Annotated in this window: 55 protein-coding genes (1 of these 55 running past the window's edge); 37 read left to right on the forward strand and 18 right to left on the reverse strand. The window is 40.3% G+C overall.

Going from position 1 to position 57,671, the window contains the following annotated elements:
• Positions 1–31: 31 nt before the first annotated feature.
• A complete protein-coding gene (locus MKL62_RS10250; RefSeq protein ID WP_223673390.1) occupies positions 32–874 on the reverse strand; it encodes an IS3 family transposase in 843 nt (280 codons plus the stop codon).
• A 32-nt stretch (positions 875–906) separates the two neighbouring features.
• Entirely contained in the window at positions 907–1,416 is a 510-nt protein-coding gene (locus MKL62_RS10255) for a helix-turn-helix domain-containing protein (protein ID WP_001122273.1), read from the reverse strand.
• A 415-nt stretch (positions 1,417–1,831) separates the two neighbouring features.
• Here MKL62_RS10255 and MKL62_RS10260 point away from each other — a divergent pair, with 415 nt between their 5' ends.
• Positions 1,832–2,434, forward strand: coding sequence for a TetR/AcrR family transcriptional regulator (locus tag MKL62_RS10260; RefSeq protein ID WP_005128964.1), 603 nt, complete (start codon positions 1,832–1,834; stop codon positions 2,432–2,434).
• A 199-nt stretch (positions 2,435–2,633) separates the two neighbouring features.
• A complete protein-coding gene (locus MKL62_RS10265; RefSeq protein ID WP_005128963.1) occupies positions 2,634–3,260 on the forward strand; it encodes a hypothetical protein in 627 nt (208 codons plus the stop codon).
• A gap of 260 nt (positions 3,261–3,520) precedes the next feature.
• Here MKL62_RS10265 and leuD read toward each other — a convergent pair whose 3' ends face one another.
• Together leuD and leuC are read right to left on the reverse strand one after the other, a co-directional pair.
• Positions 3,521–4,171, reverse strand: a complete 651-nt coding sequence (leuD, locus tag MKL62_RS10270; protein ID WP_005128962.1) for a 3-isopropylmalate dehydratase small subunit — start codon at positions 4,169–4,171, stop codon at positions 3,521–3,523.
• Positions 4,172–4,189: 18 nt separating this feature from the next.
• Positions 4,190–5,608, reverse strand: a complete 1,419-nt coding sequence (gene leuC / locus MKL62_RS10275) for a 3-isopropylmalate dehydratase large subunit (protein WP_005128961.1) — start codon at positions 5,606–5,608, stop codon at positions 4,190–4,192.
• A gap of 266 nt (positions 5,609–5,874) precedes the next feature.
• On the opposite strand from leuC, the gene MKL62_RS10280 reads away from it, so the two are divergent.
• The 6 genes from MKL62_RS10280 (at position 5,875) to MKL62_RS10305 (ending at position 12,517) form a co-directional block, all read left to right on the forward strand.
• Positions 5,875–6,801, forward strand: coding sequence for a LysR family transcriptional regulator (locus MKL62_RS10280; protein ID WP_005128960.1), 927 nt, complete (start codon positions 5,875–5,877; stop codon positions 6,799–6,801).
• A gap of 110 nt (positions 6,802–6,911) precedes the next feature.
• Positions 6,912–8,105 carry a CaiB/BaiF CoA transferase family protein gene (locus tag MKL62_RS10285; protein ID WP_005128959.1) on the forward strand — a complete coding sequence of 398 codons (1,194 nt, stop codon included), beginning with the start codon at positions 6,912–6,914 and terminating at the stop codon, positions 8,103–8,105.
• Entirely contained in the window at positions 8,102–9,040 is a 939-nt protein-coding gene (locus tag MKL62_RS10290) for a hydroxymethylglutaryl-CoA lyase (RefSeq protein WP_005128957.1), read from the forward strand. The genes MKL62_RS10285 and MKL62_RS10290 overlap by 4 nt, the downstream gene beginning before the upstream one ends.
• 113 nt (positions 9,041–9,153) lie before the next feature.
• Positions 9,154–10,470, forward strand: a complete 1,317-nt coding sequence (locus tag MKL62_RS10295) for an MFS transporter (RefSeq protein ID WP_005128953.1) — start codon at positions 9,154–9,156, stop codon at positions 10,468–10,470.
• A 397-nt stretch (positions 10,471–10,867) separates the two neighbouring features.
• Positions 10,868–11,932, forward strand: a complete 1,065-nt coding sequence (locus tag MKL62_RS10300; protein ID WP_005128951.1) for a catalase family peroxidase — start codon at positions 10,868–10,870, stop codon at positions 11,930–11,932.
• 12 nt (positions 11,933–11,944) lie between these two features.
• Positions 11,945–12,517, forward strand: coding sequence for a cytochrome b (locus MKL62_RS10305; protein ID WP_001180285.1), 573 nt, complete (start codon positions 11,945–11,947; stop codon positions 12,515–12,517).
• A 135-nt stretch (positions 12,518–12,652) separates the two neighbouring features.
• On the opposite strand, the gene MKL62_RS10310 is transcribed toward MKL62_RS10305, so the two are convergent.
• Complete coding sequence (locus tag MKL62_RS10310) at positions 12,653–12,937, reverse strand: DUF1330 domain-containing protein (RefSeq protein WP_001277471.1); 285 nt, start codon at positions 12,935–12,937, stop codon at positions 12,653–12,655.
• Between the two features lie 62 nt (positions 12,938–12,999).
• Positions 13,000–13,662, reverse strand: a complete 663-nt coding sequence (locus tag MKL62_RS10315; RefSeq protein ID WP_001049495.1) for a GntR family transcriptional regulator — start codon at positions 13,660–13,662, stop codon at positions 13,000–13,002.
• A 152-nt stretch (positions 13,663–13,814) separates the two neighbouring features.
• Here MKL62_RS10315 and MKL62_RS10320 point away from each other — a divergent pair, with 152 nt between their 5' ends.
• From MKL62_RS10320 to MKL62_RS10365, 10 genes are all read left to right on the forward strand, one after another.
• Positions 13,815–14,417 (forward strand): amino acid synthesis family protein, encoded by a 603-nt coding sequence (locus tag MKL62_RS10320; protein ID WP_005128950.1) that lies wholly within the window; start codon positions 13,815–13,817, stop codon positions 14,415–14,417.
• The gene (locus tag MKL62_RS10325) at positions 14,386–15,177 is read left to right on the forward strand and encodes an alpha/beta fold hydrolase (protein ID WP_000987212.1); all 792 of its coding nucleotides are present in this window, start codon (positions 14,386–14,388) and stop codon (positions 15,175–15,177) included. The genes MKL62_RS10320 and MKL62_RS10325 overlap by 32 nt, the downstream gene beginning before the upstream one ends.
• A 30-nt stretch (positions 15,178–15,207) precedes the next feature.
• A complete protein-coding gene (tgnA, locus tag MKL62_RS10330) occupies positions 15,208–16,140 on the forward strand; it encodes a flavin-dependent trigonelline monooxygenase reductase component (RefSeq protein WP_030423688.1) in 933 nt (310 codons plus the stop codon).
• Between the two features lie 2 nt (positions 16,141–16,142).
• Positions 16,143–17,180 carry a flavin-dependent trigonelline monooxygenase oxygenase component gene (gene tgnB, locus MKL62_RS10335; protein ID WP_001212564.1) on the forward strand — a complete coding sequence of 346 codons (1,038 nt, stop codon included), beginning with the start codon at positions 16,143–16,145 and terminating at the stop codon, positions 17,178–17,180.
• An 11-nt stretch (positions 17,181–17,191) separates the two neighbouring features.
• The gene (tgnC, locus tag MKL62_RS10340; protein ID WP_000123066.1) at positions 17,192–18,661 is read left to right on the forward strand and encodes a (Z)-2-((N-methylformamido)methylene)-5-hydroxybutyrolactone dehydrogenase; all 1,470 of its coding nucleotides are present in this window, start codon (positions 17,192–17,194) and stop codon (positions 18,659–18,661) included.
• A gap of 122 nt (positions 18,662–18,783) precedes the next feature.
• The gene (locus MKL62_RS10345) at positions 18,784–18,927 is read left to right on the forward strand and encodes a hypothetical protein (protein WP_000934373.1); all 144 of its coding nucleotides are present in this window, start codon (positions 18,784–18,786) and stop codon (positions 18,925–18,927) included.
• 38 nt (positions 18,928–18,965) lie between these two features.
• The gene (locus tag MKL62_RS10350; protein WP_005128948.1) at positions 18,966–20,372 is read left to right on the forward strand and encodes a purine-cytosine permease family protein; all 1,407 of its coding nucleotides are present in this window, start codon (positions 18,966–18,968) and stop codon (positions 20,370–20,372) included.
• Positions 20,373–20,397: 25 nt separating this feature from the next.
• A complete protein-coding gene (locus MKL62_RS10355; protein ID WP_005128947.1) occupies positions 20,398–21,567 on the forward strand; it encodes a hypothetical protein in 1,170 nt (389 codons plus the stop codon).
• 137 nt (positions 21,568–21,704) lie between these two features.
• A complete protein-coding gene (locus MKL62_RS10360) occupies positions 21,705–23,162 on the forward strand; it encodes an NAD-dependent succinate-semialdehyde dehydrogenase (protein ID WP_001176558.1) in 1,458 nt (485 codons plus the stop codon).
• Positions 23,159–23,542 (forward strand): carboxymuconolactone decarboxylase family protein, encoded by a 384-nt coding sequence (locus MKL62_RS10365; RefSeq protein ID WP_005128945.1) that lies wholly within the window; start codon positions 23,159–23,161, stop codon positions 23,540–23,542. Before MKL62_RS10360 ends, MKL62_RS10365 begins: the two co-directional genes overlap by 4 nt.
• Before the next feature lie 64 nt (positions 23,543–23,606).
• On the opposite strand, the gene MKL62_RS10370 is transcribed toward MKL62_RS10365, so the two are convergent.
• Positions 23,607–24,512 (reverse strand): LysR family transcriptional regulator, encoded by a 906-nt coding sequence (locus MKL62_RS10370; RefSeq protein WP_005128944.1) that lies wholly within the window; start codon positions 24,510–24,512, stop codon positions 23,607–23,609.
• Between the two features lie 98 nt (positions 24,513–24,610).
• Here MKL62_RS10370 and MKL62_RS10375 point away from each other — a divergent pair, with 98 nt between their 5' ends.
• Positions 24,611–25,207, forward strand: a complete 597-nt coding sequence (locus MKL62_RS10375) for an NAD(P)H-dependent oxidoreductase (protein WP_001062881.1) — start codon at positions 24,611–24,613, stop codon at positions 25,205–25,207.
• A gap of 56 nt (positions 25,208–25,263) precedes the next feature.
• Here MKL62_RS10375 and pobR read toward each other — a convergent pair whose 3' ends face one another.
• Positions 25,264–26,079 carry an IclR family transcriptional regulator PobR gene (gene pobR, locus MKL62_RS10380; RefSeq protein WP_030423646.1) on the reverse strand — a complete coding sequence of 272 codons (816 nt, stop codon included), beginning with the start codon at positions 26,077–26,079 and terminating at the stop codon, positions 25,264–25,266.
• A 141-nt stretch (positions 26,080–26,220) separates the two neighbouring features.
• Here pobR and pobA point away from each other — a divergent pair, with 141 nt between their 5' ends.
• The 8 genes from pobA to phnX all read left to right on the forward strand — a co-directional run bounded on the left by pobA (position 26,221) and on the right by phnX (position 35,703).
• Positions 26,221–27,435, forward strand: coding sequence for a 4-hydroxybenzoate 3-monooxygenase (pobA, locus tag MKL62_RS10385; protein ID WP_005128941.1), 1,215 nt, complete (start codon positions 26,221–26,223; stop codon positions 27,433–27,435).
• A 175-nt stretch (positions 27,436–27,610) separates the two neighbouring features.
• A complete protein-coding gene (locus MKL62_RS10390; protein WP_005128939.1) occupies positions 27,611–28,333 on the forward strand; it encodes a UTRA domain-containing protein in 723 nt (240 codons plus the stop codon).
• A gap of 91 nt (positions 28,334–28,424) precedes the next feature.
• Complete coding sequence (locus MKL62_RS10395; protein ID WP_005128938.1) at positions 28,425–29,462, forward strand: putative 2-aminoethylphosphonate ABC transporter substrate-binding protein; 1,038 nt, start codon at positions 28,425–28,427, stop codon at positions 29,460–29,462.
• A gap of 22 nt (positions 29,463–29,484) precedes the next feature.
• Positions 29,485–30,687 (forward strand): ABC transporter ATP-binding protein, encoded by a 1,203-nt coding sequence (locus tag MKL62_RS10400; RefSeq protein WP_005128937.1) that lies wholly within the window; start codon positions 29,485–29,487, stop codon positions 30,685–30,687.
• Positions 30,681–32,390, forward strand: a complete 1,710-nt coding sequence (locus MKL62_RS10405; RefSeq protein ID WP_005128936.1) for a putative 2-aminoethylphosphonate ABC transporter permease subunit — start codon at positions 30,681–30,683, stop codon at positions 32,388–32,390. Before MKL62_RS10400 ends, MKL62_RS10405 begins: the two co-directional genes overlap by 7 nt.
• A 101-nt stretch (positions 32,391–32,491) precedes the next feature.
• Complete coding sequence (locus MKL62_RS10410; RefSeq protein ID WP_005128935.1) at positions 32,492–33,646, forward strand: TIGR03364 family FAD-dependent oxidoreductase; 1,155 nt, start codon at positions 32,492–32,494, stop codon at positions 33,644–33,646.
• A 26-nt stretch (positions 33,647–33,672) separates the two neighbouring features.
• Positions 33,673–34,860: a 2-aminoethylphosphonate--pyruvate transaminase gene (gene phnW / locus MKL62_RS10415; protein ID WP_005128934.1), complete on the forward strand. Its 1,188-nt coding sequence runs from the start codon at positions 33,673–33,675 to the stop codon at positions 34,858–34,860.
• Between the two features lie 27 nt (positions 34,861–34,887).
• Positions 34,888–35,703 carry a phosphonoacetaldehyde hydrolase gene (gene phnX, locus MKL62_RS10420; protein WP_004887729.1) on the forward strand — a complete coding sequence of 272 codons (816 nt, stop codon included), beginning with the start codon at positions 34,888–34,890 and terminating at the stop codon, positions 35,701–35,703.
• A gap of 222 nt (positions 35,704–35,925) precedes the next feature.
• Here the strand turns inward: phnX and MKL62_RS10425 are convergent, their stop codons facing one another.
• Both MKL62_RS10425 and MKL62_RS10430 read right to left on the reverse strand, forming a co-directional pair.
• Entirely contained in the window at positions 35,926–37,176 is a 1,251-nt protein-coding gene (locus MKL62_RS10425; RefSeq protein ID WP_005128933.1) for an MFS transporter, read from the reverse strand.
• A 61-nt stretch (positions 37,177–37,237) separates the two neighbouring features.
• A complete protein-coding gene (locus MKL62_RS10430) occupies positions 37,238–38,389 on the reverse strand; it encodes an acyl-CoA dehydrogenase family protein (RefSeq protein WP_005128932.1) in 1,152 nt (383 codons plus the stop codon).
• Positions 38,390–38,720: 331 nt separating this feature from the next.
• On the opposite strand from MKL62_RS10430, the gene MKL62_RS10435 reads away from it, so the two are divergent.
• Positions 38,721–39,938 carry a CaiB/BaiF CoA transferase family protein gene (locus MKL62_RS10435; RefSeq protein WP_005128931.1) on the forward strand — a complete coding sequence of 406 codons (1,218 nt, stop codon included), beginning with the start codon at positions 38,721–38,723 and terminating at the stop codon, positions 39,936–39,938.
• Between the two features lie 186 nt (positions 39,939–40,124).
• Positions 40,125–40,970, forward strand: coding sequence for an IclR family transcriptional regulator (locus tag MKL62_RS10440; protein WP_025470063.1), 846 nt, complete (start codon positions 40,125–40,127; stop codon positions 40,968–40,970).
• A 65-nt stretch (positions 40,971–41,035) separates the two neighbouring features.
• Here the strand turns inward: MKL62_RS10440 and MKL62_RS10445 are convergent, their stop codons facing one another.
• Positions 41,036–41,845, reverse strand: a complete 810-nt coding sequence (locus MKL62_RS10445) for an enoyl-CoA hydratase (RefSeq protein ID WP_005128928.1) — start codon at positions 41,843–41,845, stop codon at positions 41,036–41,038.
• A 221-nt stretch (positions 41,846–42,066) separates the two neighbouring features.
• On the opposite strand from MKL62_RS10445, the gene MKL62_RS10450 reads away from it, so the two are divergent.
• Positions 42,067–43,038 (forward strand): NAD(P)H-dependent flavin oxidoreductase, encoded by a 972-nt coding sequence (locus MKL62_RS10450; protein WP_005128927.1) that lies wholly within the window; start codon positions 42,067–42,069, stop codon positions 43,036–43,038.
• 38 nt (positions 43,039–43,076) lie between these two features.
• Here the strand turns inward: MKL62_RS10450 and MKL62_RS10455 are convergent, their stop codons facing one another.
• The 6 genes from MKL62_RS10455 to MKL62_RS10480 form a co-directional block, all read right to left on the reverse strand.
• Positions 43,077–44,249: an MFS transporter gene (locus tag MKL62_RS10455; protein WP_123090728.1), complete on the reverse strand. Its 1,173-nt coding sequence runs from the start codon at positions 44,247–44,249 to the stop codon at positions 43,077–43,079.
• A gap of 64 nt (positions 44,250–44,313) precedes the next feature.
• Positions 44,314–45,156 (reverse strand): IclR family transcriptional regulator, encoded by an 843-nt coding sequence (locus MKL62_RS10460; RefSeq protein WP_000081482.1) that lies wholly within the window; start codon positions 45,154–45,156, stop codon positions 44,314–44,316.
• Between the two features lie 109 nt (positions 45,157–45,265).
• Entirely contained in the window at positions 45,266–46,471 is a 1,206-nt protein-coding gene (locus tag MKL62_RS10465; protein ID WP_000930809.1) for a 3-oxoadipyl-CoA thiolase, read from the reverse strand.
• Positions 46,472–46,485: 14 nt separating this feature from the next.
• Positions 46,486–48,009 (reverse strand): 3-hydroxyacyl-CoA dehydrogenase, encoded by a 1,524-nt coding sequence (locus MKL62_RS10470; protein ID WP_005128924.1) that lies wholly within the window; start codon positions 48,007–48,009, stop codon positions 46,486–46,488.
• 61 nt (positions 48,010–48,070) lie between these two features.
• Positions 48,071–48,832, reverse strand: a complete 762-nt coding sequence (locus tag MKL62_RS10475; RefSeq protein WP_033523719.1) for an SDR family oxidoreductase — start codon at positions 48,830–48,832, stop codon at positions 48,071–48,073.
• 29 nt (positions 48,833–48,861) lie between these two features.
• A complete protein-coding gene (locus MKL62_RS10480; protein ID WP_000116914.1) occupies positions 48,862–49,650 on the reverse strand; it encodes an enoyl-CoA hydratase in 789 nt (262 codons plus the stop codon).
• A 311-nt stretch (positions 49,651–49,961) separates the two neighbouring features.
• On the opposite strand from MKL62_RS10480, the gene MKL62_RS10485 reads away from it, so the two are divergent.
• From MKL62_RS10485 to MKL62_RS10510, 6 genes are read left to right on the forward strand one after another with little or no spacing between them, the layout of a single operon-like run.
• Positions 49,962–51,119 (forward strand): acyl-CoA dehydrogenase family protein, encoded by a 1,158-nt coding sequence (locus tag MKL62_RS10485; RefSeq protein WP_005128921.1) that lies wholly within the window; start codon positions 49,962–49,964, stop codon positions 51,117–51,119.
• A 55-nt stretch (positions 51,120–51,174) separates the two neighbouring features.
• Positions 51,175–52,458: an MFS transporter gene (locus MKL62_RS10490; RefSeq protein ID WP_002011956.1), complete on the forward strand. Its 1,284-nt coding sequence runs from the start codon at positions 51,175–51,177 to the stop codon at positions 52,456–52,458.
• A gap of 47 nt (positions 52,459–52,505) precedes the next feature.
• A complete protein-coding gene (locus tag MKL62_RS10495) occupies positions 52,506–53,174 on the forward strand; it encodes a 3-oxoacid CoA-transferase subunit A (protein ID WP_000608703.1) in 669 nt (222 codons plus the stop codon).
• Positions 53,174–53,827 carry a 3-oxoacid CoA-transferase subunit B gene (locus tag MKL62_RS10500; RefSeq protein WP_000116039.1) on the forward strand — a complete coding sequence of 218 codons (654 nt, stop codon included), beginning with the start codon at positions 53,174–53,176 and terminating at the stop codon, positions 53,825–53,827. Before MKL62_RS10495 ends, MKL62_RS10500 begins: the two co-directional genes overlap by 1 nt.
• Positions 53,828–53,863: 36 nt before the next feature.
• Positions 53,864–55,180, forward strand: coding sequence for an outer membrane trimeric porin-like protein DcaP (gene dcaP, locus MKL62_RS10505; RefSeq protein WP_000733486.1), 1,317 nt, complete (start codon positions 53,864–53,866; stop codon positions 55,178–55,180).
• 18 nt (positions 55,181–55,198) lie between these two features.
• Positions 55,199–56,416: an MFS transporter gene (locus MKL62_RS10510; protein WP_005128919.1), complete on the forward strand. Its 1,218-nt coding sequence runs from the start codon at positions 55,199–55,201 to the stop codon at positions 56,414–56,416.
• Between the two features lie 20 nt (positions 56,417–56,436).
• On the opposite strand, the gene MKL62_RS10515 is transcribed toward MKL62_RS10510, so the two are convergent.
• The gene (locus MKL62_RS10515) at positions 56,437–56,886 is read right to left on the reverse strand and encodes a PaaI family thioesterase (RefSeq protein WP_001984007.1); all 450 of its coding nucleotides are present in this window, start codon (positions 56,884–56,886) and stop codon (positions 56,437–56,439) included.
• 304 nt (positions 56,887–57,190) lie between these two features.
• On the opposite strand from MKL62_RS10515, the gene MKL62_RS10520 reads away from it, so the two are divergent.
• Positions 57,191–57,671, forward strand: the beginning of a protein-coding gene (locus MKL62_RS10520; RefSeq protein WP_005128916.1) for an acyl-CoA dehydrogenase C-terminal domain-containing protein. 1,322 nt of this gene lie beyond the right edge of the window; only the first 481 of its 1,803 coding nucleotides appear in the window; it begins with the start codon at positions 57,191–57,193; the stop codon falls past the right edge of the window.

A 57,671-nucleotide genomic window follows, 5' to 3' on the forward strand; every position in this document is an offset into this window, starting at 1 on the left:
ATGATCTGCCCCCATAAAGTTGGACAGTTAGTTAAGCAGTTTTTATAAACTGGTTTCTATATTGTACAGGGGATAAACCTTGTAGCTTCACCTTGATTCTCTCATGATTATAATAATGAATGTATTCTCGTATCGTTTTCTCTAATTCATCAATTGATTGAAATTTTTCTCCATGAAAGCATTCCGATTTTAATATTCCAAAGAAGCTTTCTATTACAGCATTATCTAAGCAATTTCCTTTACGAGACATACTTTGAATTAAACCATGTTGCTTTAATTGCTGTTGGTAATGAGCCATTTGATATTGCCATCCTTGATCTGAATGGAGAATTGGTTTCTCATGTCGCTTAAGTTTAGCTAAAGCATGAATGAGCATATCTTTCACTAACTCATAATTGAGTTTACGTTGGATTCGGAAGGTAATAATTTCCCCATTAAACAAATCTATAATTGGTGATAAATAAAGTTTTTCACCGTTAACATTAAATTCCGTCACATCAGTTGCCCATTTCTGGTTGGGATGGTTCGCTTTAAATTGCCGTTGCATAATGTTATCAGCCACCGTCCCGACACAACCACTTTTATATGAGCGATATTTCAATGCTCTGATACGTGATTTAATTCCCATGGTTTTCATAAGGCGATATACACATTTATGGTTGATTATTATTCCTGTACTTTTCAGGGCAAGAGTAATTCTACGATAGCCATAGCATCCCTTATGCTTGTGATATATGGACTTAATCTGCTGTTTTAACTCAGTATATTTGTCATTAGAGCGTACAGCTTTCATGTGATAGAAATAAGTACTACGAGCAATCTTTGCAATACTGAGTAAGAGTTTTAATGGATAAATTTGCCTTAATTCTGAAATAACCTGAACAGTGTCTGCAGTACAAAGTGTATTTAAGTACGTTGCTTCAGTTTTAAGGCTTTTAGCTTTTTTAAAAAGGCAACCTCCGCTCGTAAAGCGGTCACTTCATCAATGAGTTCCTGTTGAGATTTATCTTTGTCTTCTTTTATAGGCTTAGTTATTTTGGTTTTATCTTGTTTAACCATATTGGTATAAATCCTCGTAGTATTAAACCCGGCAATCCCTTCTTTATGATACTGAGCGAGCCACCTTCTTAAAATTGACGTCCCGCTCAGATTTAACCGTCTTCTAACTTCTCTTACCGGTATCTTATCAAGAAGCATTTGTACAGCCTTGATTTTAAATTCGGAAGAGTAGTAGGTTTTTTTAGTTTTAACATTCAGGCCATCTTCACCTTGTGCCTTATAGTTTTCAATCCATAAGCGGATGGTTTGGAGATCAACATTAAATTCTTGTGAAAGGATTTTATATCCTTTACTTCCATCTAAATAAGCTTGAATGACTTTTAATTTTAACTCTTTTGAATGCTTCGGAATTGGCATAGGGCACACCTCATAAGTTTAAAAAGTCTAACTTATGGGGTGCAGTTCAGGACGGGAGAGGGACACCTTCGGGTGTGCTGGTTGTTGTACCAGTCCGCGAACCCTTTCTCGTTCTGCCACCATAATTTCTATTCATGTCGGCAGAACTCCCAATAAAAAGGAGTTGGCTTTGCACATCCATTATTTCTTGGCTCTCAATGCTAAAAGCTATAACGACACAGCTTAAAAATTAAAGCAACTTGAATGCCTTAAGGTTGTCAGGCTTAAAGTCATTTTTACTTAAAACTCAGCAACAACAAAACTCGAGATGTGCCAAGCACAGTCTTTACGGCTTTGCTGTGCCTTTTTTTCTCCCAAAAAGGGCACAGGCTTTTTTATCTCTACATACAACAAAAATTTTTATAACGGTAAAACTATGCCAAATTTAGCTCTCCCAACACGTACCTTATATGTTGTAAATAAAGCAATTGATCTGTTTCATCACCGTGGTTTTCACCTTATTGGGGTCGACAGAATAGTGAAAGAATCAGAAATTACGAAAGCGACTTTTTATAATTACTTTCAATCAAAAGAGCGGCTTATTGAAATTTGCCTTATGGTGCAAAAAGAAAAGCTCCAAGAGCAAGTAGTCGCAATGGTCGAGTATGACTTAAGTACCCTTGCCATCGATAAACTTAAAAAGCTTTATTATTTACATACCGATTTAGAAGGGCCGTATTACTTATTATTTAAAGCTATTTTTGAGATTAAAAATAGTTATCCCAACGCTTATCAATCCGCAATGCGCTATAGAACATGGCTCAAAAATGAAATTTATAGCCAGCTTAGAGTGCTAAACGCAGATGCTTCTTTTACCGATGCCAAGCTATTTGTATATATGGTGGAGGGCACAATCATTCAGCTTTTAAGCTCAGATGGGGCAATCGAGCGGGAAAAGATGTTGGATTGTTTTTTAAACTCTTTTGTTAGAAATTTTAGTCCATGTATGTTTACTCATGTCGATGCTAGCAAGTGTTAGCCTGTTCTTCTATGAGGGTTTATATGTAAAAGCTAGACGAGTGGTTTTGAGGGGGGAGAGAAATAATAAATAAAGCCCCCTTAAAAAACTGCTTGTGTACAAAAGAATATAAAAACAGCAAGTAACACTTACTCAAGTGTCATTTTAATCTGTTTGATATTTATACAATATAATTACAAGATCACAAGGATATGAACTGATGAAATTTCTAAAATTTCTAACTTTTAGCACAATTCTTACCTTATCCGCACATAGCTATGCGACAGTAGGTGGTGGACAAAAAATTGAAGTATTGGGCTATCAGCAAAAAGAGAAGAAACTGTATGTATTAAGACATTATGAAGATGGTCGAGGACGCCTACCACAACTCTATTATTATCTATTAAATAGTAAATCACCTGATAAACTGATTGAAGTTAAATCTCTCTATATCAATCCAAAAACACATAAGATTGATTATGATCAAGATAGTACAGCGTTTAATAAGGCGCTTAAAAAAATTAAAAGGAATTTAACTCCCTTAGTCGTAAGTAATAGTAAGACTGTAAAAATTCAAACATTAAAAACTCATCAGAATCAAGTATCAACTTGGTTTGATCCTTCAGGAAAGATCACGCAATATAAAACAGAATATGTTGTAAAATCGCCGTCTTTACAAAGTAAAACCCATGTTGCGGTTCATTACAGCAAAGCAATAAAAATTTCCCAAAATTATAGTGTGCCTAAACACAATAAGAGGTTGGTTGTCGTTAAATATCTGGGGGTTCCAGAAGAAACTGGTTACGATATTGAAGACCCTGTTTTACTACTACCTATAAAAAAATAAGTTTAAGAGCAAATTATTTTCTTGGTTCAAAGCGGCAATATACACAACATCTGTGTATATTCAGCTCAAAACTTATCTCCACTTGGACGTTTTAATTTATAGTTCATCATAAAGCCCAATTTAACAATAACTTATTCATTTTAAAATCTGTTTGATCGTGCAAAAGCTTCCTATTAATTACTTAATAACCCAAATAAATAGTTTTAGTAATTAAATGATTGGTTGAGGTTTTCAACCAATCTATGAATAATGCTTCACCACTATTTAGCTAGCTCTTGGAATATCCAAGGACGAACTTGTTTAGTTTTTTCTTCATAAGCACGAATTGCATCCGCATTTTGGAGAGTTAAACCAATATCATCCAAACCATTTAACAAGCAATGCTTACGAAACGGATCAACTTCAAATTTAAAAGCTTCACCTGTTGGCGTACGTACTTCCTGAGCAGCTAAATCAATTGTTAATTGATATCCGTCATTGGTAGCGCATTCTTTAAATAACTGATCAACAATTTCTTCTGACAAAATGACAGGTAACATGCCATTTTTGAAACAGTTATTAAAGAAAATATCAGCAAAGCTTGGTGCAATAACAGTACGGAAACCATATTCGTTTAATGCCCAAGGTGCATGCTCACGACTTGAACCACAACCAAAGTTAGTACGAGCAATTAAAACGGTTGCACCTTGATAGCGAGGCTGATTTAAAACGAAATCCGGATTTTTTGGACGTACTGAATTGTCTTGTCCTGGATAACCTTCATCTAAATAACGAAGTTCATCAAATAAATTGTCGCCAAAACCAGTGCGTTTAATCGACTTTAAAAACTGTTTTGGAATAATTAAATCTGTATCAACATTGGCACGATCTAATGGTGCAACGATACCTTGTTCAACTGTATAAGCTTTCATGGTTTGCTCCAGACCGAATTAAAATGAACGAACATCAACAAAGTGACCAGCAATTGCAGCCGCTGCCGCCATTGCCGGACTCACCAAGTGAGTACGACCGCCATTGCCTTGACGGCCTTCAAAGTTACGGTTAGACGTCGATGCACAGTGTTCACCCGGTTGTAACTTGTCAGCATTCATTGCTAAACACATTGAACAACCCGGTTCGCGCCATTCAAAACCAGCTTCCAAGAAGATTTTATCTAAGCCTTCTTTTTCCGCCTGTTGTTTAACTAAACCTGAACCCGGAACAATCATAGCTTGCTTAATGGTAGATGCCACTTTACGCCCCTTAACCACCTCAGCCGCAGCACGGATATCTTCAATACGAGAGTTCGTACAAGAACCAATAAAGACACGATCAAGCTGAATATCAGCTAATGCCTGTCCTGCATTTAAACCCATATATTGATAAGCACGCGTCCAGTCATTACGCTGAACATCATCTTTCGCTTGCTCTAAAGTTGGTACAGCTTGTGAAATCGGAATTACCATCTCAGGTGAAGTTCCCCAAGATACTTGTGGTTCGATCTCTGCGCCATTTAACTCAACGACTGCATCAAACACTGCATCTTCATCTGAATGCAATGTGTTCCAGTAAGCAACTGCTTGCTCCCATTGTTCGCCTTTTGGTGTGTAACTACGGCCTTTCACATATTCAATGGTCTTGTCATCAACTGCAATCATACCAACACGCGCACCTGCTTCAATTGCCATGTTACAGACCGTCATACGGCCTTCAATCGACATATCACGGAATACCTGACCACCGAATTCGATTGCATAGCCTGTACCACCAGCGGTACCAATTTTACCGATAATCGCCAACACAACATCTTTTGGTGTTACGCCTTTGCCCAATACGCCATCTACACGCACTAACATGTTTTTAGATTTTTTCTGGATCAAACATTGTGTTGCTAACACATGTTCAACTTCAGATGTTCCAATACCATGCGCCAAGCAACCGAATGCACCATGAGTCGCTGTATGCGAGTCACCGCACACCACAGTCATACCCGGCAAAGTTAAGCCCTGTTCAGGTCCAATCACATGTAAAATCCCTTGGCGTATGTCATTGATATCAAATTCAATAATATTAAAAGTCTTGCAATTATTATTGAGTGTTTGTACAGGAATACGCGACGTATCATCTTCAATACCAGCAATGCCTTGTTCACGCTCTTTTTTAGATGTTGGAACGTTGTGGTCCGGTGTCGCGACGTTTGCACTTAAACGCCATGGTTGACGACCCGCAAGTTGCAATCCATCGAATGCTTGGGGACTTGTTACTTCATTTAATAAATGACGGTCAATGTATAGTAAACATGAGCCATCATCACGTTGTGAGACTAAATGTTCATCCCACAATTTGTCATATAAAGTTTTGCCTGCCATATCGTCTTGCTCCATAAGACTAAGTAATTTTAGGATGAGATCATCGCGCGATTTTGGAGCTAATTTATCACTTCATAATATACTTAGTGTTCGCATGTAGCGAAGAGGGCTTGACGTTTTAAGAAATGTAAGATGTTTATTAATAACGGTTATGCTTCTTGTGCCCAAAACCTCGAGTCTTTTATGATGTGTCATACTTTAAAGTGTTTCAAATTGGTTTTAAGTGTTAAAGAAAAAGTCATAGATAGGGAAATTGGTGACGTGTGATGCATATAGAAAATATTATTCGTAAACTGGATTTGGTCACCTTAACGATTTTCCAGTCCGTTTGTGATGAAAAATCTCTGAGCAAGGCCGCTGAAAAAAATATGATTGCGCTGTCTGCCGCAAGTAAGCGTTTGACTGATTTGGAGCATTTGATTGGAACCAAACTGTTTATTCGTGATGGTAAGGGCATGCAAATTACACCTGCTGGTGAAAGCCTGCTTTATCATTGCAGAACCATCTTAGACTCGGTTTATAAAGCTTCGGTTGAGTTAGAAGAATACAAAATAGGCATTAAAGGTTTTGTACGATTACAGGCAAATTTATCAACAATCATTCAGTTTTTACCCGAAAGCCTACATCCTTTTATTGTTGAAAACCCCCAAATTAAGATTGAGCTTGAAGAACGCCCTAGTATAGAAATTATTCAAAATGTAAGTAATAAAATTGCTGACTTAGGAATCTGCATTGCTGAGAATTTATCAGAAGATCTGGATTATTATCATTATCGTAGCGATCGGCTGGTCGCGGTCATACAAAACCAGCAATATTTAAGTGAACAGAAAATCATTTCCTTTGAAGATGCATTAGATTACGACTTTATTGGTTTACATACTCAAAGTGCGATTAACCGGATTTTGCAGCAAAAGTCTGAAGCGTTAGGAAAGCAGCTCAAACTCAGAATATTGGTAACAAGTTTTGATGCCGTTTGCCGTATGGTGCAGGCGGGTATGGGGATTGGGATTTTGCCTCATAAGGTTTTTGAAATCTTTGGTAAACCCTTAGGATTGGCAAGTGTAGAGTTAACCGATGATTGGGCAAAAAGAGACTTATATCTTGTGTCCAAGCATGATGAGTTTTTAAATCCAGTAACTTTGCTTTTAAAACAATATTTTATGCATCCCCATAAAGAAATTATTCCTAAATGATTTTATAGGTTTCGCAAACCACGAAGACTTGTTGATGTTTTAAGAATTGTATTACTGCTCATTGCGCCATAAATTTAATTCTATCGGAAGTAGATATAATATGGATTGTTATGAGTCTAGCCCTTGAAAAAATAAAAGTCCTAGAAATAGGAACGCTAATTGCAGCTCCATTTGCAACACGCATTCTTGGTGAGTTTGGTGCTGAAGTCATAAAAATTGAGCCTATTGGCAAAGGCGACCCACTTCGTAAATGGCGTAAGTTACATCACGGAACATCTTTGTGGTGGTATTTACAGTCACGTAATAAGAAATCTTTAGCACTTAATCTTAAGTCACCGGAAGCAATTGCTTTAATCAAAAAGATGATTGTCGATACTGACATTCTGGTCGAAAACATGCGTCCTGGTGCGCTTGAAAAGCTGGGGTTAGATTGGGAAACCCTAAAATCAATTAATCCTAAACTAACTTTTGTTCGTATATCTGGTTATGGGCAATCTGGCCCTTATAAAGACAAGCCGGGCTTTGGTGCAATTGGTGAGGCAATGGGTGGAATTCGTTATACAACGGGTTCTCAAGATTCTGCGCCTGCACGAGTTGGGGTGAGTTTGGGTGACTCACTTGCTTCATTACATGCAGTGATTGGCGCTTTAATGTCGATTGTAAATATTAAAACGAATAACGGTAACGGACAGATTGTTGATGTGTCACTTGCAGAGAGTGTCTTCAATATTATGGAAAGTGTTGTCCCGGAATACGACTTGCATGGTTTTATTCGGGAGCGTTCTGGAGGTTCATTACCGGGTATTGCACCTTCAAATACCTATCGAACCAAAGACAACGCTTTTGTGGTGATTGCAGGAAACAGTGATCCAATTTTTAAGCGCTTAATGCATGTAATTGGTCGTGAAGATTTGGCAAATCGACCTGAGTTTGAACACAACGATGGGCGTGCGCAACAAAGTGATTTACTCGATGCTGCAATTGAATCATGGAGTCGACAGCATTCAATTGATGAAGTCTTGCAACAGCTTGAACAGGCTGAGGTTCCATCAGGGCGAATTTATTCTGTAGCAGACATGGTCAATGATCCGCACTTTAATGCACGTGATATGTTGCTTTCAACCGAGTTGCCTGATGGTCAGGTGGTAAAAATGCCGGGTATTGTTCCGAAGCTTTCTGAAACACCGGGGCAGGTCAAATGGCGTGGTCCTGAGTTGGGCGAGCATACCGAATCTGTTTTAAAACAATACGGTTATCAAGCTGAAGATATTGAAAGCCTACGTGTATCAGGAGTAGTGCAATGACAGCATTTTCCGACTTACTTGTCGTACAAGAAGTCTCTCCACGAGATGGTTTGCAAATTGAGCCGACTTGGGTACCCACGACAAAGAAAATTGATTTAATTAATCAGTTGTCGACAATGGGTTTCTCTCGAATTGAAGCTGGGTCTTTTGTCTCCCCAAAAGCGATTCCGAACCTGCGAGATGGGGAGGAGGTTTTTACTGGAATTACACGCCATAAAGATATTATTTATGTTGGACTAATTCCAAATTTAAAAGGCGCACTTCGGGCAGTTGAAGCAAATGCAAATGAGTTGAATCTTGTCCTCTCTGCTAGCCAAACCCACAACCTTGCCAATATGCGTATGACAAAGGCTCAATCGTTTGCAGGATTTACCCAAATTGTGGAGCAACTACAGGGTAAAACACAGTTTAACGGAACTGTTGCAACAACCTTTGGCTGTCCATTTGAAGGCAAGATTAGTGAAAAAGAAGTGTTTAGCTTAGTTGAACATTATTTAGAGTTGGGTATTCATAACATTACACTGGCAGATACCACTGGTATGGCAAACCCAGTGCAAGTGAAAAGAATTGTTTCTCACGTTTTATCGTTAATTTCACCTGAGCAGCTGACCTTACATTTTCATAATACACGTGGATTGGGATTAACTAATGTTCTTGCAGCTTATGAAGCTGGAGCAAGAAGGTTTGATGCCGCATTGGGTGGATTAGGTGGGTGCCCATTTGCACCAGGGGCTTCAGGAAATATCTGTACTGAAGATTTGGTCAATATGTGCGAAGAAATGGGAATACCCACCACTATTGATTTGAATGCTCTTATTCAACTTTCCAGAACCTTACCAGCTCTTTTAGGGCATGACACGCCAAGCCAGCTTGCCAAGGCGGGGAGAAATACAGACTTGCATCCTATACCGGATTACATCAAATCACTTAATTAAGATACGTTACTCAAGTTAGTTCGAGATAAGACGATATTCGTATCGTCATCGGTCAACTCGTCTTTAAAAACTTGAGAAGACGTGTTTTGAGGCTCATTTTCAGGAGAAAATAAATGAGTTTAACGCAAAGCATGGAATTATCGGCTGAAGCAACTGCCGAAAAGCAATTAATAAAAAAAGTCGCATGGAAAATCATGCCATTAATTATGGTGTGTTACCTATTTGCCTTTTTTGATCGTATCAACATCAGTTTTGCCAAATTTCAGTTACAAGCTGATCTATCCCTAAGTAATACGGCTTATGGCCTCGGTGCCAGTTTGTTTGTAATTGGGTATGTAATATTTGAAGTACCTAGTAATTTATTGCTACATAAATTTGGTGCGAGAAAATGGATTGCGCGCATCATGGTTTCTTGGGGTGTTGCAACGGCCTTAATGGTGTTTGTGACTACAGAGTGGCAATTTTATGTATTACGTTTCTTGATTGGTGCAATGGAGGCGGGCTTTGCTCCGGGTGTGCTGTATTACATGACGCTTTGGTTTCCTCAAAGCTATCGTGGTCGAATTATTTCATTATTTTTCCTTGCTTCTGCATTTTCAGGCATCTTTGGGGGACCAATTTCAGGGGTGTTATTGTCATCACTTGATGGTGTGATGAACATGCGTGGTTGGCACTGGTTATTCCTATTAGGAGGTATTCCGTGTGTTCTGTTGGGTCTCTGTGTTTTAACTTATTTAAAAGACCGTATTGATGATGCACAATGGCTATCTGCTTCAGAAAAAGTGCATTTAAAACGCTTGGTTGAACCAAAACAACCAGAAAAAGCGACCCATTCATTGTGGGCAGCAATTAAAACTCCAGGCTTCTTGGTTTTGAGTCTGAGCTACTTTCTGATTCAAGTTGCATCTTATGGACTAAATTTCTGGGGACCACAATTAATTAAAAGCTCAGGTATTGATGATACCAAGCTCATCGGCTTGTTGACAGCAATTCCATATATTATGGGGGCAATGACCATGGTGATCGTGGGTCGTTTGGCCGATAGAACGGGTGAGCGCTTAAAATTTACAGTAGGGTTATTGTCTTTCGGTGCAATTGGTTTCTTTACTGCGGGTTTCTTTGATACCAATCCTATTGTTGTGGTCATTTCGCTTGCTTTATTAGGAGCGGGTATTGTTGCAGCAATTCCTTCTTTCTGGAATTTACCACCAAAGCTTCTGGTTGGAGCTGGGGCGGGGGCTGCGGGTGGTACAGCGCTCATTAATACATTAGGGCAAGTAGGGGGAATTGTTAGTCCTATTATGGTTGGCCATATTAAAGACATAACAGGTAGTACAACGCCTGCGCTGTATATTATTGCAAGCTTATGTGTTGTGTGTATTGCACTACTAATATGGGCTACGCCAAAACGGTTAAAAGAGAAAGGTTAAACGATTCACTCATGCTCAAAGCCAGTTGGATGGCTGGGCATGAGTGCAGTTAATATGAAAATAACCTAATAGTTAAAAAATAAAATTTATAGCCAACTTATAAAACTAAAAGCCAATGTGACTTGTCAAAAAGTGGGAACTTTTACATTTTTCGTTCCCATGCTTTATTTATCTCTATTCAAATGTTAATAAACTTAATACTAACCTCACGGTACTTAACTTATATGGCCCAGAAATAAATATTATATTAAGGCTTATCACTATTAGATTCAGAAATTTCGGGATTTTATTTACTTAGCTAATCTTGAACATAATTCCATCAATATAAGTAATACTCTTTTTATAGGATCAAACTTTTCTTTATAAATGCAGCTATATAATTTACACAGGATGAAGAATGAATAATTTGAATTTTAAAACGCTAAAGAAGTACTGGCTGCGATTCGTGGGTATTGCTGTAATCGCAGGCGCTTTAGTATTAGCATTTGCTTGGACCGCTGGTCTATTTGGACATCGCACCACAAGCAAAACTTTTTTGGGTGACACATTAAAAAACTTTGATCCCGGATATCGACGAGCACATGGTAAAGGTATTTGTTTTGATGGCACTTACCATAGTAATGGTGTGGCAGCAGCACTCTCTAAAGCCACTGTATTTGCCAAGTCTGATATACCAGCAATTGGCCGATTTTCTATTGGAAGCGGTAATCCGCATGCGGCAGATAATTCTACCGCAACAGTGAGTATGGCTTTATTACTTTCTCCAGCCGATCATTCGCAGTGGCGCATGAAATTAAACAACTTTCCTTATTTCCCGACGCGAAATGCTGAAGGTTTTTTGACGCAGCAAAAAGCATTTAAACCGGTTCCGTCTACTGGGAAACCTGATCCAGCCCTTGTTGAGGCGTTTTTAAAAGAATATCCCGAAGCACGTAAGTCTATTGAGCAAAAGGCCAAGATGCCATTAACTGGTAGTTTCAGCGGTGCAGAATTTTATGTCGTAAATGCCTTTATATTGCGAGCGGCCAATGGACAAGAACAGCCAGTCCGTTGGTCTATGCGTCCTCATTCAAAATTTATTAGTCTGACCAAAGAACAACGTGATCAAGCTGATCATGATTTCTTATTTAAAGACATCAAAAAACGTTTGGCTGAAGGACCGCTCTATTGGGACTTAGTTTTGCAACTTGCCGAGCCGGGAGACCCGGTGAATGACCCATCTCAGCCTTGGCCAAAAGACCGTAAAGAAGTTATAGCCGGAACATTAGAAGTCAAAAATGTGACTGATCAGGTAAATGGCGCTTGTCGTGATATTAACTTTGACCCAACTTTGGTGCCACCCGGAATTGAGTTATCAGATGACCCAGTACTTGCAGCACGAGCGGCTATCTATTCACAGTCTTACAATGCTCGATTACGTGAAATTGGATTTGGCAAAGCAACGGATGCCGTGGGCAAATAGGAGAGATGAACAATGCAAAATAAATCTAACGATAATGCTCCACGTCATTTTAATTTAACTGCTCGAATACTACATTGGCTTATGGCGGCAGCAATTCTGGCTATGCTATTTATTGGGGTAGGTATGACCACCTCAATGACTTGGCGTCCGTGGTTAATTGATATTCACCGTCCTTTAGGAATCGCAATCTTACTATTGGTCATCATAAGATTAATAAATCGACTCTGTTATCCAATTCCACCTTTGCCGCCGTCTGTACCACGCTGGCAAGCGTTTCTTGCTCATGCATCACATTGGCTACTTTATATTTTGATGTTTAGTTTGCCATTGCTCGGATGGGCGACGCTATCGGCAGGTAATTGGCCTGTCACTTTATTTCCGGGTTGGGACCTTCCACCTATAGCACCAACCAACTCTACGCTTTACGCTTGGTTCCGTACATTACATGGAATTTTGGCTTGGCTATTATTTGCTGTCGTGATTGGTCATCTGTCCGCTGCGTTATTACATGCATGGATTTATCGCGATGGCGTATTTTCGAGTATGGCTTTGGGGCCTTCTTCTAAAAAAGAAGAAGCTGATTAGTTTGCTTGAAAGTTTTCGATTGAACGATGAGTTAATGGTGAGGTATAGGGTTTATTTAAAACATATAAATAAGCTCGCTGATGTAACAACTTAAAATAGAATTGATTTCTCAAGTTGAGAAATCAATTCAGCAATTTAGATCCCTTCAACAAAACTCACCATGACATCACAGCAGCCTTGGCGTTTACTTTTGGCAAGCTGATATTCAGGTGAAAAATAACATTCACGTGCAGTTTCCATATCTGGAAACTCAATCACCACGTGGCGTTCAAACTCTTGTCCTTCTAAGACTTCAGAGGCACCGCCACGCGCAAGAAACTTGGCGCCGTACTTTTGAAAAGCTTGCGGAGCAGTGGCCATATATTGTTTATATTGTTCCATATCATGAATGGTGACATGAGCAATCCAGTACGCAGACATATCGTATTTCCCTATAACTTATTCAATAAAGGTTTATTTACCTTTTCCTAAAATTTGCGACTTCACGCATCTAAAATATTTTTTGCGACAGCAGCAGCTTCAGCAATATGTTCAGCAACAGCTTGTTTTGCCTTTTCAGGGTCTTTGTGAAGATAGATGGCCTCACACATATTTTTAATACGTTGATAACCTGAAATTTCACGTTTTGTTGATTTCATGGTCATGGCACGAAGACGGCTAATTCGACCGTTTAAACGTTGAACCACTTCCCAAGCAATATGGTGATTGGCTGTAGTAAAAATAGTTTCATAAAGCCGGGTAGAGGTCGCAATAATGAGATTGATGTCATCGGCGGCAAATGCAGCTTTAAGATCTTCTAATAGAAGTTTTAATTTTTCAGCAGTTTTTTCATCTAGATTTTTAGTGCAGTCAACCACAGCACTTTGCTCTAACAAAAGACGAATTTCATAAATTTGTGAAGCGATGTCCCAGTTAAGTAGTGAAACAATAGGGCCTTTGTTTGGCAAAATCTCGACTAAACCTTCTGCTTCCAAATAACGAATCACTTCGCGAACTACAGAACGGCTCACGCCAAGTTCTTCACATAACGTTCTTTCAACCAATCTTTTTCCTGAAGGGAAATAGCCCGTAATAATGGCATTACGCACTTTATCTAAACACAGCTCTCGTAAAGTTACGGGCGGGTTTTCAATTTTAAGATTCATAGGTAATTAAATTTTCCTGTTTTTTAACATGTTGAGTTTCATTACATGTTTTTCAATAAAAATTAGCATAGCAAACTCTTGCTTTTTTTTCAGTATGTATTATGGTATACCATAATACGAATGACAAGATAATTTACTTGCAAGGAAGAGCAATGGAACTCATACGTAAAACTGTGCTTCATGTAGAAACCACTTATGTAGATGGCGGCAAAGAAGCAGCCAAGCCTTTAAAAATGGTGGCAGCAGCAGCGGTAATTAAAAATCCGTGGGCAGGGCAAGGTTATGTAGAAAACCTAACACCGGAAATTCGTCGCATTGCGCCGATCTTAAGTGAGCACTTAACCAAGCTTATTCTTGATGAAGTCGGTTCGGGCGAGGCTGTTGAAGCTTTTGGTAAAAGTGCAGTGGTGGGCTTAAATGGTGAACTTGAGCATGCATCAGCTTTAATTCACACCTTACATTTTGGTAATACTTACCGTAGCGCTGTCGGTGCGAAATCTTATTTGGCATTTAACAATACCCGTGGCCCAGCAAATGCGCCGATTTTAATTCCAATGATGGATAAAAATGACGAAGGCCGCCGTTCTCATTACTTAACATTTCAATTTGCAATTCCAGATGCACCTGCTGCCGACGAACTGGTTGTTGTGATTGGTGCAGCAACAGGTGGTCGGCCACATCATCGTATTGGTGATCGTTATAAAGATTTGGAAGAGTTAGGTCATGATGTCAAAAACCCTGCAGCTGTCAAATAACCGTATTGCTCACTATTTTGAGCAAGGCGAAGGAGAGCCTCTGGTTCTGATCCATGGAGTGGGAATGCAAGCTGCGGCATGGTATCCACAAATTGAATATTTTTCTAAACATTATCATGTGATTTCAGTAGATATGCCGGGACATGGTCAAAGTACCAAATTACCGGCAGACGCAAAATTACAAGATTTTGTTGAATGGACCATCGAATTTATTACAGCCTTAAATTTAGGCCCGGTAAATTTAGCAGGGCACTCAATGGGATCACTCATTACGACAGGCGTCAGTGTTACCCGTCCTGATTTAGTTAAACGGATGGCTGTACTCAATGGTGTGTATAAACGGACACCACAGGCACGTCATGCAGTCATCCAAAGAGCTGAAGAGTTAAAAACAGGCCGTATTGATGTTGAAACTCCGCTACAACGCTGGTTTGGTGAAAGTGAAGTCGAGCGTATAGCAGCTGCCAAAGTAAAAACTTGGCTCGAAAATGTCGACTTATCTGGTTATACCACTGCGTATTCTGCGTTTGCACAAGGCGATGAAACTTATGCAGATGACTGGTCAAAGATCACTTGTCCTGCTTTGGTGTTGACCGGTACGGATGATCCGAATTCAACTGCAGAAATGGCAATACAAATGGCAAAACAGGCAAAGCATGGCACTGCAATTGTCATTGAAAATGAACGTCATATGGTGAATTTAACTGCACCTGACAAAGTGAATAATGCAATGCAAGCGTGGTTGGAAACCAGCGTTTAATTTGCCACACATTGCTGAAGGAATATAACAATGAGTGAAATGGATACTATCAATAAAATGCGTGAACTACGTGATGCCTTCGGGTCATTTATGACGGGCGTTACGGTGGTCACAACCTGTAAAGAAGATGGAACGCCACTTGGCTTTACAGCGAACTCTTTTGCTTCGGTGTCTTTGGACCCAGCTTTACTTCTAGTGAGTATTGCCAAGACATCAAGCAATTATCATAACTTTGCAAATACCCCTCATTTCGCAATCAATATTTTGGCAGAAGAGCAAAAGGATGTTTCAAATACCTTTGCTCGTCCAAGCGAAGACCGTTTTGCAAATCTTTCATGGTCAAAAAGCGCTTGCCAAAACCCGCTGATCGATCATGTCAGTGCATGGTTTGACTGTACAACCTACCAAGTTGTCGATGCAGGTGACCATGCGATTTTAATTGGTAAAGTTGAAGATTTTGCTTCGACCGGTTTTGCAGGGCTTGGTTATTATCGTGGTGGATATTTCACACCAGCCAAACTTTCTGCCGAGGTGATCTCTGGCCCTAAAGTGGTAATGAGTGCCATTATTGGACATGAAAATACTATTTTACTTGAAGAAACTGCCGATCATAACTGGACTATTCCCCATGTCATGGTAGATAAAGACGGTGCAGATAAAGCGCTCGAGAAAATCTTTGCACAATATCAGCCAGATGCTTCTGCCAACTTCATTTACTCTGTATATGAAAACGTTGAAAACCAGCAGCAATATATTTCATTTTTATGCAACACACCCGTAGCTCAAGCCACTAAAGGTCAGTTTGTCGATTTAAATGATCTTGAGAAACTTGAGTTTGTAGACAGTGCTTTAGAAAGTATGCTGATGCGCTATCGCAAAGAAAACCATTTGAAAACTTATGGTGTTTATTACGGAAATCAGACAACAGGTACAGTTCGTCAAATCGTTAAAGAGGAAGTTTAATCATGCGTTTTTCATTATTTGTGCATATGGAACGTGTTTCTGATCAGCAAACCCAGAAGCAGCTTTATGATGAAATGATTGAGCTTTGTCAGATTGCAGATCGTGGTGGTATGCATGCGGTTTGGACAGGTGAGCACCACGCCATGAACTTTACCATTGCACCGAACCCATTTTTAAATCTGGTCGATTTAGCGAATAAAACCAAAAATGTTCGTTTAGGTACAGGTACGGTGGTAGCGCCATTCTGGCATCCGATTAAACTTGCAGGTGAAGCTGCAATGACCGACATTATTACCAATGGCCGTTTAGATATTGGTATTGCTCGTGGTGCTTATTCGTTTGAATATGAACGTATGGTTCCGGGCATGGATGCATGGAGTGCAGGTCAGCGTTTACGTGAAATGATTCCCGCAATTAAAAACCTTTGGAAAGGCGATTATGAGCATAACGGGGAATTTTGGCAGTTTCCAAAAACCACCTCAGCACCTCAACCGCTTCAACAACCGCATCCACCAATTTGGGTTGCTGCCCGTGATCCAAATAGCCACGAATTTGCTGTGCAAAATGGCTGTAATGTACAGGTAACGCCGTTACATTTAGGTGACGAAGAAGTTGAAAAACTCATGGGACATTTCAATGCAGCTTGTGAAAAGTTCAGTGATGTACCGCGTCCGGAAATTATGTTGCTCCGCCATACCTATGTGGCAGATAGTGAAGAAGATGCTCAACTGGCAGCAGATGAAATCAATACCTTCTATAACTACTTCGGCGCTTGGTTTAAAAATGAGCGTGAAATTAAACAAGGTTTAATTGCACCTTTAAGCCCTGAAGAAATTGCTGCACATCCTTTTTATACACCAGAAGCGATGCGCAAAAATAACGTGATTGGGCAAGCCCAAGAAGTCATCGATCGCTTAAAAGCCTATGAGACGATGGGCTATAACGAATATTCTTTCTGGATTGATACAGGCATGAGCTTTGAACGTAAAAAAGCCTCATTAGAACGTATGATCAATGAAGTTATGCCGGCATTTGCATAGAGGCGAATATCATGACAGCAGACTTTCAGCTTTATATTAATGGTCAGTTTGAATCTGGTGCAGCGACGTTTGAAAGTATTAATCCTGCAACAGGTGAAGTCTGGGCACACATGCCGGAAGCTCGAACCGATGAAGTCAACCGAGCAGTTCAGGCGGCATCTCGGGCATTAAAAGCACCGGAGTGGGCAGGTTTAACGGCCTCCCAGCGTGGTAAATTGCTCTATAAGTTGGCTGATTTAATTGAAAAAGCTGCACCGCAACTTGCCCAAATTGAAACCAGTGATACGGGCAAAATTATTCGTGAAACATCGAGCCAGATTGCCTATGTCGCTGAATATTATCGCTACTATGCAGGTATTGCCGACAAATTAGAGGGCAGTTTTCTACCGATTGATAAGGCAGACATGCAAGCATGGATTGTTCGTGAACCAGTAGGTGTGGTTGCTGCAATTGTTCCTTGGAACAGTCAGTTATTTCTATCGGCAGTAAAGGTTGGCCCAGCTTTAGCGGCAGGTTGTACCGTCGTGCTAAAAGCCTCTGAAGACGGCCCTGGACCATTGTTAGCCTTTGCCAAATTAGTCCATGAAGCGGGTTTTCCGGCTGGAGTGGTCAACGTGATTACCGGTTTCGGACCTGAATGTGGCGCCGTGCTGAGTAGTCATCCTGATGTTGCCCATGTTGCGTTTACAGGTGGTCCAGAAACAGCAAGGCACATTGTGCGTAACTCGGCTGAAAATCTTGCAAAAGTTTCACTCGAATTAGGTGGCAAATCACCATTTATTGTATTTGCTGATGCAGATATTCAAAGTGCGGTAAATGCTCAGGTCGCTGCTATTTTTGCTGCTACTGGGCAAAGTTGTGTAGCAGGTTCACGCTTACTGGTTGAAGAAAGTATTAAGGATGAATTTGTTCAGCGTTTGGTTGAGCGTGTACAAACCATAAAAATTGGTTTACCCCATGAAATGGCAACCGAGTTTGGACCACTTTGTACCTTACGCCAACGCCAAAAAATTGAGCAAGTCGTTGCAAGTTCAATCCAGCAAGGGGCAAAACTTCTTACTGGCGGGAAAAGCCTTGAGCGAGCAGGGTATTACTATCCACCAACCATTTTAGATTGCACCGATGCCCCTCAAGCAGATTGCATTACCACGGAACTATTTGGTCCGGTGTTATCAGTAGATAGTTTCAAAGATGAAGCGGAAGCCGTGCAAAAAGCCAATAGCACGCCTTACGGATTGGCAGCAGGCGTTTTTACTACCAATTTAAGCCGTGCTCACCGCATGACAAAAGTGATTGGATCGGGAATTGTTTGGCTAAATACTTACCGTGCTGTTTCTCCACTTGCACCTTTTGGTGGACATGGGCTTTCGGGACATGGTCGGGAAGGTGGCGCAAATGCTGTTTTAGATTACACCACCACCAAAACAGTTTGGTTACGTACCTCAGATGAGCCAATTGATGACCCATTTGTCATGAGATAAATCATGACTTGAGGTATGAAAATATAACGGGATTTTAATTTCAAGGATGAAAAAATGAATCAGTCAAACCCATTAATCGCCTAAAGCTTTAAATAGTTGAAAACGTAAAACTAGATGTATCGATGCTTAATCAAGTATTGATTGGACTGGCTTTACCTTTTTCTTGGCTAAAACAATACAAACAGAGAAATGAGCTGTTTGTAAAAGGAAATAAAAAGATGAAGCCGAGTCATATTGAAATGACTTTGGCTGGGCAGATTTTTTGATGTTGAGGAAATGAATTCCTCAAAGAGAGATTAAGGATATGAGCCAAAACGAAAATAGCAATAATGCTTTCGCTATCGAAAGTCATTCTATTGATTATGTTGCTCCCTCTGAACGTAATGGGAAAGTTCGCGATCTATTCACATTATGGTTTTGTACCAATATTGCACCGCTTGCCGTGATTACGGGTGCAATGTCAATTTTAACCTTTAACCTCAATATTGTAAGTGCATTGCTTGCGATCTGCTGCGGACATTTTTTTGGTGCAGCGATTCTGGCCTTAACCTCTGCACAAGGCCCACAGGTCGGCATTCCTCAAATGATTCAGAGCCGCGCACAGTTCGGGCGTTATGGGGCATTGCTGGTTGTACTGTTTACCACCCTCATTTATTTAGGTTTTTTCATCTCTAACATTATTTTGTCAGGCAAAACCCTTCATACCGTTGTTCCTGCTATTCCTGTGCCGACTGCGACCGTGATTGGTGCAATTGCAGCAACCACAATAGGCGTGATTGGTTATCACTTTATTCATAAGTTCAATAAAATTGGAACTTGGTTTATGGGTGGTTCGTTGCTCATCGGCCTCATGATTATGGTGCCGCATATTAATGCAGATGTAATTGCCAAAGGCTCTTTCAATATGAAAGGCTGGTTTGCCATGTTTGGTTTGTGTGCGGTATGGCAAATTAGTTTTTCACCTTATACCTCAGATTATTCACGATATTTACCGAAGTCGATTGGTATTTATAAGCCATTTATCTTTACCTATTTAGGCGCATCGTTAGGAACAATTTTTGCGATGGCATTTGGGACGATTGCAGTCAGTATTGGCTCAACGGCAGATGCTATGGAAGCGGTAAAGTCAGGTACTGGGCTGTTCGGTTATGTTCTTATGATTTTGTTCTTATGCAATATCATTGGTCACAATGCCATGAACCTATACGGTGCGGTTCTTTCCTGTATTACCTCTATTCAAACTTTTGCAGGGCAGTGGATGCCAAGCCGAAATATCCGAGTCGTGTTATCAATCATTGTATTAGTTCTAGCGACTTTAACAGCGCTTTGGGCATCAAGTAACTTTATTAGTTTCTTCTTGAATGTGATTTTTGCTCTGTTATTTATTTTGGTGCCATGGGTGTCTATTAATTTATTAGATTTCTATGTGGTGAATAAAAAGTCTTATGACATTCAATCGATCTTTGCACGTGATGGTGGTATTTACGGCAAATTTAATGCAAAAGCGCTTACAGCTTATTTCATTGGGATCGCGGTACAAATTCCATTCTTAAAAAATGCATTTTTCACAGGTGCATTGGCCGATGTAATTCCGGATGCGGATATTTCATGGGTGATTGGATTGTTGGTGAGTCTGGTGGTGTATTACGTCTTTAATCTTGGAAAGATTAAATGTTCTGCACCTGCATTAAACGCAAAATTACCTCAATAAGCATTGTAGTGAAAGGAATCCCACAATGAAAAAAAGCTATTTACAAGCAGCTTTAAGCACTGCATTAATGGCTGTAATCTATCCGAGTTACGCAGGTATAAGTTTTGGAAACACCGATGATGAATACGGCAAGCTCACCGTATCCGGCTATGTTCGCGCTAACTATCAAGATAAACACTATGGAGAGTCTGCTTCTGATCAAAAAATTCGTTTTGATGCTGCGCAGTTAAAACTGGACTACGAGCGTGGACCGTTATTTGGTCATGCGGAATATCGTTGTTATCAATATGACCGTCTATGTGATTTTTCTACGTTAATTGATGGTTATGTAGGGTACAAATTAAATAAAACAGATCAAGTGGTGGCAGGTGTTCAGCCGATTCCATTTGGGCCGGGACGTTTTTGGGGTAATAGCTTATATGGAAGTATGAGCACAACCGCAGGTTTAGAAGATGTTCATAATCTTGGTTTGAATTATCATTTTGAATTGCCGACAGCAACCAAGTTTGATGTGGGTTATTTTGCGGTAGATGGTGGGAACTACACAGGTTCTACCCAAGATTCAGGTCGCTACACTGCAAATTATGTGAGATCAGACGATCCGAATAAAACCGATTTGCAAGAAAAGAACATGTGGGTAGGCCGAGTGACTCAAGATATAAATCTTGGAATTAATGGTTTAACCACACAACTCGGTGGCTCCTATTGGACATCCGATATTGAAAATAAAACTGCTTCGAGTGATGGGCGGCGTCATGCATGGGCACTTTTTGGTAAAGCCAATTATGGCAATTTAAATGTGACTCTTACTGGCGGTAAAAATGATGTAACTAATCAGGATCAGCTTAATCCTAATCAGTCGCTCATGGGCTCTTACGACAGTGAATATTATGTAGCTAACAAAGGAACATTCTATACAGCAGATGTTGGTTATTCTTTCAAAAATGTTAAGCAAATCGGAAACATTACGCCGTACTTTATGTACAGCCATTACGATAAAGATCAGGACAGTATGAAAGATTCGATTCGTAATATTATTGGTGTGTCTATTGACCATAAACAGCTATCTTTGGTGGCTGAATACATCATGAGTAAAAATGACCCATTCATTGGTGGGACTCAAGATTCATTGGCAAAAGGGGATGATAACCAGTGGAATAAGTTGCTTAACTTAACGCTGTTTTATTATTTCTAAAGACATTTAAACATTCGGGCATACCGAAAATTTTTTAAATTAATTTTTGGTATGCCATAATACAAAGTTGATGGTGAGCTATTTAATTTATGTATCGCTCCACTATCAATGCAGAAGATCTTAATAGGATAATGATCATGCAGCTTAATGAACTCGCTTTATTTCGTCAGCAAGCTTTTGTTGCTGGAAAGTGGTGCGATGCAGACCATCAACAAACATCCGAAATTTTAAATCCAGCGACATTAGAGGTTATTGGTACTGTCCCAAATATGGGCAAGGCTGAAGCCGAGCGTGCCATTGAAGCTGCCAAAGAAGCTTGGCCGCTATGGAAAAATAAAACAGCAAAAGATCGATCAATTATTTTAAAAAAATGGTTCGATTTAATCATTTCAAATGCAGATGAATTAGCTTTTATTTTAACGAGTGAGCAAGGAAAGCCTTTAGCTGAAGCCAAGGGTGAAATTTTATATGCTGCCAGTTTTATTGAATGGTTTGCCGAAGAAGCAAAACGAGTGTATGGCGATATTATTCCAAGCCCATATCCAGATGCTCGTATTGTTGTAAATAAACAGCCTATTGGCGTCGTTGCAGCTATTACGCCGTGGAATTTCCCGGCTGCCATGATTACGCGTAAGGTTGCTCCAGCCTTGGCGGCAGGTTGTCCTTGCATTGTAAAACCAGCACCTGAAACACCTTTTACTGCTTTGGCTTTAGTGGACTTAGCTGTGCAAGCGGGTGTGCCTGCTGAAATCTTTAGTGTGATTACAGGTGATGCAGTTCATATTGGGGATGCGATTTTTGAAAGTGATGTCGTACGCAAGTTTACTTTTACGGGTTCAACACCAGTCGGCAAAATGCTGCTTGAGCGTTCAGCAAAAACCTTAAAAAAAGTTTCCTTAGAATTGGGTGGCAATGCGCCGTTTATTGTATTTGATGATGCCGATTTAGATGCAGCAATTGAGGGAGCGCTCATTGCTAAATTTAGAAATGCAGGGCAAACCTGTGTGTGCGTCAATCGATTTTTAGTGCAGGCTGGCATTTATGAAAAATTTATTGCTGCCCTAAGCCAAAAAATCCAAAACTTTAATATTGGTAATGGATTAGAAGCAGGGCACGACATTGGGCCATTAATTAATGCCAATGCGGTGAAAAAAGTTGAAGCTCATATTCAAGATGCATTAGATAAAAATGGTCGTCTTGTGGTTGGTGGTAAAAAGCATAAAGCGGGTGAATTGTTTTTTGAACCGACACTGATTGCAGATGTTACCGCTGATATGGATGTGGCAACCCAAGAAACGTTTGGTCCGCTGGCAGCTGTATTTAAATTTGAAACCGAGCAACAAGCAGTTGAAATGGCAAATGCAACTGAATTTGGTTTAGCCGCATATTGTTATACCAAAGATTTAGGCCGTGCTTGGCGAATGAGTGAACAGCTTGAGTATGGCATGGTCGGAATTAATAAAGGCCTTATTTCAAATGAAGTTGCGCCGTTTGGTGGCATTAAACAGTCTGGTTTGGGGCGTGAAGGTTCTAAATACGGTATTGAAGATTATCTGGAAATTAAATACACCTTGTTTGGAGGATTGAATATATGAGTAATGAAAAATTTGAAAAGGGTTTAGCAATCCGTAAACAAGTTCTTGGTGAAGAATATGTAAATAATTCAATCAACAATGCTGATGAGTTTAATCTTCCTCTTCAAGAATTAGTCACTGAATATTGCTGGGGAGCTGTTTGGGGACGTGAAGAATTAAGTAAGGCTGAGCGCAGTTTAATTAATTTGGCAATGATCTCAGCTTTAAATCGTCCGCATGAATTAAAACTACATGTTAAAGGTGCACTTCGAAATGGCGTATCTAAAGAGAAAATTCGTGAAGTGCTTTTGCAGGTTGCAATTTACTGTGGCGTCCCTGCTGCTGTAGATAGCTTTCGAATTGCTAAAGAGGCAATTAAAGAGTTTGAATCTGAGCAATAAACGTTGCCTTTGAATAATTAAAAAAGCCTTGTTCAAGTGGACGAGGCTTTTTTTATTTTTAAGCTTATTTGTTCAGTTCAGGGGGTAAATGCTGCGCCAAATAATCAATTGCAAGACGGGTTTTTAGCGGCATAAAAGGCAGTGTAGGCCATACTAAATGAATCGGAAAAGCAGTGCTCGACATGGTGTCTAACACTTGTACCAGCTTACTGTCCTGTAATTCATTTTGAATGAGCCAGTCGGGTAGCCAAGCGATACCAGCTCCAGTAAGCGCTGCGTTTTTAATGGCTTGTAAGTCATTTAAAAGAAGTTTTGCTTTGGGTTTAATAAATAAAGGCTCGTCATTTTCCTTTTGAAGTCGCCATTTCTGCATTTGACCAAAATGCGGATCGGCAATAGTCGCGTGCTGGTCTAAGTCTTCAATATGTTCTAGGGGATCTGCTTTATTTAAATAGTCAGGTGAGGCACAAAGTAGCATTCGATGCTCACCAATCGGCTTGGCAACGAGCTGAGTGGTGTCAGGCAATGCCCCGATTCTTATACATAAATCAAAACCTTCTTCGATCAAGTCTGCATTTCGGTCATTAAATGAAATTTCTAACTGTAAGTCCGCATGTTGCTGAGCAAATTTTACCATGAGCGGGGCAGCAAAGAGTTGCCCGAACAGCACTGGCACAGACATTCTTAATCGGCCTGTTGCGTTAATTTTGCCTTGGTCTAATAAAGCCGCCGCATTTTGTATTTCACTTAACGCTCGACAGCTATGTTCATAAAACAAAGCGCCTTCGTCAGTCATGCTGAGCGAACGTGTTGTTCTTTTAAATAGAGCCACACCAAGCTGATCTTCAAGCCGAGCAATATTTTTACTTATGGCTGAGCGAGTTAAATGCAATTGCTCGGCAGCTTTTACAAAACTTCCAGCTTCAACCACCGTCACAAATATAGATATTGCACTTAGTTCATGTTGCATGATTGTTGCCTAAAAGGAACCAATGATAAGAAATAATATCACCACTGTTGAATTTATTGTGGGGTTAATATGGCTTCATCAAAAACGTGGAGATGGTCATGGCTAAAATATTGGTATTAAAATCCAGCATTATGGGTGAGGGTTCACAAACCAATCGCCTAATTGATGTAATGCTTGAACATCGAAAAGACCAAGGTTTGCAAGATGACATTACCATACGCAATTTAGCTGAAATGAATCTGCCTGTATTAGATCTAGAAATTTTTCAGGCGCTTCGTGGGGCTGAAAATGTAAATCAAGACATTCAACGAATCGTTGCTTTGTCGGACGAATTAATTGCTGAATTAAAAAGCGCTGATTTATTGATCATTGGCGCACCCATGTACAACTTAAATGTGCCGACTCAACTCAAAAACTGGTTTGACTTGGTGGCACGAGCAAGACAAACATTCCGCTACACCGAAACTTATCCTCAAGGTTTGGTTGAAGGAGTAAAAGCGGTGGTGGTAAGTAGTCGGGGTGGTATTCATGTCGGCCAAGAAACTGAGGCAGTCACGCCTTATCTCAAAGCAGTGTTAGGGCTAATGGGCATTCATGACGTCGATTTTATCTATGCAGAAGGCTTAGACATGCAGGCCTATCGCAGCAACGCTTTAGATTTGGCAAGCCAGCAAGTTAAAGAATTCGCTGTTTAAAATTATGAGTTGAAACTCTTGTACCTCTAATTGATGACGAGAGTTTCTAAGTCTATTTAAATTACATTTCTAAGTTCATTTGCCGTGTTACGCAGCAATGGCAAAATTTGCTGAACCAAATAATCTTCTTGTATGCGGTTGGTTTGAGACATGCAGTTAAGTGCTGCCACTGCTTGACCTTGTGCATTAAAAACGGGCACGGCAATCGCAATTACGCCAAGCTCATGTTCTTCTTTGGAAAGGCAATAATCCGATAATGAAATACCCTTAAGCACTTCAAAAAACTTTGACTCATCTATTATGGTAAAAGGCGTTAAACGTTTTAAACCGTAATTTTTTACCCACGCGTGCTGAGCTTCTTCGGGCAGTGCTGCCAGCAATACTTTACCTGTAGACGTGGCATGGGCAGGCAGTCGGTTTCCTAAGTGCATGCCATAAGGACTTACACGCAAATTATCTTGCTGTGGTAAATAACTACGGGCAATTGGCACCACTTCGTTATCGTCTAACACCACAATCGAAAAAGTAAGTGATGTCTGCGCGCACAAAAGATTTAAAAATGATTGAGCAACTTTAGGCAGGTGGGCAGAGCTTAGATAAGAACTCGAAAAGCGCAGCACGCGATGAGTGAGCCAAAAGTAATGTTCATCTGTTTCTAAATAGCCTAGGTATTTTAAAGTTTTTAGGTAACGCCTTGCCGCTGTACGACTAATACCGGTTCGTTCTACCACTTGAGTGACATTAAGCCGTTGCCGATCTGTTCCAAAAGCTTCCAATAAAGCCAAGCCTTTTGCTAATCCTGCAATGTAGTCATCTTGACGAATTTTCTCATGCGAGTTCGGGTGCTCTAGAAAAGCATCGAGAGAAGGCATCCTTTCATTCCTGTTATTTTGGTTGTTTCTGTCCGCTATTCGGACAAACTAAATGATAAACGGTTATTTTCGTCTTGGATACATAGTGAACAAAACTTAAAGCCAGTAATTTAAAAGTCAGGATGAAACAAGGATGAAGTTATGGATATTTTAAAGACACAGGTTGCAATTATTGGTTCTGGACCAGCAGGGTTATTGCTTGGGCAACTTCTATATAAAGCTGGAATTGATCATATTATTGTTGAGCAACGTAGTGCTGAATATGTGGCTTCACGGATTCGTGCAGGAATTTTAGAGCAAGTTTCGGTCGATTTACTTAAACAAGCAGGCGTTGACCAAAACTTAAAAGAAAAAGGATTACCACATTCGGGCATCGAAATCTTAACCAATGGTGAAAAGCATCGGGTTGATTTGGCTGCACTCACAGGTGGAAAACAAGTGACAGTATATGGTCAGACCGAAGTCACCAAAGATTTAATGGCTGCGCGTGAAGTAGAGCAGCTTACTTCATTTTATGAAGCTCAAAATGTACAAGTGAAAGATTTCTACACTGCACCAAAAGTTGAGTTTGAGTACCAAGGTAAAGCTTTTCAAATTCAGTGTGACTTTATAGCAGGGTGTGATGGCTACCATGGTGTCTGCCGTGCCAGCGTGCCTGAAGATAAAATTAAGACCTTTGAAAAAGTTTATCCGTTTGGCTGGTTAGGGGTGTTGGCCGATGTGCCACCTGTAGCTGATGAACTCATTTACGTACAGTCAGAACGTGGATTTGCTTTATGTAGTATGCGCTCAGAAACACGTAGTCGTTATTATTTACAAGTCCCTTTAACAGATCACGTCGAAGACTGGTCGGATGAAAAGTTCTGGGAGGAGTTAAAAAACCGCCTAGACCCTGAAAGCCGTGAAAAGTTAGTGACAGGACCTTCTATTGAAAAAAGTATCGCGCCGTTACGTAGCTTTGTGACCGAGCCAATGCGTTTTGGAAAACTATTTTTAGCAGGTGATGCTGCGCATATTGTTCCACCAACAGGAGCAAAAGGCTTAAATCTCGCTGCATCTGATATTGCTTATTTATCAAGCGCACTGATTGAATATTACGCCGAAGGTTCCGAACAAGGGATAAATGAATACTCTGAAAAATGCCTACAACGCGTATGGAAAGCAGAGCGTTTTTCTTGGTGGATGACTCATTTATTGCATCGTTTTGAAACTGAAAGTGAGTTTGACCATAAGATTAAACAAGCCGAGTTGAGTTATGTACTGGGTTCGATTGCGGGTAAAACCACATTGGCCGAAAATTATGTCGGTTTGCCTTATGAGATTAAGCAAATTGATAGTTTTAAGCACGCCAGCTAAAGACTAAGTAAAAATAAAAAGGGCATACAAATGTCCTTTTTTTATAGAAAAATTTAAGTGGGCCGTACTAGCTTAAGAGATTGTTTTGCTTAAAAGATCAGCACTAATAAAAGCTTTTGTCACATTTTTTCAGTATATTGCTATTAATTTCTTTATTTATAAATTCTAAGTTTGTATGGAACAGGACCAAGCACGCATACCTAAATATATTCCTATTCGCGATGCAATTGCCCATGACATTGAATCTGGCGTATTAGAAGCCCACGCAAAACTCCCATCGGAAAGAGTGCTTTCTGAACAATTCCAAACCACTCGAGTGGCTGCACGTGAAGCTTTGTTGGCTTTGGAAACTGATGGTCTGATTTATCGTTTAGACCGCCGTGGTTGGTATGTTCGTTCTCCTCGTATTATTTATCATCCGCAGTCGACTAAAAACTTTAATCAATTTGTGATTGAACAAGGTTATGAACCTTCTACAGAAGTGATTTCGAGTGAGCTGACTCAGGCCACTTCTTGGGATGCCAAGCATTTAAAAGTTGAAAAAGGCCATCCGATTTATTCAGTTTGGCGACGTCGTTGTATTAATGGTCGACCTGTTTTGGTTGAGCATTTACGTGTGAATGCCGAGCTTTTCCCTGAGTTTTTAGCTCACGATCTCAAGCAATCGATTACTTTACTGATGGCAAATCAATATAACTGCCATATCACCAGAGCTGATATTAATCTGTATCCAACAGCTTTATCGGAACAGCAGGCCAAAGCACTGCATGTCAATGTTGGGGCGCTCGGTTTATATATTTGCCGTAGCAACAGAAATGAAGAGGGCGTGATTACCGATGTTGACCAAGAATATTGGCTACACGATGTTTTAGATTTACATTTCGAAGCGCGAGCATAAAAATACAATCTGGTTTAAACCAGATTAATTAAACTGTCATATAAAGCTGTTGAAATACGATCATCAAATAATTGCATTCGATGGTTTGCAGATGAAACAGTATGTTAAACAGACAATTAAACTCGGCACTGCATCAGTTTTAAGTGTGGTGATCGCTATTCAAATGGGATGTTCATCAGCAACATCAAAACAATCAGAAGAAATTACAGTCTATACGGCAGTGGAAGCCGACCAACTTAAGCAATACCAAGAAGAATTACACAAAGCCTATCCTGAACTCAAAGTAAAATGGGTACGTGATTCAACTGGTGTAATCACCGCTAAACTTTTGGCAGAGCAGAAAAACCCACAAGCAAATGTGGTTTTTGGTGTGGCTTTAACCAGTTTGCTGGTCATGGAAAAAAAAGACATGCTTGAGCCTTTTAAACCTGAAGGTATTCAAAATTTAAAACCAGAATTTGTGAGCCAAAAACCTGTACCGACTTGGACGGGTATGGATGCATGGGAATCTGCAATTTGTGTCAATAAAGTCGAATTAGAAAAACGTAAGTTACCGATTCCAAAAACTTGGAAAGATTTAACCAACCCAATTTATAAAAACCTGATTGTGATGCCAAATCCGGCTTCGAGTGGCACAGGCTATTTAGATGTCACGGCTTGGATACAAATTTGGGGCGAAAAGCAGGCATGGGACTATATGCAGGCTTTAGATAAAAACATTTCACAATATCCTCACTCGGGTTCAAAACCTTGCAAGATGGCAGCACAAGGTGAAATTCCAATTGGTGTTTCTTTTGGTTATCCGGCATTTAAGTTAAAAGCAGAAGGTGCACCTTTAGAAGTGGTTTATCCAACTGAAGGTTTAGGCTGGGAAATGGAAGCCTCAGCAATTGTGAAAGGAACCAAGAAATTAAGTAGTGCACAAAAATTTATAAATTGGTCGGTAAGCAAAGCGGCAAACGAAGCCTATGCCCATAACTTTTCAATGGTGGCCTATAAAGGCATTGAAAATACCACCATGGACTTCCCGAAAAATCTTCCTCAAATGCTTGTGAAAAATGATTTTTATTGGGCGGCCGAGCAGCGTGAACGTATTTTGGCTGAATGGTCAAAGCGTTTTGAAAAGTGATCTTTGGGATAAGGGCCTCATTATGCAAATACCTTCGTCATTGCAGTCATCGCTGCTAGGTCAAAACCAAAAGGCCGAGTTAGCAGGGCATTTATTGTCGACCTTAACGACCTATAAATATCCTGAACATGGCCCTTCGGTTTTAGAAGTAGTAGATATTCAAAAAAAGTTCCAACACTTTCAGGCCCTAACGCATATTAATTTAGACCTGAAAGCGGGCGAGTTCGTGAGCTTTTTGGGACCTTCTGGATGCGGTAAAACCACATTGCTACGCATAATTGCGGGTCTAGAAAAACCTGATTATGGAAAGGTTATAAAAAAGGGCGCAGACATTACGTTGCTCAGTGCTGAGAAGCGTCACTGTGGCATTGTGTTTCAGAACTATGCGTTATTTCCAAACTTAAATGTAGAAGAAAATATTGCCTTTGGCTTAGATAAAAAGAAATGGGATAAAGCACAGCGTAGCCAACGGGTTCAACAGTTATTAGAAATGATTGAGTTACCTGATATTGCTAAAAAATATCCAAACCAATTGTCGGGCGGTCAGCAACAACGTGTTGCGCTTGCTCGGGCAATTGCGCCGAAGCCTGATATTTTACTATTAGATGAACCCTTGTCTGCACTCGATGCTCAGGTACGCCTAAACCTAAGACAAAAGATCCGTTCGATTCAATCGCAGCTTAATTTGCCAACCATTATGGTCACACATGATCAAGAAGAAGCATTAAGCATTTCTGACCGTGTTGTAGTCATGAATCATGGCGTCATTGAGCAAATTGATACACCGCACAATATTTACTACAAGCCACAAACCCAATTCGTTGCCAAGTTTATTGGCACCATGAACTTTTTGGTAGCCACTTGTTCGATAGTTAATCAGCTCGAGGTTCTAGGTTTTATTCCTCTAAATTTGGAACAGCAAAAACTTAAAGCTGGGCAAAGCTACAGCATTGGTTTTAGACCAGAAGCTGTCGAGTTGGTTGATGATTTTGGTAGTGATAAAGAGTCGTTGTATTTGCCAGTTAAAGTATTAAGCACTGAATTTTTAGGTGCCAAGCTTCGTTTATTTTGCGCTATTCATATCGATGGAATTGAGCAGGAAAAACACCTTTTGCAAATTGAAATTGAAAATACCAAGTTCAAAACTTTGCAAGAACTGATGTTTATAAAAGTGCCTAATCAGCTCATTCATGTCTTTGACGAACAAGGGTACGCACTATGTTAAATGAAGCTGCTTCAGCGGTTTTAAAAACACAGCCGCGTCGAAAAACTGAATATTCATTAAGATCAAATGTTGCTTTAGCAGCCGTTGCAATCGCTTTAACTTTAGCGATTATTGCTCCTTTAATGATGTTGTTTGAAACTGCATTTTTTGATGAAAATCAAAATTTTGTTGGTCTTGAAAATTTTTATAACTATTTTGTAAGTCCAGCTTTACTCAGCTCTGTATTTAACTCGGTGTGGGTTGCTTGTGCTGCCACTGTCATTACAGTATTTCTTGCCAGTATTTATGCTTTTGCACTCACCAATGTGAATATAAAAGGCAAAGGCTTCTTTAAATTGGTTGCTTTCTTACCGATTTTAGCACCGTCACTTTTGCCTTCTTTGGCATTGGTTTATTTGTTTGGTAAGCAAGGTGTGTTTAAACCTTTGCTGGGCGATATACAAATTTATGGTCCAATCGGCATTTTAATCAGTTACTGCTTTTGGCTATTTCCAGCAATTTTAATGTTGATGATGGTGTCTTTTCGCAGTGTCGATCAGCGTTTAATTGAGGCATCTTTGTCACTGGGTAAAAATATCTGGAAGACGCATTACCATGTCACACTACCAGCAATTCGGTATGGACTCATCAGCGCAAGTCTGGTGGCTTTTATTTATGTGCTGACCGATTTCGGAATTCCGAAAGTCATTGGCGGGTCATTTAACATGATGGCGCTTGATGTCTATAAACAGATTATTGGGCAGCAAAATATGAGCATGGGTGCGGTGATTTCCATCTTGTTATTGCTACCAGCAGTGTTCGTCTTTATTTTCGATCGTATTCAAAGCAAACGTCATGCACGGTTTCAAGCCTTTCAGGCTAAACCTTATGTTTCAGCATCGAATAAAAAACTTGAAGTTGTTCTGAGCCTATTTTGTGGGTTGGTTTCAGGGGCGATTTTACTGATTATCTTTACGGCAGTGCTGGCTTCATTCATTCAGTCTTGGCCTTATGATTTGTCTTTGACCTTAGCGCATTACAGTTTTGAATATGTCGATGGTGGCGGTTGGGCAGCGTACTTTAACTCGATTCGCATGGCACTCTTTAGTACGGTTTTTGGAACAGCACTGATTTTTATGGTGGCACTATTAACCGAACGTTTTAAGGCACATCCATTCATTAAAAACTATGTGCAAGCTTTGGTTTTATTACCACTTGCTGTGCCGGGGCTGGTTCTAGGTATTGCTTATATTTTGTTTTTTAACCTGCAAAGTAATCCGTTAAATGTGCTGTATGGAACCATGACCATTTTGGTGATTTCAACCATCGTGCATTATTACACTGTGCCACACCTCACTTTAACCAATGCGATTAAACAAATTCCGCTACAGCTCGACCAAGCAGCAGAAACTTTAGGTACATCGAAGTGGAAAACCTTTTGGAAAGTGTATTTGCCTATGTGTTTTCCAGCGCTATGCGATGTATCAGTCTATATTTTTGTTAATGCGATGACCACTGTGTCGGCTGCGATTTTCCTCTATTCACCAGATACCAGTTTAGCTGCGGTGGCCGTTTTAAATATGGATGATGCGGGAGACACGGTTGCTGCTGTTGCGATGAGCATTTTGATTTTGACGACCTCATGTGTTGTAAAACTCATTCACTGGTTATTTACCCGAAAAATTATGGCAAGTAGTCAGCAATGGCGTGAAAGCTCTCACTAAGTCTTAGCTAAACACAATTTTTATTTAACCGATTGAAACGAAATGCTTTGTTCAACGAGGCAAGGGTTTGTTCATCCTAAATTTCGCAAATTGGAAGTCTTATGAATAACGCACAGTTTGATTTAATTATTGTCGGAGCCGGTATTTTAGGTTTATCCGCTGCCATACAGGCACAAGAACAAGGCTTGAAAGTCTGTATCTTTGAGAAAAATGCCAAGCCTGTGGGCGCAACTCGCCGTAATTTCGGCATGGTCGGAACATCGACCTTAACCCATCCAGAGCAAAAGTGGAGAAAGTACGCGCTTGAAACGCGTTCTTTTTATCAACGCATTCAGGCTGAAACCGATATTTCATTTGAGCAAAGACAAGGTGTGTATCTGGCAAATACGGCACTTGAATGGCAGGTTTTAAATGAGTTTGCCGAGCGTGCAAATAGCTACCAAATTCCAGTTCATTTGTTTAGCCATGAGGAATTGGTCACCCAATTTTCTTATTTAAATCCTTCGCAGCAGTTTCAAGGCGGTTTGGTTTTTGAAGAAGACTATTCGGTCGAACCGCATGTGATTGGGCAGCGACTGTTGGCATATGCCGAAAGAAACGGCGTAAAGATTTATACCAATGCCTGTGTTGTTCAAACCCAATATCAGAAGGAAAGTTGTCAGGTTCGTTTGGCAAGTGGCGAGGCATATCGGGCAAATAAAGTTTTGATCTGTCATGGTGAAGTCATCGATGTTTTATATCCAGATCTCTTACAAAGCTTGAATCTGAAACGTTGTGGTTTGCAAATGGCCCTGACTCAACGGTTTCACCAAAACTTAAATGCTTCTCTTTATTCAGGCTTATCTATTTCACGTTATCCGGCTTTTGAAATTTGCCCAAGTCATGCCGAGCTAGTTAAAGCATCACAGCAGGGTTTCATTAAAGAATTCGGTATTCATATTCTGATTAAACAAAACGAATTTGGTGAACTGATCGTAGGAGATAGTCACGAATATCATTCTATTAACGAAGCGCCTCAGTTCGAGCAACGCGAAGAGATTAATGAGTTTATTCAAACGTACTGCCACGAAAAATTAGGGCTGACTTTACCTCCAATTCAAAAACGTTGGAATGGTTATTACCTGACCCATGAACATGAGTTGGCCTGTGTCACTGAAGCTGAAAAAAATATCTTTCTGGTGAGTGCGATTGCTGGCAAAGGCATGACTACAGGGGCTGGCTTTATGAAAGAAATATTAGAACAAAATATTTACTAGTTTGTCATCTGGTTTAAACCAGATTGATGTATATTGAAATGAACGCGAAAGAAATGAGTACCATTATGAACATGCAACCCCAACTCGATATGGATTTAGAGAACAAGTATTTGCTTCTTACTCCAGGACCATTATCAACATCGGCAACAGTACGCCGTGCCATGCAAAAAGACTGGTGTACTTGGGACCAAGAATACAACTCGCTGGTACAAGATATTCGTAATCGACTGGTCAACTTGGCAACCAGCGAACCTGAAAAATATACGGCTGTGTTAATGCAAGGCAGTGGAAGTTTTGCTGTGGAGTCTGTGCTTGGGTCAGCTATTCCACGTGATGGCAAAATCTTGATCATTAATAACGGCGCATACGGTGCACGTATGGTGCAAATGGCGCGTTGCCTAAATATTGAAGTGATCGAGCTGAACTATTTAGAAACCCAAACACCAGATTTACAAGAAGTTGAGCGCGTTTTAGAAGATAAAACCATTAGCCATGTTGCTTGTGTGCACTGTGAAACCACCACTGGTATTTTAAACCCGATTCAAGACATTGGCCGTTTAGTTAAAGCTGCAGGAAAAATCTGGATTGTAGATGCCATGAGTTCATTTGGTGGTGTGCCCATGGATATGGCTGAGCTTGAAATTGATTTTCTGATTTCAAGTGCAAATAAATGTATTCAAGGTGTTCCGGGCTTTGGCTTTATTTTGGCAAAGCGTGATTGTCTAGAAGCATGTAAAGGTTTGGCACGTTCGGTTAGCCTCGATTTGTATGATCAGTGGAATACCATGGAGCAGCATAATGGCAAATGGCGTTTTACCTCGCCAACCCATGTGGTGCGTGCATTTTATCAAGCATTGCTTGAGCTTGAGGCAGAAGGCGGTGTTGCTGCACGTTATCAACGTTATTTACAGAACCAACAAACCTTATCTAAAGGTATGCAACAACTAGGCTTTGAATTGGTACTCGGTGAAGAGTGCCCACAATCACCCATCATTACCACTTTTCTTTACCCAACAGCCGAGAAATTTAGCTTTCAGTCATTCTATGAAACGCTAAAAAAATCAGGCTATGTAATTTATCCGGGCAAAGTCACTGACCTTAATTGTTTCCGTATTGGCAATATTGGCGAAGTTTATATTCAAGATATTGAAGGGCTTCTTGCTGCGATTGCCAGCTACTGCGAAAACCACCTAAACCATGCAGTAACAGCATAATTTTTATCAAATTAAGGGAAATACATCATGACAACCAACAACACACAAATTCAGGCTGTGGTTTTTGACTGGGCTGGTACAACAGTAGATTTTGGCTCACGCGCACCAATTTTGGCTTTTATGGCTTTATTTAAAGACAATAAAGTTGAAATTACGGTTGAAGAAGCGCGTGCGCCAATGGGGTTAGAAAAACGTGATCATATTGCAGCAGTTTTAAAAATGCCGCGTGTCGCAGCGGCATGGCAGGAAGTATATGGGAAGCCTGCAACTGAAGCAGATATTGACCGTTTATATAAAGACTTTATTCCTTATCAGTTAAATTCTATTCCGAAATGTTCTGCTTTAATTCCGGGTGCATTGGAAACGTTTGAAAATATTAAAAAGCGTGGTGCAAAAATTGGCAGTAACACGGGCTATGCATCTATGATGATCGGTCGTTTGGTTAAAGATGCTGCCGATCAGGGCTACCGTCCAGACTGTATCGTTACTGCCAGCGATGTGAAATTTGGCCGTCCATATCCTGAAATGTTATGGAAGAACTTAATTCAACTCGACGTATCCGACATTAAAACTGTTGTAAAAGTAGATGATACCGTGGTGGGTATCGATGAAGGTTTAAATGCTGGATGCTGGACAGTCGGACTTGCGATTAGTGGCAATGAAGTCGGTTTAAGCTATGAAGAGTGGAGCGCATTATCGGCCGATGAACAGATTGTTCTAAAAGATAAGGCATACCAAAAAATGAATGCGTCGGGCGCTCACTATGTGATTGATAGTGTCGCTGATTTGCCAAATGTACTCGATGATATTGAACGCCGTTTGGGGCAGGGTGAACGACCTTAAAGATAGTTTAGGCCAATATATTTTTAAGCTTAGCTCCCTTGGGAGCTAAGCTTACCTAAAAAATTAAAATGAAGAGTAATAAACTCTACATATGTGGAAATAAGGAGTAACTTTGAGGAGTAAACTCCTTATTTCCTGCTAACCATCTAAAACACATGTTTAGATCGTTAGACCATCAATTCTATAGGCATAGGACCTATAGGATTTTTTGTGATGGATCTTTTACGACTTTTGAGGGTCGTATATTTTTTCTTTAATGAATAGGGCTGGTATCACACCACAAATGAGGTAGGCAGCGCCCATGACGACAAAGCCTAACCCAATTGAGCCGCCAGAGGCTAAGAAACCAATCGTTGCAGGGGCTAATGCAGCGCCTAAACGTCCGACGTTATAAGCACCACCAATGGCTGTACCGCGAATGGCTGTCGCAAAGCTTTCGGTCATGTAGGTTGCATTTACGCCATACGGGATGCCGTAGAGGAAACCAAAGGTCACCAGTAAATATAGAATGTTGCTTGGCGAGTTATAAAAGACAATCAGAGGTAAGAAAATAGCAGTGCCGATTGCACCAAAGGCATAAGTAAAACGACGTCCTAATTTATCGGCCATCATGCCCGCAAGAACTTTACCTAAAATCATAGCGGTATATGTACCTACCATATAGGCGGTCATTTCCTTAAACTTCATACCGAGTTCACTTTCTAGATATGACGGCATCCAGTTATTTACGCCATAGTAGCCAAACTGTAAGAAGCCAGCTGTTAAAGCCCATAAGATAAACATATTACGGTTTCGTTTATCTTGGAAAATAAGCTTAAATGCCGAGGTTTTTTGAGCATTCTGAGCCACAACAGGTTGTTGTAGTCGAGACTTTTGCCATGCTTCTGGTTCTGGTACAAGAATGTGCATGAGGACAGCAATAACAACAGGAATAATCGCAACATAAAACAACATGCGCCAGCCATGATCGGGAATAATCCAGCCTGCAAGCAAGGTCGCAACAATATAGCCGACGGTCCAGCCAGCTTGTAAGGTTCCAAGTACTGTGGTGCGATAACGGGTTGGGACATACTCGGCCATGAGGGTATTACAGGCGATATAGAGTGAACCCAAACCCAGTGATGCAAAAAATCTTAAAATACCAAACTGAAGAAAGCTTTGGGTGAAACCTAAGCCACAGGTGAGGAGCGAGAAAGTTAAAATAGAAATAACCACAATGCGCACGCGACCAAATTTATCGCATGCCCATCCCCCAAAAATTCCACCAACAGCCATACCTGCCAATGTAAAACTGCCAAGCATACCTGCTTGTACTGAACTTAATCCAAAATCTGCCTTAATACTATTTAAGCTATAAGACAGCAGCATCAAATCTGCACCATCTACCAATAGTGCTAGAAATGCAAAAATAAATGCTATTTTCCACGTATGAGGCTGTATACGAGAAAGACCTTCTTTGTAATTTGTAGCCATAATCCATTACCTACATTTGATTGAAAGCACTTCAAGTCGTTTTAAAGTGCTTAAAATTTGATTAAGACGCAGCGCGAATCATGTTTCGGGCAATAATCACTTGTTGAATTTGAGTGGTCCCTTCATAAAGACGGAACAAACGAACATCTCGATAAAAACGTTCAATGGCATATTCACTGATATAGCCCGCACCGCCGTGAATTTGTACGCAGCGATCAGCAACGCGGCCACACATTTCGGTTGCAAACATTTTTGCGCAAGAGGCTTCCGTGCTAACGTTTTGCCCTGCATCGCGTAGGCGTGCAGCGTCTAAGACCATACATTTAGCGGCATAAATCTCGGCTTTCGAGTCAGCAAGCATGGCTTGAATGAGTTGGAATTCGGCAATCGGTTGTCCAAATTGCTTGCGTTCGATGGCGTAATTTAAAGAATCGTCTAGCATTCGTGTTGCTGCGCCGACACTCAAGGCAGCAATATGCAAACGGCCTTTATCCAGCACTTTCATAGCAGTTTTAAAACCAACACCTTCAACACCACCAATGAGTGCCGAAGCAGGGATGCGGCAATTTTCAAAAATAACGTCACAGGTATGGGCACCTTTTTGTCCCATTTTTTTATCGCGTTTGCCAAGAGAAATGCCCGGAGTTTGGCTATCAACAATAAAGGCAGAAATGCCGCCAGCACCTTTAATGTCAAAGTTTGTGCGTGCCATGACTGTAAATACACCAGCATGAGGTGCATTGGTAATAAAGCGTTTAGTGCCGTTTAACACATAAAAATCGCCATCTTTTACTGCACTGGTTTTTAAAGATGCCGCATCAGAACCTGCATCCGGTTCGGTTAAGCAAAAAGAGCTGATCACTTCACCACGTGCTAAACGTGGCAAGAAAAATGATTTTTGTGCTTCGGTCCCATCAATAATCAGGCCACTTGAGCCAATGCCATTATTGGTTCCAATGAGAGAGCGAAAAGCAGGAGAGGTACGACCTAATTCAAAAGCGACATAGACTTCTTCTTCCATCGTTAGGCCAAGACCTTCGTATTCTTCAGGAATGGTTAAACCAAATAAACCGAGAGCTTTCATTTGCTCAACGATATCTTGAGGAATTTCATCCGATTCAGCGACTTCATTCTCATGAGGAATTAATACACCTTCGACAAATTGTCGAATCATATCAACAAGTTGATTTAAGGTTTCCTGATCTCGAATCATAGTCTCGTCCTTTTACTACATGCAGAAAACATCAATGTGATGTTCGTAAAATCACCAATATTTGAAGCGATAGTAATCAAAGGATGAATGCAAAACAATATATTTTGAAAATTAATTTCGCAATGCGATACTTTGTTTTTGATTTATGTTTGGCTAATTTATTGATTTATTTAAGCTATATTTTCTTATAAAAAATCATTATTTTTAGTGGAAAATTAAAGTTTGATTTTTAAAAAGAGCTGTGTATATTAAAAATATATATCGCTATGCGAAATTTTAAATAGATAAGTTTTCTTATAGGAAATAAGTCACAAAATATAGTGGGATGAAGATGGGTGCTTTAAATGGAATTCGGGTGCTTGACTTAAGTCGGGTATTGGCTGGACCTTGGTGTGGGCAGATTCTTGCCGATTTAGGCGCAGAAGTAATCAAGATTGAACGACCGAAAGTTGGTGACGATACCCGTTCTTGGGGACCACCTTGGATGAAAGATGACTCAGGCAAAGACACTCAAGAAGCTGCATATTATCAGTCTACCAACCGTAATAAATTATCGGTTGCCATCGATATTGCCAGTCCTGATGGTCAAGAATTGATTAAAGCCCTCATTCAAGACACCGATGTCGTGATTGAAAACTACAAAGCAGGGTCTTTAAAAAAATACGGTTTAGACTACGAGTCTTTATCTGCGATTAATCCTAAACTGGTGTATTGCTCAATTACAGGCTTTGGTCAAACTGGTCCAAGAGCAGAGGAACCCGGTTACGACTTTATTATTCAGGGTATGGGCGGGCTCATGTCGGTCACAGGTGAGCGTGATGATTTGCCTGGTGGTGGACCACAAAAAGTAGGGGTCGCATTTTCCGATTTAGCCACTGGTCTTTACTCTACGATTGCCATACAGGCTGCTTTACTCAACCGTCATGTGACGGGTTTAGGCCAATACATTGATATGGCTTTGCTTGATGTTCAAATTGCCACAATGGCAAATCAGGGAATGAACTATCTTTCATCGGGTAATATCCCTAAACGTTATGGCAATGCACACGCCAATATTGTCCCTTATCAAGTGTTCAAAGCTTCTGACCGTGATTTTATTATTGCATGTGGAAATGACACTCAGTTTATTCAACTCTGTCGTAGTATTGGTTTACCCGATTTACCAAATGATCCGCGTTTTGCCCGAAATGCAGACCGCATTAAGCATCGTGATGAAATTATCGGAATTTTACAAACTCACTTTTTAACAAAAACAGCAGATGAATGGGTAGATGCAATCTATGCTGCTAAAGTTCCCGTTGGTGTGATTAATAACTTGGAACAAGCTTTTGAAGAGCCACAAGTGATTGCCAGAGAAATGCTGGTCGAGATGAATCACCCTCAACGTGAGAAACTGAAGGTAATTGGGTCACCAATCAAACTTTCGAGAACACCTGTTGAATACAAAACAGCTCCTCCATTGTTGGGTGAACATACGCAGGCAGTTTTGGGAAGAGTGGTTTCTTCAGAAAAACTGGCTGAGCTCAAAGAAAAAGGTGTAATTGGGTAGGTGGCTTAAAAGCGGAAGGTTAAAATTATATTTAAAATCAGAAAATAAAATATTTAATCTTTCGCTTTAATAAGTTAAATGAAGTTATTTTATAAATGCAGACTTGGACGTTTGCTCTTTTGCTATTTATAGAAAAAATAGATTATAATTTTCGCAGTGCGAAACAAAATATGGATTGGTATGACAATGAATGATGCAGTTGATGCAGAACAGACAGAAAAATTATTAGCGCCTTTAAGGCATGAATTATTACATCCGATTGAAGACATGCAGGATGAAAATGATCGCCAATTTATTACTGCATTAGCACGTGGTTTAGAGCTATTACGTTGTTTTACGCCTAAACATCAGCATTTGGGCAATCAAGAGCTTGCTCAGATGACAGGTTTGCCAAAACCAACCATTACTCGCCTCACACATACCTTGTCGCGTTTGGGTTATATCAAACAAGTACCTAACTCAAGCAAATTTCAGCTTTCAGTTGGAGTTCTTGCGTTTGGTTATTCGATGCTGTCTAACGTATCGATTCGCTCTATTGCTCATCCATATATGAAAAATTTGGCAGACTATGCTGGCGCTGCTGTAGCCATGGCAACACGTGATCGACTCAATATGATTTATCTTGACGTGGTGCAAGGCAAAGGCAATATGACCATGCGCCGTCAAGTCGGAACGTATTTACCGATTCATTTAAGTTCGATGGGACGTGCATGTTTAGCTGCCATGCCAGAAGATGAAAGAGAGTTCTTGCTTAATGCGATTCGTAACAAGCACAAAGAAGACTGGATCAAAATTAACCGTGATTTAGACAAAGCCTTTAAAGATTACCAAGATTTTGGTTATTGTTTTTCAATTGGCGAATGGCATAAAGATGTCAATTCTGTTGCTGTTCCACTCACTCATGAACAACATGGTTTGCTGGTGTTCAACTGTGGTGGCCCAAGTTTCATTATGAATCGTGAAAAACTCGAAGAAGATATTGCACCGCGTCTTTTACATATGGTGAATAATATTCGTACCGAGATTAGCTAAACCTATTTGATTTATTTATAAAAGCCAGCTTTGATCTTCAATGCTGGCTTTTTAGTGGGTGAGTTTTAGGCTGTTTGGCTGTGAAAGTTCGGTTTCCGTTTTTCTTTGAAAGCATTTAATGCTTCTTTAAACTCGGAACCTTGTAAACAACGCGAGAAAATAGTCGACTCATGATCAATACGATTGAGTAGATCATCAATTGGCATATCTCTTAATAACTTTTTACTGAGCTGTAAGGCTTGGCTTGGTTTGTGAGCAAGTTTAATTGCCACATCTTCAACCACTTGATCCAGCTCATTGGCTTCAAATATTTCATTTACCAGACCATAATTTTTTGCTTGTTCCGCCGAAAACTTTTCACCGAGTAAAATAATTTCCGAAGCTCGAGCAAAGCCCAATAATCTTGGCAAGATGTAACTTGAACCCGCTTCAGGTACAAGCCCCAAATTTACAAAGGGGAACTGAAAAATAGAGTTTTGGCTTGCATACACAAGGTCGCAATGTAGAAGCATAGTGCTGCCAATGCCAATTGCCACACCATTTACTTTAGCAATAATCGGTTTTGGAAACGTTGCTAAGCTTTTTAAGAAAACAATCGAAGCGGGTGGTTCGGAACTGGTGGTATCTAGTTTTTCAAATGCGTTTACATCATTGCCGCTGGTAAATGCGGAGTCTTCACCAGTAAGCACAACCACATGAATGTCTTGATTGGTTGCAGCTTGATCTAATGCCTGACTTAAAGCTGCATACATTTCATAATTAATTGCATTCTTTTTAGTGGCATTACTCATGGTGAGCGTTAGTATATTTCTATCAAAATACTTATGAATTGTGCCTGTTTTAAGCTCGCTTTGGGTTTTGTTGTTCTGCTGCATCGTTCATTCCTTTAAATAATTTTCCGTCTAAAATTTAAACTGATGCTATCGAAAAATAATTCCGTTATCAATTATTTTGTTTTATATTGTGGTATAAAATTTTGTATTGTGAAATTTTTAACTTAAATTACTTTAAATGTTGATAGGATTTATGCGTAAATAAGCATCTAGCCCTGCTAAGGAAATAAGAGGCTGGCTATAGAACAGTGAGTGGAAAGAATATGAAGACCAAAATTACAGAATTATTTGAAATTGAGCATCCAATTATTCAAGGCGGTATGCATTATGTTGGTTTTGCAGAGCTTGCGGCTGCGGTTTCGAACGCGGGCGGGTTAGGTATTATCACTGGCCTGACTCAGCGTACACCTGAAAATCTGGCAAAAGAAATTGCACGTTGCCGAGAAATGACCGATAAGCCTTTTGGGGTAAATTTAACCTTTTTGCCTACAGTAAATACTCCTGATTATCCGGGTTTTGTAGAGGCAATTATTAAAGGTGGCGTAAAGATTGTAGAAACAGCAGGGCGTAATCCTGAACAGGTGATGCCATATTTAAAGGCTGCTGGTATTAAAGTAATTCACAAATGTACTTCGGTTCGACATAGCTTAAAAGCTCAGCAAATTGGGTGCGATGCAGTTTCTGTAGATGGTTTTGAGTGCGGTGGTCACCCTGGTGAGGATGACGTGCCAAATATGATTTTATTACCTTTAGCAGCCGATGCATTAGAGATTCCGTTTGTTGCCTCAGGTGGAATGGCAGATGGGCGCTCACTCGTGGCTGCTTTAGCGATGGGAGCCGATGGAATTAATATGGGCACGCGTTTTATTGCGACTCAGGAAGCTCCCGTACATGAAAATGTGAAGCAGGCGATTTTAAATGCAACCGAACGAGATACGCGTTTAATTATGCGTGCTTTGCGAAATACTGAACGTGTCATGAATAATGCGGCCGTAGAAAAAATCGTGGCAAAAGAAAAAGCACTCGGCGATAACATTAAGTTTGAAGATATTATTGAAGAAGTTGCTGGGGTTTATCCAAAAGTCATGATTGATGGCGATGTAAATGCAGGTGCATGGTCATGTGGGTTAGTCGCAAGCTTGATTCATGATATTCCGACATGCGATGAGCTGGTCAGCCGGATTGTCAAAGAGGCAGAAGATATTATTCGTGGTCGGTTATTAGGGGTTCTATAACGAACTATTGCCTACTTTATATAAGATCAGCACAAGTTTTAATTGTGCTGATTTTTTGCATCACTCACACAATAATAAAGACATAAAACGGCAAAAATTAAGCCTAAAATACAGACGCCCGTCCATCCGAAGTGTTTCCAAGCATAACTTCCCGCCGTTGTGCCTAAAGCGCCTCCAGCAAAGTAACCTGTCATATAAATCGCGTTAAACCGCGAACGTAGTTCTTGATTAAGTTTAAATACAATACTTTGGTTGGTGACATGTACAGCAGAAAGAGAAGCGTAGAGAATAAGTAAGGCAATAATATAAAAAGCAAAATGGTAGGGTAAAAGTGAAAACAGAACCCAACTTAATATAAGGCCAACGCCGCAATAAATTGAAATTTTATGGATATAGCCTTGGTCAATAAATTTACCTGAGAAATTGGCAACGAACGTCCCTAATACCCCAACAAAACTGAAAAGGCCAATGGAAAAGTCGCTAAAAAAATAGGGCGCTGGAGCTAGAAGCAACGACATGGTGGTAAAGGTTAAACTCACACAAGCAAATGTAAAACCACCAATATAAGTTCTGGTTCTTAATCGTCGACTTTGAATAAAAATCTGTGGAAGAGAGCGAATGGTTTTCGCATAGTTTTCAGATTTAGTCGGTGGAAATAACCCGATATTACGATGCAAAATAAAGGCAATCACAAGTAACAGAAAACCACTGACCAGATAAATAATATTCCATGCAAAAAGTGTAGACATCAGTCCAGAAAGGGAGCGGGCGAGTAAAACTCCCATCATGAGCCCGCTCAGTAGGAAGCCAACGACACGGCCGCTTTGTTGAATTGGAACCAGACTTGCAGCAAGCGGTAACAACAGTTGGGCTGCACTAGAAAATAGACCAGTAATGATAGTGCCAAGCAGTAAAAGATAAATATTGTGCGAAAAACCGCTAATAATTAATCCACTTGAAGCCAATAACATAAAGATAAATAGCAGCTTACGCTTTTCTAGTATGTCCCCTAATGGCATTAAAAAGAGTAAGCCACAGGCATAGGTGATTTGGGCTAGAGTGGGCACCCATGCTGTAGTTGTTTCAGTTAAATTTAGACTTACACTAATTGAATGAATAAGTGGCTGACTAAAATAATTTCCACCTGTACAAATGCCTGCGGCAATTGCCATTAAAATAATGGTTGGGGTATAGAGTGCGTTTTTCATCATGCCTATAGTCATAATGAAAGTGGAACTTTAATCAACACAACCATGACTGTTTTAAGCAAGATTGTTAGTGCGTTTCATTCAAAGCATCTTGAATATTGTGCACCATGTGGATTAAACGTGGTCCAATTTCACCTTCAAGTTTTTCCGGATTTAAATGAAAACTTGGCGCACCACAGTTAAAAACATAAAGACCGTGTTTAGAACTAACCAAAGGTACAGCCACCGAGTTCACTTCTTTATGCCACTCACCTAACGACAAACAATATCCATAATCTTGATAATCACGGAAAGCTCGTTCTAAAGAGCGTTTTATGGCTGGCCAGTTTTCGGGGTTCTTTTGTTTTAGTGCATCAAGTAGAAAGTTGCGTTCACGTTCAGGGGTCGCAGCTAAGCATGCTCGGCCCATTGAACTGCTATGCAGTGGTAAAGTCGAACCAATTGGACGGCGCATATTTAATGCAGTTTCAATTTGCACAACATCGATATACACCATATTTAAGCGATCACGCGTTGCCATCGCTACAGGCGCTTGAACATACTGGCTCATCTCTTCCATATATTGATGAGCAATATTGCGAATCGAGATGTTAGATAATGCTGCATATCCTAAAGATAAGACACCAATATCTAATGTATATTTGGTCGAGTTAGGCAATTGTTTTAAATAGCCTAACGACACAAGGGTATTGGTAATACGTGCAATGGTCGGTTTAGGTAAACCTGTCATTTTTGCTAATTCTTGGTTGCCAAGCACCTGATTATTTGCAGAAAAGCATCTTAAAAGTTCTAAACCGCGCGCTAAAGAAGCAATAAATTGCGGGTTATTTTCCCGATGTATATGCGAAATAGGATCTAAACGTATCTCATCAAAATTTATTGGTTTTTCAGTTTCCGTGTTTTGAGACATTCGATCCTCAAATATAATTAAAGCAATAGTTTTGCCATTATATTTCGCTCTGCAAAATAAATCCATTCATCACTGCGCTGTTGTGATGAATGGATATCGGGTTCAATGGTTATGAAACGTTTTCAATCACCATCGCAAGACCTTGACCTACACCAATACATAGGCTCACCACGGCATATTTCTTCTTACGGCGAATTAACTCGCGCGCTACTGTTAACGCAAGACGAGCGCCTGAAGCACCAAGTGGATGACCAACAGCAATCGCACCACCGTTCGGGTTCACACGTGGGTCATTAAAATCAACATTTAAACCTTTTAAACAAGATAAAACCTGTGAAGCAAAGGCTTCATTAATTTCAATAATATCCATATCATCTAAAGTAAGGCCAGCACGCGCAACTGCTTTTTTAATGGCTTCGATCGGACCTGCACCCATAATGCGTGGCTCGATACCAGCTGCTGCAGCGGATAAGATTTTTGCCATTGGTTTTAGACCATATTTTTGACCCGCAGCTTCTGAACCAATCAAAAGTGCTGCTGCACCATCATTAATACCTGACGCATTACCAGCTGTAACCACGCCACCTTCAAAGAGTGGTTTTAACTTTGTAAGCGCTTCAACAGTTGAGCTTGGGCGAGGGTGTTCATCTTCAGAAACGAGTTTAGGGGGCAATTTTTTGCCTTGGAAAACCTCAATTGGTGTAATTTCATCGGCAAAGAAACCTTCTTTTTTGGCTTTTTGATATTTGGCTTGTGATTGGGCTGCAAATAAGTCTGCTTGCTCGCGGCTAATCCCAAACTCGGCCGCAACGTTATCGCCTGTTTCAGGCATTGAATGTCCGCCGTACTGCGCAATAATTTTTTTATTTGGAAAGCGAGAGCCAATGGTGGTGTCATAAATTTTTGCATCACGGCTATAAGCACTTTCCGCTTTACCCATCACGAAGGGAGCACGTGACATACTTTCTACACCACCGGCAATATACAGTTCGCCTTCACCACAAGTAATAGCACGTGCTGAATCAATTACCGCACCTAAACCACTCGCACATAGGCGGTTTACTGTCTGGCCCGGTACAGTAACAGGTAAACCAGCAAGTAATAATGCATTTCGTGCCACATTACGACTATCTTCACCCGCTTGGTTAGTGTCGCCTAAAATCACATCTTCAATATCAGCGCCCGGTACACCAGTTTTTTCTAGTAGTTTTTGAATGACAGTTGCGGCCAAATCATCAGGACGAATTGAGGCAAGTTCACCTGCATGACGGCCAAATGGACTACGTAAACCATCATAAATATATGCATTTAACATTGAGAAATTCCTTTTCAAGACTCATGAGTAAAAGTAAGAGGTAAGTGGAGTGCGACTCGACGCTGTAACCATGGACTAGGGCGGTAACGTGGGTCATGCGTAAGTGCTGTTATACGGTTTAGAATGAGTAAGATTTTTTCGCTACCGACTTGATCGCCCCATTCAATTGGGCCAAATGGATAGCCTAAGCCAAGACGTACCGCGGCATTAATATCATCTACAGTGGCAATATTTTGCTGGGCAATATCGCAGCCTAAATTAATGACCATTGCTAAAACGCGTTGCGCAACAAAGCCAATACTTTCAGCAATCATGCTCACCACATTTCCATCTAGATTGAAAATAGAGTGAGCTGCTTGACGATATTCAGGTTTGGTAACAAGTGAAGGCATTAAGGTACGGTGCTTTGCAATGCCATAAAGCATGTCTATAGCAACAGCATGTTCTGGATTAACCCCAAGGCGAGTAGCCGCTTGAGTGGTATCTTCACCGTAACAAGCAAGTAAACATAAGCTATCTGTTTGTGGTTCAGAATTGGTGTCTAGGGTAATATTTTGCTGAGTTAAATAATCTTCGAGCTGTTTTTTATCGTCTAAGAAATCGGCAGCGATCCAAACTTTTGGATATTTTGCTAAACGCTCTACAAACTTCGCAGGTTGTTCACCTGTTTTTGAACCAGTTTCATAGTTATAAAAACCCTGATTAACTTTACGTCCAAGTTGTTTAGCATCTAGCATTTGTTTGGTGAGCGGGTTTGGTTTGTAGCGGGCTTCTTCATAGTACTGATGATAAATCGACTCCATAACTGGATGCGAAACATCAAGGCCTGTTAAATCGAGTAATTCAAAAGGACCCATTCTAAATCCTACGCCGTCACGTAAAATTCGATCAATTTCACTGATATCACAGACATTCTCATTTAAGATTTTGAGCGCTTCGGTGCCATAAGCTCGGCCCGCGTGATTAATAATAAATCCAGGGGTGTCCTTCGCTACAACAGGGCGATGACCAAATGCACGAGACAGATCGTTTAAAGCATCAATAATAAGTGGGTCTGTTTTTAAACCACGAATGACTTCGACCACTTTCATGAGTGGAACGGGGTTAAAAAAGTGATAACCCACAACACGCTCAGGCTTTTTGCAATTTGCAGCAATGGCTGTAATAGAAAGAGAAGAGGTGTTTGAGGCTAAAATAGTATTATCCGAAACAATATCTTCAAGCTGCTGCATCAAGCTTTGTTTGATATCGAGACGTTCAACAATTGCTTCTACAATCAGGTCGCAATTTTTTAAATCTTCAATTTGATGAGCAACAATTAAATGGTTGTTTGCCGCTGCTGCTTGCTCAGATGTAATTTTATTTTTGTCGACTAACTTTTGAAATGTAGCAGCCAGTTTTTCTTTAGCCTGTTCTGCGGCGCCTTCTTTGGCATCATATAAATAAGTGGTATGACCTGACTGTGCAGCAATTTGAGCAATACCACTGCCCATAACACCTACACCAATCACAGCCATGCTTTTAATATCATAAGTCATGTCGATCATCCTGATGATTAGTCTAAATTTGAAATTAAACGGAAAAATAGGGTTGGGTGATTTAGCTTAAGGATTGTTTATCACCATCAATTGGTAAGATTTGTCCTGAAATTGAGCGACCACTGTCTGACGCTAAAAATAGGCATAAATCTGCAATATGCTTTGGATTGACAAAATATTTGAGCGACTGATTTTTCAGTGCATTTTGAGTCACTTCTTCAAGTGAGGTCTGCGCTACATCGGCACGGGCCTGTAATACGCGTTGAACCCGATCACCATCGACTGCACCCGGAAGAATAGCGTTAACTCGAATATTATCTGCACCAAGTTCCATAGAAAGTGTTTTGGTAAAACCAATCAGTCCCCATTTTGAAGTGGAATAGGCCAATCGATATGGATAGCCTAAGCGTCCGGCAATAGATGACATATTTATAATCACGCCTGCCTGTGCTTGCTTTAAATAGGGAATGGCTAACTGGGTAATTAAAAAAGTGCTATTCAGGTTTAAATTAATCACCGTGTTCCAATCTTCAAAACTTAGCTCATCTGCTGCAACGGTTGGGCCGGAGATGCCTGTGTTATTGACTAAAATATCAATACCGCCAAGTTTCTGAATTGCTTGGCTAAACATCAGTTTAATTTGTTCATGATCAGCTAAATCACATGTGTAGATATGCAAATTTGGATAATCTTGTTGAAATTGTTCTAGGCTTTTAGCATTAATATCGCAAACAAAAACTTCATCCTGATTGTTTAAAAAAACTTCAGCAATGCATCGTCCAATCCCTGAACCACCTGCACTAATCAATACTTTTCTGGCCATTTTCATTCCTTTGTTATTATGGTTTTAAATTATTTACCTTGATACGACGGCTTACGCTTTTCGATAAAAGCTTGAACGCCTTCATTTTTATCTTCCGTAGAAAACAACAACTGGAATGCTTTTCGTTCTAGAGTTAAGCCTGCATTTAATGGAACATCTTCGCTCATAAGCGCAACTTCTTTAATTTGTTGCAGGGCTATCGGCGGCATTTTGGCTAGGCTTTGTGCCATTTGAATTGCAGTTGAAATGGTTTGGTCATCTTCTGTGACTTGTGAAACAAGACCAATCAAATAAGCTTCTTCGGCTTTAACCATGGCGCCTGTCATAATCATGCGCATGGCATGGAATTTACCCACAGCACGGAATAAACGTTGTGTACCGCCAGCACCAGGCATTAAACCAACTTTAATTTCCGGCTGGCCAAATGTTGCGCCTTTACCTGCAATAATAATGTCAGCGTGCATTGCAAGTTCGCAGCCACCCCCTAATGCATAACCATTTACGGCAGCAATCACGGGTTTAGGGCACTGGGCAATCGCATTCCAATAACGTTCTGTATGACGCAATAACATTTCTGTGGAAGTTGCGGTTGCCATTTCTTTTAGATCTGCACCTGCGGCAAAGACTTCTTCACCGCCTGTGAGCACAACCGCATTGATCTCATCGTTAAAACTTAACTCGGTAAAAGCTTGTGCGAGTTGTTTGCGAACTTCACCGTTTAAAGCATTTTTTGCTTCTGGGCGGTTAATTTTAACAACCGCTATTTTTTGAATAGAAAAGTCGACTTCTACGAAATTATTCCCTGTTGACACACTCATTTTTGAATTCCTTGTTTCGCATATCAAAACTATATTCCTTTTATGATGCTTATTTTGGAATTTATTTCAAGTCTTATTTCTTTTAAGAGCGTAGTTGTTATCTTTTAAAAGATCTAACTTATTGATATTACGTATTGGTCTAATTTTAAATTTCGTTAAACGAAATTAATTTTCAAAAAAGCTTGAAATTTGTATTTTTGTTCTCGTACTATGAAACACATCCGCAGTAAACAAGATTTAAAACATGGTATCCAGATTAGCTGGAGATGGCTGATGGGTACGATGGAAATACATAAAAAGGGAGATCACAGATGATCCGTGATGAAGGGATGTTGGAGCAGTTACTTTCAACAATTCGAGATTTTGTAAAAAATGAATTGATCCCTCGTGAAAACGAAGTGGTAGAGAAAGACAAAATTCCAGATGACATTGTGCAGCAAATGCGTGAGCTTGGTTTGTTCGGTCTTACAATTCCCGAAGAATATGGTGGCTTAGGCATCACTATGGAAGAAGAAGTCAGAGTTGCATTTGAACTTGGACAAACTTCACCAGCTTTTCGTTCTTTAATTGGTACCAATAACGGGATTGGCTCAAGTGCAATTTTGATTGATGGTACAGAAGAGCAAAAGCAGAAATATTTACCACGTTACGCAAGTGGCGAAATTATTGGTTCATTTTGTTTAACCGAGCCTGAATCTGGTTCTGATGCTGCCTCTTTAAAAACCAGTGCAGTAAAAGACGGTGATTTTTATGTATTAAACGGCACCAAACGTTTTATTACCAATGCACCCCATGCTGCAACTTTTACCGTAATGGCTCGAACGAATCCTGAAATTAAAGGGTCGGATGGCATTTCAGCTTTTTTAGTTGAGGCGAATACGCCGGGCATTACGTTGGGCAAAATTGACCAAAAAATGGGGCAAAAGGGCTCACACACCTGTGATGTGATTTTTGAAAATTGCCGTGTACCTGCTTCTGCACTGATTGGTGGGGTAGAAGGTGTCGGTTTTAAAACGGCCATGAAAGTGCTTGATAAAGGGCGTTTGCATATTGGTGCCTATAGCGTGGGTGTTGCCGAACGCATGTTAAACGACGCATTGCACTATGCGATTGAGCGTAAGCAGTTTGGTCAACCTATTGCAAACTTCCAGCTTATTCAAGCCATGCTTGCCGACTCAAAAGCCGAGATTTATGCAGCTAAATGTATGGTCCTAGATGCAGCTCGCCGCCGTGACAATGGCGAAAACATTAGCACGGAAGCATCTTGCGCAAAAATGTTTGCGACCGAAATGTGCGGACGTGTTGCTGACCGCTGTGTACAGATTCATGGTGGTGCGGGCTATATCAGTGAATATGCGATTGAGCGTTTTTATCGAGATGTGCGTTTGTTCCGTTTATATGAAGGAACCACGCAAGTTCAACAACTTATTATTGCCAAAAACATGATTAGGGAAGCTACAGCCCAATAAAAAATCAAATGCCATGAGGCATGGGATGCCTCATGTTCCTTCTGAGGATATGGACATGACAACAAAGACTGTTACAGAGAATATGAGTAGCACTGAAGCTATTCAAACACCAAAAAAGATTTGGATTACAGCTTTTATATTCGCTTTTTTTACACTTTTATGTGACGGGGCCGACTTAGGTTTTTTGGCATTAAGCCTCACTAGTCTTAAAGCAGAGTTTCATTTAACTGGTGTGCAAGCCGGAACATTAGGAAGCTTGACACTATTTGGTTCGGCCGTGGGTGGTCTTATTGGTGGTTGGGCTTGCGACCGTTTTGGTCGGGTCCGCATTATTGTTTTCTTTATTGCTTTTTCTTCGATATTAACCTGTGCGCTAGGCTTTACACATTCTTATATGCAATTTGCAGTTTTAAGAACAATAGGCGCCATGGGCTTAGGTGCACTTTATATTGCCTGTAATATCTTAATGTCTGAGATGGTGCCAACCAAACATCGCTCGACTGTTTTAGCTACTCTCATGACGGGGTACACCTTAGGTTCTTTACTCGCGACCTTATTAGCTGGACATATTATTCCTGAACATGGCTGGCGTTTCCTATACTGGATTGCAATTACGCCTGTGGTTTTGTCAGTTTTGATGCACTTTTGTGTACCTGAACCTGAGTCATGGAAAAAAGCCCGTCAACTAAAAGCGCTAGAAGTCGCTCAAAGTAACCAACCTAAAAAACGTCAAAATCCATATCTTGAGATTTTAAGAGATAAAAAACATGGAACCATGTTTATTCTTTGGATTATTAGTACTGGTGCCTTGCAATTTGGTTATTACGGGGTAAGTAACTGGTTACCTGCTTATTTAGAGTCTGACCTTGGCATCAAGTTTAAAGAAATGGCGATGTATATGGTTGGTACATTCCTAATTATGATGTTTGCCAAAGTAATTGCAGGGATCGTTGCCGACAAATTAGGACGCCGCGCTGTATTTGCTTTCGGAACCATTGGTACAGCCTTATTTATTCCAGTGATTGTTTACTTAAATACACCAACCAACATTTTATGGATGATGCTGTTTTTCGGTTTCCTTTACGGTATGCCTTACGCAATTAATGCCACCTATATGACAGAAAGCTTCCCGACTTCTATTCGAGGCTCGGCAGTGGGCGGTGCTTATAACATTGGCAAAGTACTTTCAATTTTCTCTCCATTAACAATTGGTTATCTATCGCAAAACGGTTCTATTGGTTTAGGGCTCTTGGTGATGGCTGCAGCTTATTTTATCTGCGGTGTAATTCCATTGTTATTTATTAAAGACCGATTATTTAACCCGCAAAAGGCAGAGTGACAGATCAATCTGTCACCTTAAATTAAGGATGAAAAGGGACAAGTGAGATGATAAATAAAATCACCAGTGACATTGAACCGATTTTAAAAGCTATTCCTGATGGGGCAACCATCATGACAGGCGGGTTTGGTGTGACGGGGCAACCTGCTGAATTAATTGAAGCCTTAATCGATTTAGGAAAAAAAGAACTCACCATTGTAAATAACAATGCGGCCTCTGGTGATCGTGGTTTAACAAATCTGATTATTGCTGGCTGTGTTAAAAAAATGATTTGTTCTTTTCCGAAATCTGCTGGATCAACCGTTTTTCAAGACTTATATAGAGCGGGAAAAATTGAGTTAGAACTGGTTCCACAAGGTAATTTGGCTTGTCGTATTCAGGCCGCAGGTGCTGGTCTCGGGGCTATTTTTACTCCGACTGGTTATGGCACTAAAGTTGCCGAGGGTAAAGAGACCCGAACCATTAACGGTAAAAACTATGTGCTTGAATACCCACTTGAAGCTGATTTTGCACTGATTTATGCCGATAAAGCCGATCGCTGGGGCAATTTAACTTACCGCAAAGCAGCCCGTAATTTTGGCCCAATTATGGCAAAAGCTGCCAAGACCACGATTGTTCAAGTGAATGACACCGTAGAGCTAGGAACGCTTGACCCTGAGTGCATTATTACACCAGGAATTTTTGTTCAGCACGTTGTAAAAGTAGGAGATATCTAATGTCAGTTCAAAAGCGTTCTCGTGAAGATATTGCTAAACTCATTGCCAATGACATTCCGGAAGGTTCTTATGTCAATTTAGGCATTGGCTTACCCACCAACGTTGCTAAATTTTTGCCAAAAGACAAAGAAATCTTTTTACATTCGGAAAATGGGGTTTTGGCTTTTGGTCCACCACCACAACCGGGTGAGGAAGATCAAGACTTAGTGAATGCCGGAAAAGAACTTGTTACTTTGTTAGACGGCGGATGCTTTATGCATCATGGCGACTCATTTGACATTATGCGTGGCGGCCATTTGGACATTTGTGTGATCGGTGCATTCCAAGTTGCGGTAAATGGAGACTTGGCAAACTGGCATACTGGTAAAGCAGATGATGTGCCGGCAGTTGGCGGTGCTATGGATTTGGCAGTCGGTGCAAAAACGATTTATGTCTATATGGAGCATGTCACTAAAAAAGGTGAGCCCAAAATTGTAAAAGAACTGAGCTATCCAATAACGGGCGAGCAGTGTGTAAACCGTATTTATACCGATTTATGCATTATTGAACTCAAAGACCAAAAAGCTTACGTCAAGGAAATGGTAGACGGCTTAACTTTTGATGAATTACAGGCAGTCACTGACTGTGAATTAATCGATGCACGTGTAGCCTAAATACACACGGAAAAACGCTTCTTTAAGGATTAAAAGATGAAAAAATTAATTTTAGCTGCAGCTTGTGCTGCGGCTTCAGGGACTATTTTTGCAAATTCTTCAGATACCACAGAACAAAGAATTAATTTGCTAGAAACTGAGCTGCAAAAATTAAAAGCAGAACTTGCTGCTCAGAAACAAACTCAAAATAATTTACAGGTCAAACAGGTTAAGATCGAAGAGAACATTGAAAAAACTAAAGCAACGGTAACAGAAAAGCCAGTTGCTCCTTCATGGGTCACTTGGACGGATAACGTCAAGGTTTACGGTATTGCCCGTATTGATGCAGCGGTCGATTTTAAATCATCGCCTGATTCGGGTGGTAGAACGACCAGCAGCCTGTACCGAACACCTTTTGAAAGTGAAAAACGTTCAAACCATGCACGCTCTGATGCCATGATTAATGCAAGCCGATTAGGTGTTTATTTTAATAGCCCAAATAAAGCGGTTACAGGGAATATCGAGGCCGATTTCTTTGATAGTTCTAACATGGGAACGGGGGATGGTAAATTCCGTATCCGTCACGCATTTTTTACCTATAAAGACTGGACCTTTGGTCAAACATGGTCACTCATGTCTAATATGGAAACCCGTACAGAAGCTGTTGATTACACCCAATTTGTGGGAACCTCTTATACGCGTACTCCTCAAATTCGCTATGACTGGAAAATTGATGCCAATAATGATTTAAAAGTAGCTTTGGAATATACAGGTTCGAGAGTATCGGCATTTCCAACTTTAACGGGTCGCTATACCTTTAAACAGGGTCCTTTAACAGCACTTGCTCAAGGCTTTATAAATGAAAAATCTACAGATGTCGCAACTGCCACGGTGAAGAAAGTAAGCTGGGGTGCAGGAGGCGGCTTAAAATATCAACTCACGCCACAGCAATCGGTGCAGGCAAATTATCAATATATTGTTGGTGATCAAAAATTTATGCCGTATACCACCCAAAGTGGTTTGGCAAATTCAACAAATTTAAATGCCGCGGGTGATTTTTCTTTAAACGAAGACAAAACAGATTTGGTTATGAATAAGTTGAATAGCATCAATATTGGTTATTCATATAAATTTAATGAGCAATGGCGTGCAAACTTATCGGCTTCAATGTTTGATTATGATGACGACACGGCTTATGCCAAACTCAACCCAGACGCCAATAAGCGTTTAACTGACTATGCAGCTAACGTTTTCTATTCACCAATTGAGCAAATGGATATTGGGATGGAATATCATCAAGGCAAACGAGAAGTGTTTGATGGCAGAACCGCTGATGTATCACGTGTAAACTTTGTTTCGATGTATAAATTTTAAAATAGGGCGTAGTTAAAAATGGAAAAAATAGTTGAGCCCAATGCAGAAAATATACTGTCAAAAAGCTTTATTTTTATCATGGCAATGACATGTGGAATTTGTGCGGGTTCAAACTATTATAACCAGCCCTTAATCTATTCGATTGCTGAAGCATTAAAAGTTAATGCCGATCAAGTCGCTTTAACTATTGTGATTAGCCAACTGTCCTACGCAGTTGGCCTTTTTATATTGGTTCCCTTAGGCGACTTTTTTGAAAAGCGAAGTTATATTTGCTTGCTCATGTGTTGTACGGGGCTTGCACAAGTAGGGCTATCCTTAAGTCAAACCTTGCCAGCTTTATATGGCTTTACCTTTTTAGCGACATTCTTTTCGATTGCGACTCAAGTTTTGGTTCCTTTTGCCGCAGGTTTAGCCAGCCCGAAAAAAAGTCCTCAAGTTGTAGGCACTCTCATGAGTGGTTTGTTCTTGGGAATATTATTGGCACGCTCTATTGCAGGCTTACTTTCTACAGTCTGGTCTTGGCATGCGGTTTATTTAATTAGTGGAATTGTCATTTTGGTGTTTGCTTGGGTAATGTGGGTGAAGTTGCCAGTTGCGCGTAAGTCTCACCAACTCAATATTCTACAGATTTATAGTTCATTATTTTCATTAGCAGCTCACCAGCCTCATTTACTACGCCGTGGTTTGGCAGGGGGGATTGGCTTTGGTATTTTGGCTCTTATTTTTACCACCATGACTTTTATTTTGGCGAATGAGCCTTATCACTTTAACGATTTCCAAATTGGTTTATTTGGAATTGTGGGCTTGGCTGGCGTATTTGCGACTCCTTGGGCAGGTAAGAAAATTGCAGCAGGTCTTGAAAATAAAATTGCAGTGATTTGCATGGGATTATTAATGAGTGCATGGATACCCCTATTTTTTGCGCAGCAGTCTCTGGTTGCCTACGCTGTTGGTGTGATTATGGCGTACTTCGGTTTGTCAGCATTTCATGTGCTTAACCAAAATTTGGTCTATCGAATTTCGGCCGAGGCACGTTCCCGTATTAATTCAATTTATATGACCTTATATTTTGGCGGAGCCGCCTTAGGTTCTTTTATTGCGGTGTATGCTTGGAAACATTGGGGATGGGAAGCATGTGCAGCCTTAGGTTTAGCGATGGCAATGTTAAGTTTCTTGATTGATCGCTTAGATTTTTATGAAATGAACAAGATAGCAAAGCAAGAAAAAGCTCCATAAATAGGAGCTTAGATATTTTATTATTTGCGAATAATCATTAAGGTTGCCGAAGCAAAAGCATACACTTTGCCGTTCTCATCTACGATTTTACCTTGGGTACTAATAATATTGCGGCCCGCATTGATCAACTCGGCCGTCGCATAGTAAGACGTATCAACCTGCATGGGGCGGATCATTTTTACATTTAAATCAATGGTTCCATAGCCAACACCATGTTCAAGTAGGGTATGGGCCGCACTGCCTGTCGCCGTATCTAAAGCTGTGGCACAAAAGCCGCCGTGTACACCGCCTTGTATATTTCTATGTTCTTTGCGAGGAGTAACTTTATAAGTTGCTTTACCTTCGGAAACTTCAACGAGTTCCATCGGTATGGTGTGAGCCATAGGTGATGGAGAAACTTCACCATTTTTTAAAGCGGTTAAAAACTCAAGACCTGTGTATTTCGGGCTTTCCATAAATCGTCCTTGCATGATTAAGCAGTCTAATCACCATACTATAAATTGATTTTTTACGGAATAAAATTTTGCAATACAAAATATGAATTTATTCTGGTTAAACGAGACTAATTAATTTTTATCTTATATTTGTATTTAAAAACATATATTTATATTTTATCTCTATAGCTAAGTTAGGATAATTTTATTAAATTAGTGAAAATATATTTTGCTATAAGAAATTTTTTGATATTTTGGTGAGATTGAAACAATAAAAGTCCATTTCAAGGAAAAACGATATCTGCCCATGACACAGGCAGTGAAGTGAAAGGAAAAAACTATGCCTTTATACAAAGCTCCATTACGTGATATGCAATTTGTACTGCATGAAATGCTTCAAACAGAACAAAACTATCAAGGTTTAAGCAAATATCAGGAAAGCGTAAATCGAGAATTAATTGATCAATACTTAGAGGCAGCAGCAGATTTTTGTGAAAATGAATTGGCGCCGATTAACCAAAATGGCGATCAGGAAGGCTGTCATTTAAATCAAGGCGTAGTCATAACGCCGAAAGGTTTTAAAGAAGCCTACCAAAAATATGCCGAGCTTGGGTTTACTTCATTAACCGCCGATCCGGAATATGGTGGGCAGGGCTTGCCGACATTGCTGCGGATTGCGATTTCTGAAATGTTATGTGGTTCTAATTGGGCTTGGGCAATGTATCCGGGATTGTCACATGGCGCAATGAGAACGATTGAGCATCATGGGACCGAGCAACAAAAACAAAAGTTTTTGACTAAACTCATTAGTGGGGCTTGGA

Source organism: Acinetobacter sp. AOR01_HL (assembly GCF_027855455.1).
In the GTDB taxonomy this organism is placed as follows: Bacteria; Pseudomonadota; Gammaproteobacteria; order Pseudomonadales; family Moraxellaceae; genus Acinetobacter; species Acinetobacter baumannii.

What these genes read in the sequence shown, in the direction of transcription:
- MKL62_RS10255 (WP_001122273.1), bottom strand. Translation starts at nt 1,416, where the DNA reads ATGCCAATTCCGAAGCATTCAAAAGAGTTAAAATTAAAAGTCATTCAA.
- MKL62_RS10260 (WP_005128964.1), top strand. Translation starts at nt 1,832, where the DNA reads ATGCCAAATTTAGCTCTCCCAACACGTACCTTATATGTTGTAAATAAA.
- MKL62_RS10265 (WP_005128963.1), top strand. Translation starts at nt 2,634, where the DNA reads ATGAAATTTCTAAAATTTCTAACTTTTAGCACAATTCTTACCTTATCC.
- leuD (WP_005128962.1), bottom strand. Translation starts at nt 4,171, where the DNA reads ATGAAAGCTTATACAGTTGAACAAGGTATCGTTGCACCATTAGATCGT.
- leuC (WP_005128961.1), bottom strand. Translation starts at nt 5,608, where the DNA reads ATGGCAGGCAAAACTTTATATGACAAATTGTGGGATGAACATTTAGTC.
- MKL62_RS10280 (WP_005128960.1), top strand. Translation starts at nt 5,875, where the DNA reads ATGCATATAGAAAATATTATTCGTAAACTGGATTTGGTCACCTTAACG.
- MKL62_RS10285 (WP_005128959.1), top strand. Translation starts at nt 6,912, where the DNA reads ATGAGTCTAGCCCTTGAAAAAATAAAAGTCCTAGAAATAGGAACGCTA.
- MKL62_RS10290 (WP_005128957.1), top strand. Translation starts at nt 8,102, where the DNA reads ATGACAGCATTTTCCGACTTACTTGTCGTACAAGAAGTCTCTCCACGA.
- MKL62_RS10295 (WP_005128953.1), top strand. Translation starts at nt 9,154, where the DNA reads ATGAGTTTAACGCAAAGCATGGAATTATCGGCTGAAGCAACTGCCGAA.
- MKL62_RS10300 (WP_005128951.1), top strand. Translation starts at nt 10,868, where the DNA reads ATGAATAATTTGAATTTTAAAACGCTAAAGAAGTACTGGCTGCGATTC.
- MKL62_RS10305 (WP_001180285.1), top strand. Translation starts at nt 11,945, where the DNA reads ATGCAAAATAAATCTAACGATAATGCTCCACGTCATTTTAATTTAACT.
- MKL62_RS10310 (WP_001277471.1), bottom strand. Translation starts at nt 12,937, where the DNA reads ATGTCTGCGTACTGGATTGCTCATGTCACCATTCATGATATGGAACAA.
- MKL62_RS10315 (WP_001049495.1), bottom strand. Translation starts at nt 13,662, where the DNA reads ATGAATCTTAAAATTGAAAACCCGCCCGTAACTTTACGAGAGCTGTGT.
- MKL62_RS10320 (WP_005128950.1), top strand. Translation starts at nt 13,815, where the DNA reads ATGGAACTCATACGTAAAACTGTGCTTCATGTAGAAACCACTTATGTA.
- MKL62_RS10325 (WP_000987212.1), top strand. Translation starts at nt 14,386, where the DNA reads ATGATGTCAAAAACCCTGCAGCTGTCAAATAACCGTATTGCTCACTAT.
- tgnA (WP_030423688.1), top strand. Translation starts at nt 15,208, where the DNA reads ATGAGTGAAATGGATACTATCAATAAAATGCGTGAACTACGTGATGCC.
- tgnB (WP_001212564.1), top strand. Translation starts at nt 16,143, where the DNA reads ATGCGTTTTTCATTATTTGTGCATATGGAACGTGTTTCTGATCAGCAA.
- tgnC (WP_000123066.1), top strand. Translation starts at nt 17,192, where the DNA reads ATGACAGCAGACTTTCAGCTTTATATTAATGGTCAGTTTGAATCTGGT.
- MKL62_RS10345 (WP_000934373.1), top strand. Translation starts at nt 18,784, where the DNA reads ATGCTTAATCAAGTATTGATTGGACTGGCTTTACCTTTTTCTTGGCTA.
- MKL62_RS10350 (WP_005128948.1), top strand. Translation starts at nt 18,966, where the DNA reads ATGAGCCAAAACGAAAATAGCAATAATGCTTTCGCTATCGAAAGTCAT.
- MKL62_RS10355 (WP_005128947.1), top strand. Translation starts at nt 20,398, where the DNA reads ATGAAAAAAAGCTATTTACAAGCAGCTTTAAGCACTGCATTAATGGCT.
- MKL62_RS10360 (WP_001176558.1), top strand. Translation starts at nt 21,705, where the DNA reads ATGCAGCTTAATGAACTCGCTTTATTTCGTCAGCAAGCTTTTGTTGCT.
- MKL62_RS10365 (WP_005128945.1), top strand. Translation starts at nt 23,159, where the DNA reads ATGAGTAATGAAAAATTTGAAAAGGGTTTAGCAATCCGTAAACAAGTT.
- MKL62_RS10370 (WP_005128944.1), bottom strand. Translation starts at nt 24,512, where the DNA reads ATGCAACATGAACTAAGTGCAATATCTATATTTGTGACGGTGGTTGAA.
- MKL62_RS10375 (WP_001062881.1), top strand. Translation starts at nt 24,611, where the DNA reads ATGGCTAAAATATTGGTATTAAAATCCAGCATTATGGGTGAGGGTTCA.
- pobR (WP_030423646.1), bottom strand. Translation starts at nt 26,079, where the DNA reads ATGCCTTCTCTCGATGCTTTTCTAGAGCACCCGAACTCGCATGAGAAA.
- pobA (WP_005128941.1), top strand. Translation starts at nt 26,221, where the DNA reads ATGGATATTTTAAAGACACAGGTTGCAATTATTGGTTCTGGACCAGCA.
- MKL62_RS10390 (WP_005128939.1), top strand. Translation starts at nt 27,611, where the DNA reads ATGGAACAGGACCAAGCACGCATACCTAAATATATTCCTATTCGCGAT.
- MKL62_RS10395 (WP_005128938.1), top strand. Translation starts at nt 28,425, where the DNA reads ATGAAACAGTATGTTAAACAGACAATTAAACTCGGCACTGCATCAGTT.
- MKL62_RS10400 (WP_005128937.1), top strand. Translation starts at nt 29,485, where the DNA reads ATGCAAATACCTTCGTCATTGCAGTCATCGCTGCTAGGTCAAAACCAA.
- MKL62_RS10405 (WP_005128936.1), top strand. Translation starts at nt 30,681, where the DNA reads ATGTTAAATGAAGCTGCTTCAGCGGTTTTAAAAACACAGCCGCGTCGA.
- MKL62_RS10410 (WP_005128935.1), top strand. Translation starts at nt 32,492, where the DNA reads ATGAATAACGCACAGTTTGATTTAATTATTGTCGGAGCCGGTATTTTA.
- phnW (WP_005128934.1), top strand. Translation starts at nt 33,673, where the DNA reads ATGTATATTGAAATGAACGCGAAAGAAATGAGTACCATTATGAACATG.
- phnX (WP_004887729.1), top strand. Translation starts at nt 34,888, where the DNA reads ATGACAACCAACAACACACAAATTCAGGCTGTGGTTTTTGACTGGGCT.
- MKL62_RS10425 (WP_005128933.1), bottom strand. Translation starts at nt 37,176, where the DNA reads ATGGCTACAAATTACAAAGAAGGTCTTTCTCGTATACAGCCTCATACG.
- MKL62_RS10430 (WP_005128932.1), bottom strand. Translation starts at nt 38,389, where the DNA reads ATGATTCGAGATCAGGAAACCTTAAATCAACTTGTTGATATGATTCGA.
- MKL62_RS10435 (WP_005128931.1), top strand. Translation starts at nt 38,721, where the DNA reads ATGGGTGCTTTAAATGGAATTCGGGTGCTTGACTTAAGTCGGGTATTG.
- MKL62_RS10440 (WP_025470063.1), top strand. Translation starts at nt 40,125, where the DNA reads ATGAATGATGCAGTTGATGCAGAACAGACAGAAAAATTATTAGCGCCT.
- MKL62_RS10445 (WP_005128928.1), bottom strand. Translation starts at nt 41,845, where the DNA reads ATGCAGCAGAACAACAAAACCCAAAGCGAGCTTAAAACAGGCACAATT.
- MKL62_RS10450 (WP_005128927.1), top strand. Translation starts at nt 42,067, where the DNA reads ATGAAGACCAAAATTACAGAATTATTTGAAATTGAGCATCCAATTATT.
- MKL62_RS10455 (WP_123090728.1), bottom strand. Translation starts at nt 44,249, where the DNA reads ATGATGAAAAACGCACTCTATACCCCAACCATTATTTTAATGGCAATT.
- MKL62_RS10460 (WP_000081482.1), bottom strand. Translation starts at nt 45,156, where the DNA reads ATGTCTCAAAACACGGAAACTGAAAAACCAATAAATTTTGATGAGATA.
- MKL62_RS10465 (WP_000930809.1), bottom strand. Translation starts at nt 46,471, where the DNA reads ATGTTAAATGCATATATTTATGATGGTTTACGTAGTCCATTTGGCCGT.
- MKL62_RS10470 (WP_005128924.1), bottom strand. Translation starts at nt 48,009, where the DNA reads ATGACTTATGATATTAAAAGCATGGCTGTGATTGGTGTAGGTGTTATG.
- MKL62_RS10475 (WP_033523719.1), bottom strand. Translation starts at nt 48,832, where the DNA reads ATGGCCAGAAAAGTATTGATTAGTGCAGGTGGTTCAGGGATTGGACGA.
- MKL62_RS10480 (WP_000116914.1), bottom strand. Translation starts at nt 49,650, where the DNA reads ATGAGTGTGTCAACAGGGAATAATTTCGTAGAAGTCGACTTTTCTATT.
- MKL62_RS10485 (WP_005128921.1), top strand. Translation starts at nt 49,962, where the DNA reads ATGATCCGTGATGAAGGGATGTTGGAGCAGTTACTTTCAACAATTCGA.
- MKL62_RS10490 (WP_002011956.1), top strand. Translation starts at nt 51,175, where the DNA reads ATGACAACAAAGACTGTTACAGAGAATATGAGTAGCACTGAAGCTATT.
- MKL62_RS10495 (WP_000608703.1), top strand. Translation starts at nt 52,506, where the DNA reads ATGATAAATAAAATCACCAGTGACATTGAACCGATTTTAAAAGCTATT.
- MKL62_RS10500 (WP_000116039.1), top strand. Translation starts at nt 53,174, where the DNA reads ATGTCAGTTCAAAAGCGTTCTCGTGAAGATATTGCTAAACTCATTGCC.
- dcaP (WP_000733486.1), top strand. Translation starts at nt 53,864, where the DNA reads ATGAAAAAATTAATTTTAGCTGCAGCTTGTGCTGCGGCTTCAGGGACT.
- MKL62_RS10510 (WP_005128919.1), top strand. Translation starts at nt 55,199, where the DNA reads ATGGAAAAAATAGTTGAGCCCAATGCAGAAAATATACTGTCAAAAAGC.
- MKL62_RS10515 (WP_001984007.1), bottom strand. Translation starts at nt 56,886, where the DNA reads ATGCAAGGACGATTTATGGAAAGCCCGAAATACACAGGTCTTGAGTTT.